Origin of the sequence: Desulfosporosinus sp., from assembly GCF_014237355.1 — a bacterium.
Taxonomy (GTDB): Bacteria; Bacillota; Desulfitobacteriia; order Desulfitobacteriales; family Desulfitobacteriaceae; genus Desulfosporosinus.
The window spans coordinates 1-57671 of record NZ_JABZFS010000019.1 but is presented as its reverse complement, the minus strand read 5'-3'; the positions used below and the strand labels follow the sequence as shown (position 1 = coordinate 57671).

Genomic DNA, 57671 nt, shown 5'->3' with positions numbered 1-57671 from the left:
GGAAATGGCTAATAGAGTTAATGATATAGTTAAGGGTGTTGGGGAGATAGCAGAGCAGACGAATCTACTTGCTCTAAATGCATCTATTGAGGCAGCGAGGGCAGGGGAGAATGGTCGCGGCTTTTCGGTAGTTGCCGAAGAGATCAGGAAATTAGCGGATGATACTAAGAGAAACCTCGAAAGTATGAAATCTTTTGTCGGTAATATTCAAACTGCCGCAAAAGAGGGAAAACAAAGTATGGATAATACTATGTCTCTAACCGAGAAGATGAGTTCCAAAATCGATACTATAACAAATACAATGGAACGAAATGTTGATATGCTGAAAACAACCATCAGTGATGTTCAACTCATTAATCACTCCATGGAAGGAATAAAAATTGCTACCAATGAGATTAATCAGGCAATGGAAGTATCAAGCCGTGATGCAGAAGAGCTGACTTTAATGACCCAAATAATTCATAGAGATGCTTTAGCCAGTGCTGAATCTGCCAAGGAAATTGCAAAAATTGATGATGAAATTTCAACCATTGTAAAAGAACAAATGAGTTCACTACAGGGCAGTGGCAATGCCTTGAATAATCAAGAATTCTTAGCAACCATTATAGACGCAAAAAAGGCTCATGCCAGTTGGTTAAATAATTTCAAACAAATGGTCGATGAAATGACTATATATCCGCTACAGACTGATTCCAGTAAATGTGCTTTCGGTCATTTTTATCATGCAGTCCATGTTTCTTATGGCTTAATCGCCGATGAATGGAGAAAGATATCGGCTATACATGATGAATTCCACAAAATTGGGCAAATCGGTATTGATGCAGTGAAAGCAGGTCAACAAGAAAAGGCTCAGGATTCCTATCGTAATGCGGAAGAACTTTCGAGAAGCATTTTTGGACAGTTAGATAAAGTGGCCTTAGCAGTTGAAGATATGTCAACTAAGGGGATTAAGCTATTTGGAAGCAACCGAAATGGTTCTTCCTGTGACGGCGAATGTGCAGAATGCTAGCACCGAAGTTTCGATGTTCAACTTTAAGTTGAATGAGCACAGTACTAACTAATTATTGTCATAAAATATAGAAGGAAGCCCGACTACTATATTGGCTTCCTTCTATATTAGGATAGCTTTTACTTTGTTTTCCTTAGAAAACAATTCAAATTCGAACCTCGAACTTCGAACCTCGAACATCGATTACGCTATTCCATTAAGCCGATCATAGATGAATTTACGTGCTCCAACTGTCAGGATAACAATGAGTTTTTCTGGTTCGAAAATCGTGTAAACAACCCGGCATTCCTTAGTTCCACACCGAAAAGAAGCACGATAAGTCTCATAATACGGCCCTCGTAGTTTCTTAAAAGCGCAGGGGTCTTGTTCTAAGCTTTCAAATACTGTTATAATTTCTTTAAGCTCTTCTTTACGAAGGACTACTAAATCATGAATGCCACTCGTAGTAATTCTTACATCATATATCCCTTTAGGGACGTTTTCAATGCCTAAAGAAGTTAATGCTTGCGCCTCCCAGCATTTGATGGCTTGACCGTTCTTATGTGCCCTATAAGCTTCTTCTGACATTCTGTCGAGTATGGTACTTAGTTTCAGTTTGCGTTCTAAAAGTTTATTTTTAAGACAATCCCCGCTACACCCTTTGGCAAGTAAATCACTTACAATTAAGTCCTCGAAAAAATCTGAAAGCGGTCGAACAGATCGCTCAGCGGTGCGTACAAAGACTTTACCTTCTGAGCCAACACATAGATCTAAAGTATCCTCTTCAACAAGTCCAAAGAGCTCTCGTAATTGTATAGGCAAGACGAGTTCTCCTTCGGTACCAACCTTTACCCGATAAGTTTCCATAGATACTCCTCCTTCAACATTCATTTTTACAACAGGGTTAAGGTCGGAATTATATTCTATAACTATATAGTTTCTACAATATTCCGAATATTCCTTCTATTCTGAGTATATGCACAGAATTTAATTTTGAGATATAGATTTAGTAAAATTACCTCGGGGATTTATCGATCATTCCATTTAACATTTTAATCGAAAAAGATTATAATTAGAGTTTAAACAATGGGGATTTAGATAAGATCCACAAATTGTTAGGGGGACAGACTTTGGGTAAGAAAAATTTCTACATAGTAAAGAAAGGGCATAAGACTGGGATTTTTACGAATTGGTTGGAATGTGAGGCGTCGGTTAAAGGATTTAAAGGAGCTCTCTATAAAGGGTTTGAAACCAAAGCGGAAGCACTTGAGTGGTTGAATGGAGCAGAGAAACCTAGTGAATATCAGGAGTGTGGAGATTCCCAAGCCAAAACACCCATGGATATTGATTATGAAGTTTATACTGATGGAAGTTATGTCAATGGGAAGTATTCTTATGGCTATGCCTTTGTTAAGGATGGCGAGGTCATTTATGAGAACAAAGGAGTTGGGGAAGACCTTGAAGCTGCAAGTATGAGAAATGTAGCAGGAGAAATCGCAGCTGTACGCCATGCGGTGGAAAAAGCTAAATCCCTGAATGTTCGTATACGTATCTATCACGATTATTCAGGTATTTCTTTATGGGTTACCGGAGATTGGCAAGCAAAGAATAAGTTTACACAAGCCTATGTTGCGTTCATGAGAGCTCATCATGGGCTGTACGAATTTAAAAAGGTAACCGGTCATAGCGGAGATCGGTTTAACGATTACGTAGACCGGCTGGCAAAAGAAGCCCTAGGGATAAGGACAAAAAACTAAATAAAGAGCTGCATGTCTGATTCAAGCGCATCTGCTAAGTACTCTTTAGCGGTGATGATTTGGACTTCCGGCAGCAGCTCGTCTTCTTTAAAACCCATAACATCAACGGATAGTTTACATCCGTAAAATTTAACCCCTTTTTTTCTGGCTCCGTTCAGAAAGTCTGTTAAAGAGGGAGCTTTGTCGTCTTCCATCATTTCTAGGAGCATTTGTTTTCCCAATCCAACCATGTTCATTCGAGAGAGGGGTAACTCTTCTGGTCCCTTAGGTGTAACCATTCCAAACATCTTTTCGTAAAGAGTTTTATCCTCTGAAGTCGCTTTTTCAGGATCACGAACGAGACAAAGTCCCCAAAATGCAAAGAACATAGTCACATCGACATCTAATTCTCGAGCAGAATTGGCAAGTATTAGCGCTGCTAAGGCTTTATCATAGTCGCCACTAAACATGAGCAAGTTCATTTTCTTGTTCAATTTTCGCACCCCTTTATGATCAGTATATAAACCCTATTATAAGTAGAAATAGGTGTTTATATAAGTTTCTTAAATGTAAGATGTTGGGTGCTTAGCGATCCTTTCTAAAAATCTAATTAAGACATCGATTTCGCTAAAGTCATTGTATAATCCAAAGCTAAGCCGAACCACTCCTGGCCGAGGTGCATCTCTGCGTTTTCTATAAAACTCCATTTGTTTTGGCGAAATTGATAGCAGCCTTTGAATATAGGGTTGGGTACAGAAACAACCCGTTCGTACGGCAATACCCGCTTGGTCTGATAAAATAGTAGCGACCTTTTCATGTTCAATCCCTTTGATATTAAAGGGAATAACCCCAATCCGAGGTTCACCTGGGGCTGTATGAGAATACAGAGTGATCCCTGGAATTAACTTCAGCTTTGAATTAGCATAGTTTGTAAGCTGATTTTCATAATGATCAATTGTCTTCATGCCTAATGAACTCAAGGTTCTAATCGCTGTTACCAGCGCGACGACTCCCATGACATTGGGAGAACCGGCTTCTTCATTATGAGGAGGCTTTTCCCAGACAATCCAATCATGAGTGACTGTTTCTGCAGTTCCACCTCCAACTAATTCAGAGACCCCTTTTTGAAACGTTTCTTGCGGGCCAATAAGAACCCCAATGCCAAAAGGGGCATACATTTTATGAGCAGAAAATGTGAGATAATCGATACGTTGAAGTGGATTGTTTGGGTTCATATTGACTGAGTTATGGGGAACCAATTGTGCACCATCTACCAAAATTTTTGCCTTGTAGCGGTGGGCCAGTTCAGCAATTTTATGTATTGGATTTACATATCCAGTGACATTAGAGGCCCCAGTAACAGTAACTAGCTTTACATTGCCCTTATGTTTGGCTAAGCGATTCTCTAGGTCTTCTAAACTTAATTTCCCCGAGGAATCTGTTTGAACATAATCGACTTGAAATTTACCTCTCCAGGGGAGATCATTCGAATGGTGTTCCATCCAAGTAGATAGGATAACACTCTTCTTATTACCATCCCATAAACGATAGGATAATTTGTTGATTGCTTCCGTAGTATTTTTTACGAATACGACAGTATCTCTAAAAGGGTCGGCATTAACGAATTTTAGAACCACTGACCTGGCGTCTTCAAAAAGTTTGGAAGAGACCTGAGACTTGTAACCTGTGCCACGATGGATGGAAGAATACATACTCGCAAACTGATTAATCTCTTCCATAACAGAAACAAACGGGGGAGTTGAAGCAGCGTTATCAAAATTAATGGCTGTGGTATATCGTCCGTTTGGGAGAGGAATTTTTGTATCAGCTCCAACAACTAAATGTCTGTAACTCGATTTGGCTAATTTAAAGCTTAAATTCATCTAATCACCTCAAGCTTGTCGATATTATACGGGTTATTACCTGATAGCATGATATTTATCTGCAGTGAAAAAGGTGACAGAAGTACTTAAGCTACATGATATTCCTGTTACTGAAACATAATAATCATGTTGATGAAATTAAGATGTTGGAGGGTAGATATGAAGAAGACAGGCGAAATACAAAAGCATACAAAGGGGTATACTAGTGCGAAGTATGATTCTAGAAGTGCTGAATTTAAACAGGAACAAAAAAAGGCTAAAGATGAATTAGTGAATGACAAATCTTAACTTCTTTGGCTCTGGCAGGTGAAATAGGGCAGTTAATAAACTACGGAGTTTGTTAACTGCCCTATAATGTCGTAATTTAGTTTCAGGTCTAGATTCTATCTTTGGGTTTATTGGTAGGATTTGTTGGGAACTTTTTCTTATCATCGTCTGAGTTTTGGCGTTGATCATCAAGATTGGCAGCATGAGTTCTAGATTTGTCAGTTTTCTTATTGCTCATTTAGTTTAATCTCCTTTCGTTAGGCTATGAGGAATAAGTGAGGGACTGAAACGAGTCTCTATAAAATAGTTCCCAGAATTGTTTAATCTGATGCTTGACCTATTATAGGAGGAAAGGATAACTTGACTAATTATTTCCTATATGATTACTTAATGATAAGGAATTAGACTATTAGAATAATGCCAGGGAAACAAGAAGAGCAAAGGAAGGAGATTATAAAAGTGCCGTACATAACTATCCAGGGAAAGAAAATGTATTATTATCAAAAATTCAAGTTTCAGGATGACCTGCCTACATTACTATTTGTACATGGAGCTGGCGGATCGGGGAAAAATTGGTCTTATCAGTTAGCTGGAATACCAGGATATAATTTGATTGCCCTTGATCTACCAGGGCATGGACATTCAGAGGGATCAGTCGCTGAAAACATTACAGAGTATTGTCAATTTGTTAGGAGCTTTGCTCAAGCGTTAGAGCTAAAGCAGTTTACTATTGCTGGTCATTCTATGGGCGGGGCAATAGCATTAGAGTTAGCTTTAGCCTATCCCGAGGTAATAAAGGGGATAATTATTGTCGATAGTGGAGCAAGGTTACGTGTAAACCCAATAGTCCTAGATAAGTTGTCTAGGGGGGAACATCCTTTAGAGAACATCAAATACAGTTACTCTCCAAATAGTTCCCCAGATATCATAGCAAAAGCAACTGAAGAAATGAAACGGGTTCCAACGGATATTTATCTAGCAGATTTTAAGGCTTGTAACGAATTTAATGTTATGGATCGCGTCCATACCATCATAAAACCAACTTTAATCATCTGTGGACAAAATGATCAAATGACTCCATTAAAATACTCGGAATACCTTCACAAGGAATTACCTCATTCAACTCTAGCACTGATAAGTGACGCAGGGCATATGGCAATGTTAGAACAGCCGGATCAAGTGAATAGTGCTATCAACAACTTCTTAACTCAAACCTTTTCACATTCCATAAAAACAATAAGTGCCTACGTGAATGTTGCCCTAGTTGATTATGATGATTCAGTTCGGAACCATGTGGTCGAATTAATGAAAGAATCCTTAAGGGAAAAAACAAATGAAACTATTCTTGAAACTACATGGAATGTGGAGGAAAGTAAGCGAACATTATTTAAGAATGAGGAAGGAGTATGGGAAACCCAGCCCTTTGATTCTACGCCTTCAGAGGAGATTCTGACAAGGGAGATGCTAGAAGTCATGACAGTGAGGCTATTTGTAGATATCGTAAGTATTAGCTGAGACTGGGAAATACTTGGTGGATAGAGACGAGAAGAGGTGTGAAATTGGGAGTAGAAGAGAAGGTCCTCCATAGGGTTCGAGCATTACTGAATCTGGCTAGAAATGGAGGAGACCCAGAGAGTAATGAAGCAAAATCGGCACTCCTTATGGCTCAACGTATCATGGCTGAAAATGGAATCAATGAAGTTGAATTTCAAGCCTCCTCTGAAGATACTCAACAAAAAGAGGTTCTTGATGAGTATGCCACTGAATTTGAGAAACTGTCTTGGTGGAAAAAGAGCCTGGGCAGAGTAATCGCCCAGAATTTTAGGTGTTACTCTTATCTCAATAAATGCAATGGATATACTAGATTAGCATTCATGGGACTGAAACAAGATACAGAAATTGCCATTGTTGTATTTTCATTTGCCACTGACTACATACGGTTTGGCGCAGACTTATTTATGAAGGCATATCGCAAGGAATACATATCAAAAAATGGGCATCGCCCAAGTATTTCTCAACAAAGAGGGGTTAGAAACAATTATGTAGAGGGGTGGATATCTGGGTTAGAGGCTCAATATGCTGAGCAAGTAAGCAAAGAGGGATGGGGACTTGTTCTCATTAAGGATGCTTTAGTTACTCAGTCTTATAAAGAGTTGAACTTGGGTCGTGGAAAGTCATCTCAGTATACTAGAAAAGAGAGTCTAGCGGGACAAGTAGCCTACACTAAAGGATATAGTGATGGCAAGGGCTTCAGTTCAGGGACTCATGGCAGGTTAAAGTAGTTTCCTAGTAAACTTGCCATTTTGATGAACACAACTTATGATAGTAAAAGAATTATAACTTGATGCAGGGTAAAGAAAAGTCTTCCCCGTTCGAATTAAGAAAGGTTGATCCAGAATGGCAAAAATAGAGCTGATCGCAACTGCCGCCTTTGGTTTAGAATCTATCGTTGCTCGCGAACTAAAACAACTTGGTTATGATCAATTAGTAGTTGAAAATGGGAAAGTTACGTTTACAACGGATGAATTGGGTATTTGTCGATCAAACCTCTGGTTACGAAGTTCTGATCGTGTCTTACTAAAAATGGGTTCATTTGAAGCTAGGACATTTGAAGAATTATTCCAGCAAACGAAATCCCTCCCTTGGGAAAATTGGTTACCAGAGGATGCAAACTTCCCGGTTCAAGGCAAATCAATAAAATCTCAGCTATTTAGTGTTTCAGATTGTCAAGCGATTGTAAAGAAGGCGATTGTGGAACGTCTCAAGGAAACCTACGGTCGAAGCTGGTTCGAAGAGACCGGACCCCGTTACCAGATCGAAGTAGCCCTTCTCAATGATAAGGTGACATTAACCATAGACACTTCTGGATTGGGTCTACATAAACGTGGATACAGACAACTGGCAGGTCAAGCACCACTAAAAGAAACCTTAGCCGCAGCCATGATTCAGCTAAGTTTTTGGAAGAAAGATCGAGCCCTAATCGATCCTTTTTGCGGCACAGGGACTATTCCCATTGAAGCAGCCTGGATAGCACAAAATCGGGCTCCAGGCCTTAAAAGAAGCTTCGCATCCGAGAAGTGGGTTAATATCCCTAAAGAACTTTGGCAAGAAGCTTATCAAGAGGGGTTAGATCTATGGCAGCCTAATACTCCTCTGCAGGTCTTCGGTTCTGATATTGACCCTAACGCTCTAGCCTTAGCACGTACCCATGCTATCGAGGCAGGCGTCGAAGGTGTCGTACACTTTCAGAAACTACCTGTTGCAGAAGTGAGGTCTCGGTTCAAATATGGACACATGATAGCTAATCCACCCTATGGTGAACGACTTGGAGATGTAAAAGCTGTGGAAGGACTCTATCTTGAACTTGGTAAAACCTTTAATCGTTTAGAAAACTGGTCACTTCATATGCTGACAACTCATCAGTCTCCCGAAAAGTTGATTGGACGACGCTGGGATAAGAGCCGTAAGCTGTATAATGGACGATTAGAATGTCACTATTATCAGTTTTTTGGTCAACGACCGCCTAGAGAACCAAAATCGCTCTAGGAACCGAAACGTGTGATATTGCATTAAAAGAGAATTAAACAAAGAGATAACAGGGTCTGTCGTATTAATCAAAATTAATTCGACAGACCCTGTCTAGCTTCTTAAGTCAATGAAGTTATAAATAGCCTTAGTGGACCATAACAGGTGGTTCACCTTTTAGTGACTTTATATCTTCCATTGCCCGCTGAACTTCTTCATCAAGCCCTTCGATAGCAATCGTAACTGAGCCTTCGGAACCGTCCACTCCGCCGGCAGCAATACAACGGGCTTCTACATCATAGAGAGTTTCAAGGGCGGTCAATTCGGTGACAACAGTTGCCCCTAACATGGGAATAAGGCCTACCTTATGTCCAATGGCTTCATCAACAGCTGATTTTGTCATAAATTCAATTGCAACTCGAACATCTGGAATCATTTTTTCCAGCCCAATAGGTACAATCAATTCTACCCCTCTGGCATAGAGGATGCCTTGAGCCGCCCCAATCGTCCCTCCCATGGAATTAGAAACCATGACAGCTGCTAAGCCAGTGTGGTCAACTGCGTTACCACCTTTGATAAAAATGTCTCCCCTTTGTAACTTAGGTAAGTATTCTTGCCAAGAAACATCTAAAGCTTGCCCTTTACAGATAACGTAGGGAGGCGTCTTTTTAGAGGATTTGCTGACTCCTAACTCGCCCTTAGTGACAATACCCATGGTATAGCCGGATTTATCCTCTATCTGAAGACTAAGTAACTCTTCCGCAACAAAGGCATTGGAGGTGCCCCCGGCTACAATAATAGTATGTTTTTTTTGGGCATTTTGTACACTGGGCATTGCCTTTACCCCTCTTGCTATAAGTCGCTTTGATTCACTAGAAGTTAACGTTATTAGCGCTTTCATTAAGCTCCTCCTTCATTAATTTTCAATGTTTCATTTTTCCATCTTGACATATTACCTCTAGGCTTGTTTATTGTCTAAAAAGTCAATACATATGTTATACCAAAAGTATAGAATAATAAAGCTTCCTGGAGGAACTTAAGAACTAAAGGGGCCTAACCACAGATCATTGGCAGAAAATAAAATAGGTTGTGAAATCACTTGAAATGTAACAAAATGGAAATAGTCTCATAGAATGAATTAGAAAACACCATATATTACTTGAAATGGAGGAAACTGACATGAAATTTGGTGGAGTTGTTGATGGAGCATGTGGACCTAACTGGTTGTCGGGTATTGCTGTTGTAGTTGTTATCATTCTTCTGCTCATTGCGATGGGTATTGTATTCTAGTAATATTATTAGCTTAAATTTTGTTGGTTATTTGAAAGGAGGAACTTTCATGTACGGATATGGAGCTTGTGGTACCGGAAATTATGTCGGTGCTGGAATTATTGCAATTGCAATTCTTATTCTTATCGCACTAGGAGTAATATTCTAATCCCAAAAGGTGATTAAAAATAAGGAGCATTTCTGTAAGGTAATCCTTCGGAGATGCTCTTTATACTTTCTTTATATTTACTAAACTTTCTTTATATATTTCTTTATATTTTCGATAAATTTCGAATAAATATACAATTATTCTTTGCTGTTTTGTAGAAAAATGCAAGATAGATAGTCATCAATTTCTGCGATAGTATAATGAGAAATGATAATTTTACAAGCTCTTCAAACTCCCTTAAACTAAAATGTGCATAGATAACAAGAAGAGGAGGTTAGGATTGTGATTCTTAGTATTATTGCTTATCTCTCTATAGTTCTTTTCGTAGGAATATCTGTTTACAAAGCGTATCAATTCGCAAACATGCCCTTTCATGGACGTATGGATCTTTATCCCGTCCCCAAAGAAAAAGGGTATGAACATGGAGGTTCATACTACGAAGAGATAGCTTGGTGGAGCAAACCCCATGAAGTCTCTCACGTGAGAGAGATTATTGAAATGCTCAAAGAAATTATCTTTATTAAAAAATTATTTGAAAACCAACGCCCTTTCTGGTGGATTTCTTACGCTTTACATTTGGGAATTTATTTACTAATGGCTTGGACAATCTTATTGGTCATTGGAGCGATGTTTGAACTTAATGGGATTATAGTTGCAGCGAACAGTTCGAGTATATGGGGGCTGTTGCTTTTTTACGTGTCCCTAGTAACGGGATATTTGGGACTAGCTCTTGGTGCTTTAGGTTCAGGATTATTATTCCTACGCCGACTGTTTGACAATACCCTAAAAAAATACACAACTCCTCAGGAGTACTTTAATCTTTTACTGATTTTTGCAGCACTTATGACTGGAATTTTAACATGGAGTAGGGATTTGTCCTTTGGGTTTGCAAGAGAAGTGACTGGGAATCTTGTTACTTTTACGCCTTTTGCGGCAGATGGTTTATTAACGTTACATGTTATCCTAGTGGGTATTATGTTAATTTATATCCCTATCAGCAAAATGAGTCACTATGTTGGAAAGTATTTTACCTTCCATAAGGTTTTGTGGGATAACAATCCTAATCTTAAGGGGAGCGATATCGAACAGCAAGTCATAAAGGCTTCATCGTTCCGTCCGACCACATCTTGGTCTGCCCCTCATATTAAACCACCCGCTGCACCAGAGAAGTAGTTTTTGATTCCTTGAATTGTAACTTTATGGAAAAAAGGAGACAAAACATGATAAATCAAAGAGATTTGCGTCCGAAGGATTTGGGCCGATCAGATGATCAACTCATTAAACTGGATAATCTTATACCTCTATTAGCACCATTCGATAAACCGGGAATGGAACCCCCTTTGACGGATCCAAAACCTGCATGGAAAGAGAAATACTGTACATCGTTAGATGGCTATGTGGGAATAGATACTTTGACTCGTCCGAAATCTAAAGAGGATGAAGACGAATTTGTTCGCAAGTTCCTCAGTGGCTTAGAAAAAATATTTTCTGATGCCAATAACGGAGTTCTGCAACCTCTTTTATTGTCCTTTGAATACTGTGCTAAATGTAATACCTGTTCTGATGCCTGTCATATCTACACTGCAACAGGAGACAATGAATTATATCGCCCAATATATCGATCAGAGGTTTTACGCAAAATTCTTAAGAAGTATTTTACGACGAGTGGGAAACTTCTTGGTGGTTTCGTCGGAGCAGATATCGATGTCAATTGGGAAACGATTGCTCGGTTGGGGGAATTAGCCTATCGCTGTAATCTCTGCCGACGCTGTGCCCAAACCTGTCCTTTAGGGTTAGATAATGCCATCCTCACAAAAGAAATTCGCAAGATCTTTAGTCAAGAAATGGGAATTGCACCGACTCCTCTTCATACGAAAGGGACAATGCTGCAAATAAAAACTGGCTCGTCAACTGGATTAAGCAAACCCGCTTTTTTAGACACCCTCGAGTTTTTAGAAGAAGATACCGAGGAAAAATTTGGCATTAAGCTGAAGTTTCCAGTAGATAAAAAAGGTGCCGATATCTTAGTGTTGCATAATGCGGGAGAGTTTATGGCTTGGCCGGAGAATCCTGTTGCTTTTGCCATTCTCTTTGATGCAGCCGGCTTGAACTGGACCCTGAGTAGTGAGATTATGGGATATGATAGTGTAAACTACGGTTTGTGGTATGATGATACACAAGCTAAAAAGATCGCTATGATGCAAATGAAAGTTGCTAAGGATTTTGGAGTAAATAGGGTAGTGGTAGCAGAGTGTGGACATGCTCATAAAGCTTCTATGATATCAAGTGATCGTATGGCTTCGGATAGAATTCCTGTAGAGAGTTGTTTCCCGCTGCTTTGGGATATGGTTAAGAGTAAACGTTTAATACTTGACCCTAGTAAGAACAATTTTCCAGTGACTCTTCATGATCCTTGTAATGTAGTACGACAAATGGGAATTGTTGAGCCTCAACGAAGTATTCTAAAAGCTATAGCTCCTCAGTTTAGAGAAATGACACCTCATGGTGTTGATAACTATTGTTGTGGCGGAGGAAGTGGCTTTGCCATCATGAATTCTGCCAACTTCCCTGAGTTTAGAACTCAAGTTGCCTCCCGAATGAAATTCAACCAAATTCTTGGAGCCTTTAAGGGGACTATGGAAGACACCTCTCTGCCTAAGTATATTTGCGCACCATGTTCTAACTGCAAAGGTGCTATGCGCGGTATATTAGAACATTATGATGCAACCGAGAAGTTCAATCTTCAGTATGGTGGTATAGTTGAACTTATGGTAAATGCTCTTGTAAGTATGAAGAAACCATTCCTGGAGTTTTTAGAATAGTATATGTTAGTGCTGAAAATTTTAAGTTTCGACTTTAATGGACCATTTCAGAACATCTGAAATGGTCCATTCTTCCAGGATTTATCTGTGTTCCAAGAACCTCGTTAAGGGGAGAGTAAAGCGGCTTAATGTTTTAGCGACTGCCCATAAATTTAGGTGCTAAAGCTATCACCTAATCGATCTGGATTAGCCTATGCACAGCCCCTTTGCCACCGCTATTACGTGCTTATTCATTGGGGCTACGACACTAGAAAACAAGGGCTTAGGGTTAGTCAAAGGGATCACATATGAAACCGTTCATAATGGCCTGCAAGCAGGAAAATAACGGTTTATTCTTGATTTCCGAGAATCTGACGAAAGTTGAAGCAAGTCAGTCACCCATAGAGAGGAATCTAGTCCATAATTAGTTTTCGATATAGTACAATCTGTATTATATATTGTACGAAAGGAACACAAAATGTTAAATTAAGTACATGGACTAGTGTTAATTTACACAAGTGAAAAGTTTCCCAGTGTCCAATGTTTGTTTGTTCTCTTTAATAGTTTAAGGAGGTGTAATTTGTGTTTATTGTATCAATCGACGAAGATCTGTGCTCAGGTTGTGACTCTTGTACAGAAGGATGCCCGGCTCACCTGCTTGGCTTTAGTGAGGACAAGGCTCATGTAACTGGTGATGAATCAGAATGCATGGGCTGTGAAAGTTGTACATCAGTTTGTCCAACTGGTGCTATCACTATTACTGAAATGTAATAAACCCCATAAACTAGAAGACGGAGGGTGTGCCATGACAGAAAAGAAAACGCCACTACTGGACGAACTGGAAACAGGTAAATGGCCCAGTTTTGTGACGGAAATTAAGCGCGCTGCAGTGAAGAGTGAAGCTGCAGGCGAATTGCTCCAAGTCTTGGAAAAGTCCTATGTTCAACGCAGAGGTCACTGGAAACACGGTGGAATTGTTGGAGTTAGAGGTTACGGCGGTGGAGTAATCGGCCGTTATGTGGATGAGCCTCAAAATTTCCCTAATATTGCAGAGTTCCATACAGTTCGCTTACTTCAACCTTCTGGCTGGTTCTACAATACTAAAGCATTACGTACTGTCTGTGATATTTGGGAAAAGTACGGTAGTGGTTTAACTAACATGCATGGTTCCACAGGAGATATTATTCTTCTCGGATGTAAAACTGAGCATATTCAACCAATTTTCGACGAGTTTAGTGAAGCTGGGTTTGACCTCGGTGGTTCAGGTTCTTGCTTAAGAACTCCTAACTGTTGCGTTGGACCAGGACGTTGCGAACATGCTTGCTATGATACTCTTGAAGCATGTTATAATGTTACGAACGAATTCATGGATGAGCTTCATCGTCCTATGTGGCCATATAAGAGCAAAATTAAGTTCTCCGGTTGTGCAAATGACTGTACTTCTTCTATTGCTCGTTCTGACTGCTCTGTAATTGGTACTTGGCGCGATACTTTAAGAATTGACCAAGATGCTGTAAAAGAGTATGTTGCAAATAAATTTGATGTTCAAGGAATTGTTTGTGACAAGTGCCCAACAAAATGCCTCACCTTCAATGCAGAGACTCAAGAACTCAGCGTAGTCGGAGAAGACTGCACACGTTGCATGCATTGTATTAACATGATGCCTAAAGCAATTGCACCTGGAAAAGAGAAGGGTGCTACCATATTGATCGGTGGGAAATCCACAATCGTTCAGTCCGCTTTCATGTCTTGGGTTATTGTGCCATTCATGAAAATGGAATCAGAAGACGATTTTGCAGAGTTTAAAGATCTTATGCGCCGTATTTGGGAGTGGTGGGATGAGTTCGGTAAATCCCGCGAGCGGATTGGTGAAACAATTTACCGCTTAGGAATGACAAAATTCCTCAAAGGAATTGAAGTTGAGCCTGTACCGCAAATGGTCTTCCGCCCACGTGCTAACCCATATGTGTTCTGGAATCAAGATGATCTTGACAGAAGCGGAACAGCACTCGACGGATCGAAGCTCTAATTTTAAAATAATAAGTAGCTAACGAGAGGTGGATAACGATGGCAATTTTAGATCAAGGACCTCCGCATTATAAAAAGATGCTTCCTCCGATTGTACAAGAAAACTATGGAAAATGGAAATATCACGAGATTCCTAGTCCCGGTGTACTCAAACACGTTGCTGAAAGCGGTGCAGCATTATATAGTGTCCGTGTAGGTTCCCCGCGTTTAGTCAGTGTTGATTTTGTTCGTGATTTATGTGTAATAGCTGACGATTACTGTGATGGATTCCTTCGCTTTACAACCCGCAACAATGTTGAATTCTTAGTTTCTGATGAGGCTAAACTCCAACCATTACTCGACCATTTAGATTCTAAAGGCTATTGTGTTGGTGGAACAGGGGCATCCGTTAGTAATATAGTTCATACCCAAGGATGGGTTCACTGCCATACACCGGCTACTGATGCTTCAGGTGTCGTTAAAGCCGTTATGGATGACTTATATGAGTATTTCAATACCATGAAGCTCCCAGCTAAACTAAAAATGGGCTTAGCTTGTTGCTTAAATATGTGTGGAGCCGCTCACTGCAGTGACATCGCTATTGTTGGTGTTCATAGAACTCCACCTCGTATTAACCACGATATAATTCGTAAAGGGACTGAGATTCCAAGTTTGGTAGCTAGCTGCCCAACTGGAGCTATTCGTCCAGACCCGAAAAACAAGAGCGTTATCGTTAATGAAGACAAATGTATGTATTGCGGTAACTGCTACACAATGTCTCCTGCTATGGAAATCTATGATCCTAAGAACGATGGTATTGCGATTCTTATTGGTGGTAAAACCTCCAATGCTCGTACAGCGCCTAGCTTCTCACGGATGGTAATTCCATTCCTTCCAAACACTGCACCTCGTTGGCCTGAGACAACAGAAGCAATACGTAAAATTGTTGAACTCTGGATTGCTAATGCACGTCAAGGAGAGCGCGTGGGTGAGTGGGTTGAGAGGATTGGCTGGGAGAAATTCTTCTCCATGGCTGAGCTTCCTTTCTCAGATATGTTGATTGACGATTATATCTTCTCCAGAGAAACTTTCCGTACTTCAGCACAATTCAAGTTCTAAACCTAAGGAATAATGTAGAAAGTTGGTATTTTAAAATGGCAAGAGGACCAGCGGATCCCGTAGTCAAAGCGAAAGTTCTAGAATATCTTGGCAAAGTTCAAAAAGCTAAGAGTAGAGACGTAGCAGTTGCTATTGGGGCTTCAAAAAGCGATGTTGATAACGCAGTAAAAGAACTTACTGCAGAAGACCTCGTTGAGTATCTCTACATTACGACCACATTTATCTGCTTAAAAGGTAAGGTTCAAACTCCAGATTAAAAATACCTGATCTTCTTAAGTAGAGATAAGTCAAAAATATTTATAACGAATATAGACCATCCTAAATGCCCGATGTCCCTGTTTCTGCTGATTCATATCCGCATTATAGGGACGGGTTTTAGGATGGTCAATTTTATCCGATGACTATCAGCCTTAAGACTCCCATCATCTATAAGTACGAAAGTATCCAGTGACGAAACCCGGGTGAGGGTTTCGCCCATGCCGCCTGCTCCAAAGAAAAGCATAACGGCGCAGGTTGCTTTCGCCGAACCGCAAACTACACAGAACAGCAAACTCCATCTGAAGCTAAGAATCACTTGAACGCTCCTGACCAAATTCTCCAAGAAAGGTGTGGGTATTATGCTAACACTACCTCAAAATGAACAAATTGCCAAAAATGTCCCTCGCTTAGTAATTGGAGCACCTCAGGGGCGAAGTGGAAAAACAACGTTTACCTTGGGACTACTTAGGGCTTTTGCACGGCATGGGATGTCAGTACAACCCTTTAAAAAGGGACCAGATTATATCGATGCCAGTTGGCATACTGCTGCCGCAGGGCATACTTGTCGCAATTTAGACTCCTTTTTCATGAAGAAAAGAGAAATATGTCGTTCGATATTCGATCAATCCATTGATAAAAACATGACTATTATAGAAGGCGCAATGGGACTTTACGATGGCTTAGACTTACAAGGAAGCAGCTCTACTGCTGAAATAGCCAAAGTAACTCAATCCCCAGTGCTATTAGTAATCGATGCAACCCGCATGACTCGTAGTATTGCTGCGATGGTTATGGGTTACCAACATTTTGACCCAGATGTTCAAATCGTTGGTGTCATTCTTAATAAGGTGGCACGGGCTCGTCATGAAAAGATGGCTCGTGAGGCTATAGAAGAGTTCTGCAAAATTCCTGTTGTTGGAGCAATTCCGAAAGATGTTAACTTATGCATCCCTGACCGTCACCTAGGACTTGTTACAAATGGTGAAATGCATGAAACGGACAAGTTACTAGATTATTTTGCGGATGTTATCAGTGAACATGTCGACTTAAACACAATTATCACCTTAGCTCAAAGTGCGCCTGAACTTCCAAGATATTCAGAATCTATGGTATCTAACCTAGGAGAATACTCCCTACGAAACAATGGGTTAAAGCCTAAAATTGGAATTATTCAGGATGCCTCATTTAGTTTTTATTATCCTGAAAATATCGAAGCACTAGAAGCTTTAGGAGCGGAATTAGTTCCCATTAGTGCTCTTTATGATATACAACTTCCCCATGATCTTGACGCTCTTTACATTGGTGGAGGTTTTCCTGAGGTCTTTGCTGCTCAGCTTGAAGAAAACCTATTGCTGCGCAGAGATATAAGATTAGCAGGTGAAAAAGGATTGCCGATTTATGCAGAGTGTGGTGGGCTTATGTATCTAGGTCGCAGCATAAGGACTTCTTCTCAAAACTATGAAATGGTTGGATTGCTTCCACTGGATACTCAGATGGAAAGCAAACCACAAGGTCATGGATATACGATTATGGAAGCGAATCCTGGTCAACTCTGGTTTGCAGAAAAGACTGAGATTAGGGGGCATGAATTTCATAATTCCCGAGTCGTTAACTTAGCACCTGATGTCAAGTTTGGCCTAAAGGTTAAACGAGGGCACGGGATGGACGGTCAACATGATGGAATCTGTTATAAGAATACCTTTGCTTCCTATAACCACATTCATGCTCTGGGCTGTCCTGAATGGGCTGAAAGCATGATAAAATTAGCGTTAGATTACAACCCTTCAAAGTGGGTACAAATCAAAAAAGTGTCAGGCTAATATGTATTGTATAACAGTCAACTAATGAGTGTTATGTATTAAAAATGATTATACTGAATGATAGTAAGAAACTTTTCGGAGGAGGAGCTTCTAACTATCATTCTTAATTTTTTGGTATACTTATACAACCTTTTTTGTAAAAAGATGAGTAACCATCTGGCTAATAAATCCTTTGGATGATATTATAGTAATAACATGTTCTAATCTTAAATATTTGCTTTTTAAATCAAACCATAGCAGAATAGTTATATCTGGTCATTGCATTATTTTATGATCAAAGTCTTATTATCCTTTGAAGCACTATGATTAGGAGAGCTATTATATATAGGATCTAGGAAGGGGATACATCATCATGGAACAACACCTTCTTGTCTTCAAAGAGGTGGCAGAAACTAGAAACATTACATTAGCAGCTAAAAAGCTTCACATGAGCCAACCCAGTATAAGTTTGCAGATTCAAAACTTAGAAAATCAGTATGGTGCACGTTTTTTTGACCGCACCAACAAAGGTGTCACTCTAACTAAAGAGGGTAAAATCTTCTACGCTCATGTGCGCAGTGTATTGGATATTCTGTCGAACGCCAAAGAGCAGATAAGTGCTTTAGCGAAGGATCAGAGAGGGCTTATTTATCTAGGTGCAACTCTTACAATTGGAGAATATATTCTTCCCAATATCCTAGCGTTCTTGTTTAAGACTCATCCGGACGTGGATTTTAAAGTGAAAATTGCTAACACAGAGTCAATTTCTCAAGATGTACTTGAGAAAAAGCTGCACATTGGATTGATTGAAGGACCAGTGCCTCAGCATAAAGACCTAAACGTCGAGAATTTCTGGGAAGATGAATTGGTCGTTGTCATTTCAAATTTCCATCCTTGGGCCTCAAGAAAAAGCATTACCCTTGCTGAACTTCCCAATGAGCGCCTTGTGACTCGAGAAGATGGTTCAGGAACTCGTAAGGTTATGGAGATGGCACTACAAGAGAGAGGTCTCGATCCAGATCAATTAAATGTTTCAATGGAATTAGGTAGTACTCAGGCCATTAAACAGCTGGTCTCGGCGGGGCTTGGGATTACCATCATATCTTCATTAACTGTCAGTCGAGAAGGGGATCAAAAACTATTTAAAACTCTAAAAATTCAAGATGCGCCTATTTATCGACCACTTAGTATCCTTACCAATGCCCGGACCACACAAACTAAGGATGAACGTATATTAATTAACCTACTCCATGATCATAGGTTACTTTCGGATGTTCTAAGCAGGGATTATAACGAAATTTTAGATCTCGAATAAGACGCACTCACAAGTTAGTGAAGTACTAGGAAGGACCAGGACAAGTTTATGGAAAAGGATTGCCGAATTGGACTCGTTCAGATGGAATCTAGGGTAGGGGACACTGAATATAATTTCAAGAACATTGCTAGTTTGGCTATGATAGCAAAGAAGCAGGATATCTCCATATTATGCTTTCCGGAATGTGTATTGGATGGTTATTCACCCCAGGATGCGGCAGAAATCGGGAATACCATCGATAGTCTCTGGATTAATCGCTTAAAAGAGTGCTCTGAAGACCTGGGAATGACTCTTTTGGTCGGTATGGTGGAAAAAAGACCAGATTCTAACAAGCCCTTTATATCACAAGTTATTTTATCTCCAAGTGAAGATCCTAAAGTTTATCGCAAAGTTCATTTGGGTCGAAGTGAATTGGATTATTTTACACCAGGAGATAGCTTTCCGGTTTTCTCTGCCCATGGTGCGACATTCGCCGTGGGAATCTGTTGGGACTGGCATTTTCCAGAAACGGCTGCTATCTATTCTCTCAAAGGTGCCGAGATTCTATTTGCTCCCCACGCTTCTCCTATGGTAGCTGGAGATCGAAAACAAATCTGGTTGCGTTATTTAGGCGCTCGTGCCTATGATAATTCTTTCTACCTAGGCGCTTGTAATTTAATAGGAAGTAATGGAAGATCTAAACAATTCAGCGGGGGAGCTTTAGTCATAGGCCCAAAGGGAGATCTGTTTGATCAGTCACAAATGAGTAAAGAAGGAATACTAGCAGCAACTCTTTCCGCAGATCGAATTAACCATATAAGACGCCCTGAACGCTCATCTATGCGAGATAGCTTCTTTTTAGCGGATCGACGCAAGGAACTTTATCATGAACTAATTGAACTGGATGTTATGACTAAATAAGAATATATAAAAACCCTTCCCATTATTAAGCTGGGAAGGGTTTTTGGCTTCTTTATACTAGTCAGAAAGTATAAACTTGCGTTATATACTTTACTAGTAAAGTGCACAACTAGGGAGTTCTCTTTATATTACCAGTTGTTGCGTGAACGAGGCTGGTAGCAGTCTCTGCAATAAACTGGACGTTCACCTGATGGTTGGAAAGGTACAGTGGTTTCTTTTCCACAGGTAGCACAAATAGCTGGGAACATTTCACGTGGCTGGCGAGAAAAACCGCCGCCATTATCTCTATTCTGCGCTTTTCGAGCAGCACGACATTCTGGGCAACGTCCAGGCTCATTCGTGAACCCTTTTTCCGCATAGAATTCTTGTTCTGAAGCTGTAAATTCGAAATCACGACCGCACTCTTTGCATACTAGAATTTTGTCACTAAACATTAAAAAACCTCCGCCTATTTATTACCCGCGACATGGGAAGTTCAGCATCTTCCCAGAGCCTTAGGCAATCGAGAAGCTTTATGGAAATCCTCAAGTACTTCGAGCATCTTCATTATAACGAAGTACAAAATATTAGTCAATGCTTCCCACCTTGATTTTGTCCTACATATTACCAAATTAGGATGATAGAAGGTGATAAATCTGGGGATTTGTGGGCATTATTAGGTTATAATTTGCACTATTTTGACATGCTAAAATTTTATAAATAATGCTCAGCGTCATAATGGGTGTCTTCTTGAATAACAATAAACCTATAGCCATCAAATTCAAAAGACAGGGGATGACCGCTTTGGAAAACGGTGTTGTTGAGATACTCCCGGAACGAATTCTTGGCATGCAGAGACTTGAGGCCTTATTCAAGGAAAAAGGCTATTTGATATGTCAGTCCAGTGGAGAAAAGATCTATGACTTTGAAGAGATAGTAGCGGTCTTTTTACCACTTAGTTCATCGACTGATCAGGTTATGGCTGTACGTGGTGATATGGCAACAGAATTCATGCATAAATGTCTTTTAAGTATTCCTTAAATACTAGTAATTGAAATTGGAATTAATTTGAATATGTTTGTCTCGGAAGTGTAGGTTTTAAGTAAGAAGGTTGGGCTATTTATTAGCTCAACCTTCAACACTTTTGAACAAACAGAAGAATCTTTAGATTAAATCAATGTTAAAATTTCTTCAAATTATTAAAGTTAGGACTAAAGACTAGGACTATATGGTCTTCAATCACGACTAATGCCTCATGGCTACATAAAGATTGTCAGCCTATAATCAAATTAATAAGTAACTCAGTAGATAATAAAGGAGGATAATGAGATGAAAGCAAAGATAATGGGGCTTCTTAAAGATGAAGAAGGCCAGGGAATGGTTGAGTATGGACTTATTATTGGACTTATATCAGTTATTGCAATATTAGCAGTTACTGGAGTTGGCACTAAGGTTTTGGCATATTTCACCAATGCAGAAGCAAGCATGCCCTAATAACATTTTCGCTTCATAAATAATTGCCTAATCTAGCGATATGGCATTTAACGCAGGCATTTATAATTAGTTGCCTTCATAACTAAAGAACCCTACTGCAACAGTAGGGTTCTTTATTCAAAGATGGGGGAGAGGATATGGGAGTGAATGAGCTTACTCTAGGATTAACTTTAGGAATAGCTGCTTTTACCGATTGGAGAGAGCACAAGATTTATAACAAGTTGTTACTTCCTGCCTTCACAATTGCACTTTTACTTAATACCTTACAAGATGGGGTATCAGGATTGACTAGTAGTCTATTAGGTGCAGCTATGGGTTTTGCCTTACTCCTTATCCCGTATCTTATGGGGGGGATGGGCGCAGGGGATGTAAAGTTGCTTGCAGTCATTGGAGCCTTTGGTGGAATAATGTTTGTTCTTACCAGTTTTCTTTACGGAGCTGTCATAGGCGGAGTCATTTCGCTCTATTTACTTGTTCGACGTCAAACTCTGGGAAATACACTTAAGTATTTCTTGCTCTTTTTTTTAATACTCAGAAAACCTCAACAGTTTTCTAATGCTATAAACAACACTAACAAAGAAAAATTTCCCTATGGTATAGCAATTGTTATAGGGACATTCATAGCTTTTTTCTTACCTTTAGGAGGATGGTCGCTATGATAAGGAAGCTGTATAAAGGAGAGAGAGGTCAAGCGATGGTGGAAATGGCCCTTGTCTTGCCCCTTTTATTTCTGTTACTTTTTGGAGTGATTGAGATGGGGCGCATCGGTTACTCCTATATCACTGTAAGTAATGCCGCAAGGGCGGGGGTTCGAGTCGCAACTGTCGGAGCAACTGACTCCGAGATTACTAGTTCTGTTATAGGTGCTGCACCCTCACTCAACTCAGCGAGTCTGTCGATTAGCATCACACCGATTGAATCTCTACGGTTATCTGGTCAAGGGGTAACTGTCCAAGTCAGTTATCCTGTACAACTTGTTATTCCGATCATCAGCAATGTATTACCTAATCCAGTTGTCGTAAGTGCCGCTACAGTTATGCGCATTGAATAGAAAGATACCATCCATTTCAAATAAGACGGAGGAGTGGTTATGGTTCAGATAAAATCTCCATTGGCTGAACGATGGAAACTACGGTTAAAAGAATGCAAACAACTATATTCCAAGAGCATGGCAGATCAATATGTACATTCTCACGACCGTGGGAGTGTCATCATATTAGTGGCCCTAGCTTTAACCGCCCTACTTGGCTTTTGCGCTATCGTAACAGATGTCAGTTTGATATACGCCCATAAAGCACATCTTCAAAACTCAGTAGATGCAGCAGCGCTTGCTGGTGCCCAGGAGCTTCCGAGCAATTCGAGCCTTGCGGAACAAACAGCCAGGTCTTATGCGACCCAAAACGGGACGCCAGATGTAAATGTTAGCTTTGATGCTGATAATGCAAAAATTGTAGTTCAAGCAACTAAACAAGTTCCTACTTACTTTGCCCGAATTTGGGGGATAACCGAAGAACAGATTTCAGTTTCGGCTGCGGCCATGATGGTTCCCCCTATAACACTATCAGGAGCAGTACCTCTTAGCATCCAAGAACAAGACCTGGTTTATGGACAAAAATATGTTCTTAAATCAGGAGGAGGGTCCGGAACTTCCGAGTGGTACCTTGACGATGACAAAAATAATAGTGTAATAAAATACGGAGAAGTTTCGGGAACCTCCGGGTGGTACGGTGCCTTGGAACTAACTGGTACTGGGGCCAGCTCCTATGAAACGGATTTAGCAAATGGGTATCAGGGAGAGCTACATGTAGGGCAGATTCTCGAGGTCAAACACGGAAATATGAGCGGGCCGACAGCAGAAGGGATCAACACTCGCTTAAATCGTGACACTCGCGTGCCTAAGAATACTATCGATGATTATGATAGGAGTGCTCCTCAAATCGTGTATATTCCTATTGTCAGAATTATTTCGGAAAGCGGCAATTCCATTCATGAAGTGCAAATCGTTGGATTTGCAGCTTTCTTTCTTGAAGGGGTTGCCGGAAACGGCAACAACTCCGTCGTAACTGGTTGGTTCATAGAGACCCTTGTCCCTAACGGACAGACATCGGGCAACCTAGCAGATCTATTAAGAACGGAACAGGATATGGAGAATGGGGTAGCAAGTAACAATTTCGGTTTATACACACCAAAACTCATCGCAAATTAAACCTTCTTTTAGTACATTTCAAGGTTTCTTTATCTTAATATTAAGCTTATTACATTTTTGAACAAGTTACTCATTTGAGGGGGGGATTACGTTGCAACGTAAAGGTTTTTTTCTTCTGGCGCTGATTTGTGGTCTTATCGCTTCTGGATCAATGTATATCTATCTGAACCAAGCGACACGAAAGCAACCCTCCGCACTTAAACCATTAGTTATTGTTAAAAAGGCTATTTCCGCTCGTACGATCATTGAGTCTAGTCAGCTGGAAGTTAAAGACGTTCCTATGGAAGCTTATCCCCAAGGAGGGTTTACCTCGATAAAAGATGTTCAGGGGTCTGTAGCTTTGCTGAATTTATCCGCAGGTGACTTAATCGTCGAGGCTATGCTTGAACGTAAAACGTTACAAAACCCTGGGGGTGAGATTTCTGCAGGAGGTACAACTGCCCTCACGGTTCCGAATGGGAAAAGGGCTGTAGCGATTCCGATAGGTCTGGTCAGTGGGGTGGGTTATGCAATAGAACCTGGAGATTATGTCGATGTTCTAGTTACATTAGACATTAAACATTCTGCAGATTCACAGGATGTAACCGTGACGACACTCGCTGCTCAGGATGTCTTAGTTTTAAGCGTGGGGAAAAGTCTCGTCGATGAGAAAGCTAAAGTTGAATCAAAATCCTACACATTAGCCCTCAGTGTCCCACAAGCAATGGCGGTTACCCTAGGCAGTGAAAAAGGAAGTCTTCGTTTATTATTGCGTAATCCGGCTAATAAGGAAATTCGTCAAGATCCCCCATTCACGGGCGATATATTTCTTGATGCAAACTATTTTAACAACTATAAGTAAGGAGGAGCGACTATGAAGCGCATTAATGTGTTAATTGTGGATGATATTAGTGACACTCGAGATAGTATCAGGCGGCTTCTCCAGTTCGAGGATGATATTGACGTTGTGGGTGAAGTTGGATCTGGTTCCGAAGCCATCTTATTTTCAGAACGAAATCGACCGGATATCATTTTAATGGATATTAATATGCCTGAAATGGATGGTATAAGGACCACCGAACTCATTGCCCAACGTGCTCCAGAATGTTCCGTGATTATCATGTCAGTTCAAGGAGAGCAAGCATATCTGCGTCGAGCCATGATGGCTGGAGCTCGAGAATACATTGTCAAACCCTTTACAGGGGATGAACTGGCAAGTGTTATCGCTAAAGTCTATGAAATGGATCAACGCAAAAGAGATGTCTTTGTAAATCTAACTAAGGTTGCTTGTGAAACAAATACCAGAAATGCAGAAATCATCACTTTCTTCAGTACCAAAGGTGGGGTCGGAAACACGACAATAGCAACAAATTTAGCGGTGCAATTAGCGAGTACAGGCAAATGGAGGGTTCTGTTAATTGATTTTAATCTTCAATTCGGTGATGTTGCAGTCTTTTTAAACCTTATTCCTAAACGATCCATTGCCGATCTAGCCCAATCCGGAACGATTAAGTACTCTGAGATTCAGCCCTACTTCCTGACCCATTCTTCTGGGCTTCAGGTTTTGGCTGCCCCTACCCGCCCGGAATATGCTGAACTGGTCACTGCAGAGCATGTCGAACAACTATTCAATGAGGTAAGAGATAAGTTTGATTATATAATCTGCGACAATGCCAGCCGATTCGATGACATTAGCCTGGTTAGCCTTGATGCTGCAACTCAGATTTGGTTAGTTTTAGCAATGGATGTGCCCACTCTTAAAAATGCCAAACTTAGTCTTGAGGTTTTAGAAGGGCTTCATTATACTTCAAAAGTTCAAGTTGTTCTTAATCGCTCAAGTAAAGAAATGGGGATGAACCCCCAAGATGTTGAGAAAAGCCTCAACGTCAAAATTAATTATGACATTCCAAGTGATGGGCGGGCTCTGGTTGCCGCCCTTAATCAGGGTGTGCCATTTGTAACCTCTCATCTACAGAGTAAAGCGTCTGAAGGAATTCGGAACATGGCAAGAAAACTTACATCTTCGCAAGAAGCTTCGACTAAGAACGAGGTTAAGAAGCAGGACCATAAAAATCGAGGTGCTTTAAAGGGACTTATTAGAGTGTTCGGATTTTAAAGGAGGGCTGCGAGCATGTCTTTGCTAAAACGCTTAGAAAAAGAGAAGGTTCATATACCTGAAGAGCCTAGGAACGAGCATAGGGCAGTTCGCCCTATTCCCCAAGCTGATCCATGGCGTGAGTTTAAAAGCAGCGTCCACCATGAAGTCATCAACGCCTTAGATAAAATTAACAATCAAGATCTTAATACCGAGACCTTGCAACCGATAGTTGAGCACACCCTTGATATTCGAGCTGATGCCTTAGGGCTAACTCCTCCTAGAACGGAACGTCAGCGCCTGACCCAAGAGGTTATGGATGAAATACTGGGCTTAGGTCCGATTGAACCTTTGCTTCAAGATCCTTCTATTAATGAAATTATGGTAAATGGTCCTCGACAAGTATACGTTGAAAGAAAAGGAAAGCTTGAACTGACTGGGGTGACGTTTTACGACGATGCTCACGTTTTGCATATAATGGAAAAAATTGTTGCGCCTTTAGGTCGGCGTATTGATGAAAGCCAACCTATGGTGGATGCTCGATTACCTGATGGTTCCAGGGTTAATGCGATAATACCCCCACTGGCTTTATATGGACCCGTATTGACCATTCGAAAGTTTTCTAAAATACCCTTTGGTATAGAAGATTTGGTAGGCTTCGGTACGTTGACTCAGGAAATGGCAGAATTCATCGATGCCTGTGTTAAAGCACGATTAAATATCATTGTCTCCGGAGGAACAGGGTCAGGGAAGACAACCACCCTGGGAGTGATCTCAGCGTTCATTCCGGAAGATGAACGTATTATTACTATTGAAGATGCCGCAGAACTTCAACTTCGACAAACCCATGTTGTCGCACTGGAAACTCGCCCGGCGAACATTGAAGGTAAAGGTGCAATCGTAATCAGAGATCTCGTACGTAACGCTTTACGGATGAGACCAGAACGAATTATCGTGGGAGAAGTTCGAAGCGGAGAAGCCTTAGATATGTTGCAGGCTATGAATACCGGTCATGATGGCTCACTTACTACCGGCCACGCCAATACTCCTCGGGATATGCTCTCTCGTCTAGAAACCATGGTCTTAATGGCAGGTATGGATCTACCTGTAAGAGCAATTCGTGAGCAAATTTCAAGTGCTATAGATGTTATTGTTCAACAGAGTCGCTTGCGGGACGGTAGCCGGAAAATTACTCATATTACTGAAGTCATGGGGATGGAGGGAGATGTTATTGTACTACAAGACATTTTCCGTTATGAGCAAATCGGTATCGAGAAGCAGGGGAAAGTTCAGGGGCATTTCCGGGCTACTGGGATTCGACCGCATTTTATAGATAAACTGATTACTGCTGGACAAATCCTTCCTGATAATATTTTTTCAAATTAGTCGTATCCTTTCACTTCCTTGAGAAAGGGGGACATCTATGCTAAAGGGGATGCCTCAAACTCTGTTACTGATTTCAGTAAGCGCAACGTTTCTAACGATTTACCTCGGAATTCTCGCCCTTGTTCATCGAGGCGAAACCCTCGAAGTAAAGCTTCAACGGTTTACTGCCTTGCGAGCACCTATAAACATTGAGACTGATAAACGAGATTTAAAATACTTACTCAAACGATTAGGGCGTTTCGCTCCACGTCGTTGGAGTGAAGGTTTAGACCTTGAATTGATACGTGGGAATATACCAATTAATGGTGGAGAGTTTTTGATTCTCCAAGGCTTTTTAACCATGTTATTCTTTCTGCTGGGATTTGCCTTGACACAAAAAATCTATGGTGGGATTCTGTTTTCCATCGTTGGCTGGTTGCTTCCCCGATTATGGCTAAAATCTGCCCAAAACAAGAAACGTCGTCAATTTAATAGTCAACTTGCAGATGCGTTGTTAGTTCTAGCCAACTCTCTAAGGGCCGGTTTTAGCCTCCTGCAAGCTATGGAAATGGTTAGCCAAGAAATGCCTAACCCTATATCAGGAGAGTTCCAGCTTGCCTTGCGAGAAATGACCTACGGTACTGCCACGGAAACTGCACTGGTACATCTATCTGAACGAGTGGGCAGTGATGTCTTAGACCTTCTCGTGACTGCCATGCTGATTCAGCGTCAGGCAGGAGGAAATTTAGCAGAGGTACTTCTAAATATCCATGCCACTATCCAGGATCGTTTACGTATCCAGCAAGAAATTAAGACCCTTACCGCCCAAGGACGAATGTCAGGATATATTATTGCCGCCCTGCCCTTTGCCATAGCAGCTGTTCTAAGTGTACTTAATCCCAACTATCTTTTCGTACTATTTAGTCATCCCATTGGCTGGGCCCTGCTTGCTGGAGGACTTATCTCACAATTGATTGGCTTTATACTAATTAAAAAGATAATTACCATCGAGGTTTAATAAGACAAACTAAGATGGAACGTTCTTTAAAAGGGGGTAGCTCCATGGAATTGCCCATTATAGTACTAAGCGTTTTTGGCACTGTTTGTTTTACGTTTCTTGCTGTCCTTTCTAATATCCAAGAAAAGAAGAAACAAGAGCGTATTTCAAGGGCATTAGGACAAAGAGAAATGATAATTGAAGTGGATGTACGTCCTTTAAGTGAACGTGTACTGCGTCCTCTGCTCCATAAATTTGCGCACCGTCTAACGAGTTTAACTCCCAAAGGAGACAAAGAGCGCACAACTACTAAGCTCAGTGCAGCTGGATTATCAGGTCAATGGGAAGAGGTGGAATGGAAAGGTTTACAATATGCCTTGAGTGTCCTACTTTGTCTTTTGCTTTTTGGGTTGTTTTCCTTAATGAAGGTTGGGTTGCTGATAAGAATAGGCATGGGGATAAACGGGCTATTGCTTGGCTATATTCTGCCAAATTATTGGTTGAAGGTTAAAGTCAGACAACGCCAAAGGGAAATCGAAAAGACGTTGCCTGATGTCCTAGATCTTTTAACAGTTAGCGTGGAGGCAGGCCTTGGATTTGATGCAGCGTTACTGAAAGTTGTAGAGAAACAAAAAGGGGTGCTTGCAGAGGAATTCCTAAGGGTTCTTCAAGAAATCAAAATGGGACGACCTCGGCGGGAGACGTTAAGGGCGCTGGCAAAACGTAACAAACCTGCTGAAGACCTTAGTAATGTGGTTGCATCCCTTGTTCAAGCAGATCAACTGGGGATATCAATTGGTGGTGTTTTGCGTAATCAAGCTAAACAAATCAGGCAGAAACAACGGCAGCGAGCAGAAGAAAAAGCTCAAAAAGCTCCGGTAAAAATGATGATTCCCTTAGTTTTTTTCGTCTTTCCCTGCATCTTTATCGTTGTGCTGGGACCTGCAGTGATTCAAATAATTGAGATACTGAAGTAGCTAGAGGGAGATGTCGCTGTGAACTATGGACAAATGCGTAATTTACGAACAGGCCAGGTTATTGCTGAGCAAGTATGGATAGCAGACTCGTATTGGACCCGATTACTTGGTCTTCTCGGTCGTTCCGAGCTAGCCCCTAGTAAAGGGCTTTGGATTAAGCCCTGCCGGCAAGTTCATATGATTGGTATGAGGTTCTCAATTTCAGTATGGTATTTAGATAAATCGGGGCAAGTATGTGGAATCATTGATGAGCTGCATCCATGGAAAGTATCTCCATACATGAGAAAGGCCTTAAGTATTCTTGAATTACCAGTGGGCTGGGGAGAAGCAACTAATACTGTACTTGGAGATAAGCTGGTTTGGGAAGAAAACCCTGTGGGTAACCCTTAGTTTTAATCTGTCTCAAAAAATGCCGATATAAGATTAGCCATTGCCAAGTGGTCTTTAACTCCTCCAAGTTCGCGCAAGGAGTGCATCCCTAGGATTGGGTTTCCAATATCCACTGAACGAATATCGAGGTGGGTGCTGGAGATTGGGCCAATGGTGGAGCCCCCTCGTTCATCAGAACGATTGACAAACGTTTGGACGGGAACGTTTGCTAATTGACAGAGCGCAGTAACGATTGCCGAAGATTCTGCATCTGTTGTGTAATTCTGATTGGCACTTAGTTTGATTACTGGACCGCCATTAAGGATGGGTCGGTTAGTGGGATCGTGTTTTTCACTTGAGTTAGGATGTAAAGCATGGGCCATATCAGCAGATATAAGAAAAGAATGCTCTAAGGCTTGGAAATAGTTTTCTCGGTCTTTTTTTTGTGCAAGCATAATTCGTTCTAGAACATGATAGAGAAGAGGAGAAGCCGCACCTTGTCTTGAAGTGCTGCCGCACTCTTCATGGTCAAAGCAAACTAGAACTTGGGTAGCTAAAGATGGTTTTGCCTGGGTAATTGCATACATACCTGCATGAATCATTGCTAGATCATCAAGACGAGAACTGGAGATAAATTCTTGTTGCAGCCCGACAAAACACCCTTTTTCAGATTCACAGAGGAACAAATCAAAATCTAGAATATCCTCAGGCAGACAATTTAGGGTTTCGGCGAGAAGATTAATTAGTACACCACCTTTTTCCAGACCCTCCGTGATTTGAGCCAATAAGGGGAGCATATCCTTTTGTTTGTTCAATTCTAAGCCTTCATTAACTTTTCGGTTCATATGAATCGCAAGATTGGGTATTACCAGTAAAGGACGATCACTATGGAATAACTTTATTTGAGGAGAAAAGGGAGATTCTCCGCGCAGGATAATTCGACCCGCCAACGAAAGCGGACGGTCTAGCCATGTATTTAGGATGGGACCTCCATAGGTTTCGACATTTAATTTAAGATAATGTCCTTCTACAGAAATCTCCGGTAAGGTTTTAACTCGAAAACTGGGGCTGTCTGTATGTGCGGCAAGGAGACGAAACCCATGTTGTTCTGGCTCGCCTTGGCCGACTATAAAAGCAATTAGAGCAGAATTATTTCGAGTCACAAAGAACTTTCCCCCAGACGTTAATGACCATTTCTCGTTCATGGATAACTCACGAAATCCTTGAGGAACGAGGAACTGCTTAATGCGTTCCACCGCATGAAAAGCAGAAGGGCTTTCCTCGATGAAATCTAGAAGTGCTTGAGCAAAGTTTCGTTCTGTAACGTTGATATAGTTTTTCATACATTCGACCACCTTTCATTGGGTTTCTTCGAATATTTTCTGTCAGCTATTGAAGGTGCAGGACATTAGACATATTATATAGAAAGATTTCGAAAGATCAACTTTAATGATGAAGAATTGTGGGATGAAAATGGAAATAGATATGAGGGATGTTCATTTCCAAACATTTGAACATATTAACTTAGAAAAGATCACAGAAGTGTGGAATAGATGCTGGCGCGGGTACTACTACGATATGTCCTATTCACATGAACTTATGAAAGTGTGGCTTGATTTAAGTCACGTCTCTTTATCACATTCGATTGCTGTACTAATCAATCATCAAGTTGTTGGCTTTGCTTTGTTATCAATAGATGGCAGTGATGGCTGGATTGCTGGAGCATGTATAGATCCTAATTACCGAAGAAACGGTCTTTTTAGCGTCCTAATGCGTTCTCAACTAAATTTGGCGGGTTCTATCCATCTAAAACGAGTTTATTTAGAGGTCCTTGAACAAAATCCTGCACGATTAGTATATCAAGCTGTTGGTTTTACGTGTGTACGACAGCTTAATGTCTATCGTAATCAACCCAAAATAGATCTAGAGAGGAGAGCAGGTAAGGTTCATTCCGTTGGAATTATACCCCTAGAGCAATACTTTAATTGCCGAAGCCTTGCTTGTTTTAATCCAGCCTGGCAACGCAGAGAAGGATATTTGAGACGTCATAATAACATTTTGGCGTTCATAAGCTCAACAGGAACAGCGGGTGCCTTATTCGCCAGAGACCTAAGGGGTCCGTTACTGGATATCTGGAGTGCTGATTCAGCGGGAGCAGAAGAGGTACTCCCCACGATACTTCAATGGTCAGGCGAATCATTGTCACTTATCAATCAACCGAATGATTTCATTTCTAACTATCTTAAAGACTATGGTATTAACCCCAGTTTAAAGCAAATCGAAATGTGTGCGGAACTGTCATAACTGCCATTCTATAAACATAAGTTAGTATAGTCCGGATGAATTGACGTGAAAAGAGGGTCGCTTTTTGGTAATTTCTATCGGGCAAGAATGTAGACAATTTATATTTTTTGAAAAAACTTGTATTTTTAGAAAGAAAGGTATATACTTAATAAGTTAACCGAGAAACTTTGAAAGGAGATTTTATGAAACAAAAAGAAAAAATTATGATTAATGCGATTTTAGAATCAATCGGTCTCGAATCCATTAAGTCAACTCAAACTGAAAAGGCAAGTTCATAATGTAAGGATAAGTAGTTACAGAAAGGGAGCGGTATTTTGACCCGGATTCTAATCCTAAAGTGTAACCTAAGCAACTTAAACCCATTCGGAAATAGCCAAGTATAAAAGCGAGATTCTTATTTTTAAGAACCTCGCTTTTATACTTGACAACAATAAAGGTATTTATGTTAAGACTAAAGAAATGTAGATGAAGAAAAAACAAGAATAGATGGGTAAACGTACGGATAATTTAATTTTATGGAGGGGTTTAAATGGCATTATCAGTACTGGGAATTGCATGCAGTCCGCGGCGCAATGGTAACACAACGAGATTACTATTAGAAGGAATGAAAATTGCTCAGACTGAAGGACACAGGACTGAATTGGTTTTTCTTTCAGACCTGAGAATGAATCCCTGCCTAGGATGTGGTGCTTGCTCAGCTGAAGGAGTTTGTGTCATTAAGGATGATATCCCAAAGCTTCAAGAAAAACTAACGAATGTTGACCGCTTAATTCTTGCTGCACCAATCTATTTTATGGGTGTAAATGCCCAAACGAAAATAATGATCGATCGTATGCAAACCTTCTGGGCGCGTAAATACCTTCTAAATCAAACACTTGTCAGGCCATCCGGGCCGGAACGAAGTGGTATTTTTATTTCAACAGCGGGCACACAACTACCGAATTTATTTGATTGCGCGGAACGTTCTGTCAAGACATTTTTTCATATGTTAGACATTAAGTATGCTCAATCCTGCCTTTATAGTAATGTAGATAAGGCAGGAGATATTGAAAAATCTCAGTCATCATTTATTGAAGTTCGTGAGGCTGCCCAAGCTCTCTTAATTCCCTAATTTCAAACTAGTTCAAAAAATCTTGCTAGTCGAATCCTTGCCTATTATGGTATACTAATTGACAGTATTATAGTAAATGATGGAAAGGAACCGTGTCTCATGCAACAAACCTCTAATCCTATGAACTTGCCTAAAATTGCGATTGTAACTGACAGTACAAGTGATCTTGATTCTAAGATGACTAAGGAGTTTGGAATTGAGATTCTGCCTTTGCATGTGGTGTACAAGGATCGAGAGTATCTTGATGGAGTTAATATCCAACCTAATGAAGTTTATGACAATATGGATATTGAAGTTCCTACGACATCATTACCTTCGCCTGCGGAAGTATCTAATTTATTAAATCGACTTAGAGACGACAACTATACACATGTTATCTCTATGCACATCTCAAGCGGCTTAAGCGGAACTTATGAAACAGTTTGTCAGGTAGCCAATGAATATAAAGACATGAAGATTGAAGTGTTGGATTCAAAAGCACTTTCCATGGGTCTCGGTTTTCCTGTTTTGGAGGCGGCTCGTGAACTTCGCAAATCGATGGATTTTCAAGCTGCGATCAAGGTGGCTAAGACCGTTTCTCAGCAAACTAAACTCTATTTTGTCTTATCAACCTTAGAATATCTTAAACGGGGTGGACGTATCGGATATGTTTCGGGTACTGTTGGTGAGCTGCTTAATATAAAACCCATCATTTCTATTAATTCCGAAGGAAAATACATAACTCATGCAAAAGTCCGGGGGAGAGATCAATCCCTAAAAAAATTGTTTGATATACTTACCGAAGGTACTGGGAATGGCCTGTTCAATGTAGCTATTGTTCATGGTGGAGCAGAACAGGAAGCTCGTAAACTCTGGCAAAAGGCCAAAGAACTTCCCAATATTAAGGAATTATTATTTAATCAGATTAGCCCAGTTATGGGGGTTCATACAGGTCCGGGACTTGTTGGTGTTATTATATCTCCAGTTATTACAGCTCAGTCTTAGACTGAGCTTATTTCTTTGGCATGATCAAAACAAGTAACCTGTCCCCTTGTTTCTCTCGAAACAAGGGGACAGATTACCTGTCTCTCTAATTAAGCCTTCTTGTTCAGCTATTACAGAACTAGTTCTCTTGTTTAATTTAAGCGGAATATGCTATACTCACTCTAAAAGGGAAGATTATCCAATAGTCTACTAAAACATTGACGATATTAAGGAGGTATGCTGGTTTGAGCATCATCGAAGATCGCTATCGCTTGTGGTCAGAAAACCCCTATTTTGAGGAAGAAATTCGGCAAGAACTAAGTCAAATCACCGATCCACAAGAAATTGAGGACCGTTTTTATACTGATTTGGAATTCGGCACGGGCGGATTAAGAGGAATTATTGCTGCTGGCACAAATCGCATAAATAAATATGTTATTCGAAAGGTAACCCAGGGGTTGGCAGAATGTGTTTGTGATCATGGGGAAGAAGGCAAGCAACGCGGGGTTGTAATTGCTTACGACTCACGCAGGTACTCACCGGAATTTGCCCTCGAAGCAGCCTTGGTTCTGGCAAAGAATAACATTAAAGTCTACCTCTTTGATGCCCTTCGACCGACGCCGGAACTTTCGTTTGCGGTTCGCCATTTGCATGCTTTAGCAGGGATTGTTGTGACGGCAAGTCATAATCCTAAAACCTATAACGGGTACAAGGTGTATTGGGATGACGGCGGACAAGTTCCTCCTGTAAAAGCCGATCAAATTCTGGCCCGCATTAATGCTAGGGAAAGCTGGTTAGGAATCGAACCTATGCCGTTAGAAGAAGCTAAGAGCTGCGGTCTTCTTCAAATCATTGGTGAAGAAATCGATCAACCATATCTTGCTCGTGTCCAGGAACTAGCCTTACACCCGGATCTCGATGCCGAAAAGGGGAAGGAACTTAAAATCGTCTATACTCCTCTGCATGGGGCAGGGAATGTACTGGTCCGAAGGGCGTTATCTGAACTCGGTTTTAGTTCTGTCAACGTCGTACTCGAACAAGAGCTTCCTGATCCAGACTTCACGACCGTTCCTTATCCTAATCCGGAAATCCCGGCAACCTTTGAACTGGCGAGAAAATACGGATACGAGATGAACGCCGATCTGCTCTTAGCAACAGATCCAGATGCTGATCGTTTAGGAGTAGCTTTACGTACGCCTCAAGGTGACTATATACAGCTTACAGGTAATCAGATTGGGGTATTATTAACCTACTATATCTTGTCTCAGAAAAAGGCCTTAGGAACACTTCCGGAAAATTCAACAATTATTAAGACGGTTGCCTCAACGGATTTGGCAGATGATGTTGCCCGATATTTCAATGTACACGTTGAGAACGTGCTGACAGGGTTTAAATTCATTGCTGAAAAAGAACGAGAAATGGAAGAGGCTGGTTGGGGGACGTTTCAATTTGGTTTCGAAGAAAGTTACGGATACCTAGCCGGGGATTTTGTGCGAGATAAAGATGCAGTGATTGCTTCAGTCTTGTTAGCTGAAGCTGCCCTTTATTACCAACAAGTTGAGGGTCGCAGTTTCTTTGATGTTCTTGAAAGTATCTATCAACAATTTGGTTATTTCCTTGAGGATCAGGAGTCTCTTGCTCTTGAAGGTAAACGTGGCAAAGAGGAAATGGCCTTAATTATGAATTCATTTCGTCAAGAGGAGATTCTCGAACTGTCTGGAATGCCTATTAAGAGATTTGATGACTATGAGCATCGACTTAGTAAAGATTTAAGCACAGGTCAGACCTATCCTCTTAAACTTCCTCGTTCGAATGTTTTAAGGTATTCTTTCACAGCGGGAGGATTTGTCATGGTACGACCTTCTGGGACGGAACCTAAAATTAAATTTTACTTTTCAGTTAAAGCGGATACTCTAGCAGATGCGACGGATCGTCTTCGTAAACTAAAGGAAGAGCTTATGCATCGTATCACCCAAATTAGGTCTGTCTAGTGAAGGATTTTTGTTCTATTCGTCGAATAATCCCGAGATAGGTAGATGTAAGTGTGCCTTAGCTCCTTGGCTTTTTCCAGTTGCTTGGTGCAGTGATTTCCTAAATGTGTCTGCCGAAAAGGGAGAGTTTCTCAAATGCAAATTAGGGACGATTGGTTCGCCGTTGTTAATCCGCACTCTGCTAATGGCAGCACCCGAAAACGATGGCCGCTGTATCTGAAACGACTTAGAGATGAAGGCTTTAATATTGACTTTGAATACACGTCCAGGCCTGGAGATGCAATTCTGATTACACAAAAAGCTCTATTGAACGGATGTACTCATATCATCTCTGCCGGTGGAGATGGGACAATGAACGAAGTGGTTAATGGCTTCTTCTTAGAGGGTCAACTTATTAATCCACAGGCTGAACTTGCCGTTTTTTCACATGGTACGGGATGCGACTTTATTCGCACATTACAAATCTCCAAAGGAATTGAGGGGTTTGTTAACGTCCTGAAACAAGGTCGCATACAGAAGGTTGACGTGGGAGAAGTCCAGTTCTATGATGATAATGGCCTGAAGCTTCATCGTTATTTTCTTAATGTCGCAGACGTTGGTTTAGGTGGGGAGACAGTCGCACGGGTTAATCGGCAAAGTAAGTTTCTAGGAGGTAAACTATCCTTTCTTATCGGATCAATCCTAAGTATTCTTCGCTATCGCAATAAAGTTATGAGTTGTGAAATTGACGGAAAACTTAGCTGCAATGGCAGGCTCAACAGCATTATGGTTGCCAACGGTCGGTATATTGGTGGAGGCATGATGATCGCTCCCCATGCCGAGATTAATGATGGATTCTTTGATGTGGTTGTCTTGGGCAACTTTTCAACTTGGACCATCTTACGGCATATTCCAAAGATCTATCGAGGCACTCATCTTAAAATTCCTGGGGTTAGTGTACAGCGTGGTCGTTCTGTTGTTATCACTTCAGCTGAAAAGATTCTACTTGATATTGATGGAGAACAACCGGGTCAAGGACCCATCCAATTTAAACTTAATCCTAGTATCTTGCGTTTGTGGGGATAGGGAAACCCAGGAATTTGCATTAAATCAGGGATAGATAGTCATAGGTGTTCTATGACTATCTATCCCTGATTTCAGTTATAAGCCTCAAGCGACCTTACATACTGGGAGAAACAGGATTTTCATAACAAAACAAAATTAATCAAAGGTCAATATTGGTCAAAATAATCCCTGACCAATATTGACCTTTGATTTAAAAAGGACTATAATTTTGATAACAAGGAAAAATACTCTAGTATAACTATAAAAATAATAGCAAGATAATAATCGATAAAGGTTATTAAACCAAAAAAAATAATGCTGATGGGGTGATAAGCATGGATTTTAAAGATTATTACGTCAGCCTAGGTGTTTCACCTGATGCCGACGAAAAAACCATAAAGAAAGCTTACCAGAAACTAGCCAAAAAATATCATCCGGATGTTAATCCCGGTGATAAAGCCGCTGAAGAAAAATTTAAAGAGGCAACTGAAGCATACCAAGCTATTAGTGATCCGGAAAAACGCCGTAAGTATGATGAATTACGACAAGATTATCAACAATGGAAAGCTCGTGGAGGGCGCGGAGATTATAATTGGGATCGATGGCAGTCTAATCCTGGTGGAGGCGGAGGGCATACTTATACCATGTCTCCTGAAGATTTTGCAGAAATGTTTGGCGGCGCTGGGAGGACAGGTGGGTTTAACTTTGGAGGGGAAGGATACTCAGACTTTTTCTCAACTCTTTTTGGAGGAATGGGAGGACAGAGCCGCGGGTTCGGTGGAGGTCCTAATGTAGCGCGCCCCCGTCAAGGTCAGAACGTTGAAGTTGAAGTTCAAGTGACTCTTGAAGAATCTTATACCGGAACGACCAGAGTAATTCGAACTGGGGAAAAACAAATCGAGGCCAAGATCCCGAAAGGGGTTAGGACAGGTTCCAAGGTACGACTTTCAGGGCAAGGGGGTCCTGGGATTAATGGTGGATTAGCGGGGAATCTCTATTTAATCATAACTGTTAGCCCTCATTCTTATTTTGTTCGTGAGGGAGATGATTTGAGAGCAGAGATTCCCATTGACTTCTACCGTGCCTTAATAGGTGGAGAGGTTAGTGTTCGGACTCTTAGCGGTGAGGTGCTGCTCAAAATACCACCACAAACCCAAAGTGGGAAAAAATTTCGCTTAAAAGGAAAAGGGATGCCAAGTTTAGAAAAGCCCTCGCAACACGGGGATCTCTTGGTCGTTGTTTCAATTGTTCTACCAGAAAACATGAGCGAGCAAGAGCTCACTGCCCTTCGTGATCTGGCGGATAAACGAGGAATTACAGTGTAATGTAGGTAAAAATGTAGCTAATTGATAACAAGCTTGAAAAGGAGTGAAAGATTATGTCTTTTGATACTAACCGTTTTACCCAGAAATCTCAGGAAGCGATTGCAAGTGCTCAAACAATGGCGGAACGCAACGGTAACAGTATGGTTGAACCCGAACATCTTTTGCTCTCCCTTTTAGAGCAAGGAGATGGCGTCGTTCCTCAAGTACTGACTAAAATAGGAATAGCAGTTGGAGCGCTCATTCAAACAATTCGTCAAGAAATAAACCGTTTCCCCCGCATTAGCGGAGGAAATGTGCAATTGAGTATCTCTCCCCGCTTAAGGACGGTCTTAGTAGCCGCTCATGATGAGATGGCGCCCTTTGGAGATGAGTACGTCAGTACTGAGCATTTACTGCTTGGGATTTTAAGTAAGGCTGGAGGGGCTGCTGAACAAACCCTAAAGCAAGTTGGGTTAACTCGGGAAAAATTGCTTCAAGCTTTACGTGAGGTGAGAGGCACCCAACGAGTCACTAGTCCTAATCCTGAAGGTACCTATGCTGCCCTTGAGCAGTATGGACTTAACTTAGTCCAACAGGCACGGCGCGGAAAGCTTGATCCAGTGATTGGTCGTGACGAGGAAATCCGCAGAGTGATTCAAACTCTATCCAGGAGAACTAAAAATAATCCCGTCCTGATTGGTGAACCAGGGGTTGGTAAAACAGCCATAGTTGAAGGATTAGCTCAGCGGATTGTCAGGGGAGACGTTCCGGAGGCAATTAAAGATAAACAAGTGATTGCTCTCGATTTAGGAACCTTAATTGCGGGAGCTAAGTACCGTGGAGAGTTTGAAGAACGCTTAAAAGCTGTTCTTAAAGAAATCCAAGACCGCGATGATGTAATTTTATTTATTGACGAGCTGCATACAGTTGTTGGGGCCGGAGCTGCAGAAGGGGCGATGGATGCCAGTAATATGCTTAAGCCGATGCTTGCTCGAGGAGAGCTTAGTATGCTTGGGGCGACAACTCTCGCAGAGTATCGCAAGCATATCGAGAAAGATGCTGCTCTCGAACGTCGTTTCCAACCTATTATGGTGGAAGCGCCTACGGTAGAAGATACAATTTCCATTTTGCGTGGTCTTAAAGAACGTTACGAAACTCACCATGGAGTCAGAATAACCGATGGGGCAATTATTGCTGCTGCTGTACTTTCAGATCGATATATTAGTGATCGTTTCCTTCCGGATAAGGCAATTGATTTAATCGATGAAGCTGGAGCGCGCATGCGAATGGAGATTACAAGTGATCCTTATGAGTTGGATCAAATTAAACGTCGAATACTGCAACTTGAGATTGAACGAGAAGCCTTGAAAAAGGAAAAGGATGATGCTAGTAAAGAACGCTTAGCAAAAATTGAGGAAGAGTTAGGAAATCTTAAGGAAGAACGGTCTGGAATGGAGGCACAGTTGCAAGGGGAACGCGAAATATTGGTTCGGATTCAACAACTTAAAGAAGAAGTTGATCGTTCCCGTACGTTGATGGAGCAAGCTCAACAGCAATTAGATTATAATAAGGCTGCAGAACTTCAATACGGCATTATCCCAGGTTTAGAAAAAGAACTAAAAGCGACGGAAGAAAAACTGCAAGTCAAGCAGAATAGCCTATTAAAGCAAGAAGTCTTAGAACAAGATATCGCTGAGATTGTAGCAACCTGGACTCATGTTCCAGTTTCCAAACTTATGGAAAGTGAAATGCAAAAGCTTGTTCACATGGAAGAGCGAATTCATCAAAGGGTCATCGGTCAAGAGGAAGCTGTTAAAGCTGTTGCTGATGCTGTACGAAGAGCACGAGCTGGGCTTCAAGACCCAAACCGCCCCTTGGGATCCTTCCTGTTCTTAGGTCCTACGGGTGTCGGGAAAACTGAGCTTACAAGGGCATTAGCAGAGTTTCTCTTTGATGACGAACAGGCTATGGTCAGGATTGATATGTCCGAATATATGGAAAAGCATACGGTGTCACGTTTGATTGGAGCCCCTCCCGGTTACGTAGGTTATGAAGAGGGAGGACAGCTCACTGAAGCTGTTCGGCGTAAACCCTATAGTGTCATTCTCTTTGACGAAGTAGAGAAGGCCCATAGTGATGTTTCTAATGTTTTGCTGCAATTGCTTGATGATGGAAGGTTAACGGATGGTCAGGGTCGCATAGTAAACTTTAAAAATACGGTAGTCATTCTAACCAGCAACATTGCGAGTCCGACGATTCAGGATCTGACTCAACGCAACGCCTCCAAGCAAGAAGTACGAGCCTCGATCAATGAGGAACTACGCCATTATTTTCGACCAGAATTTCTGAACCGTCTTGATGAAACGATTGTCTTCCATCCTCTAGGACGAGAGCATATCGGACGAATCGTTGAAATTCAGTTAGGACAGTTACGTAAACGTTTGAGTGAAAGTAAGCTGACGCTAGAATTGACAGAAAAGGCGAAAGAACAACTGACGAATGAAGGGTATGACCCCATCTACGGAGCCAGACCGCTCAAACGAGTCATTCAACAGCGACTGCAGAATCCTTTAGCCCTCAAACTATTGCAAGGAGATTTTAAAGCTGGACAGGAGATTCTTGTTGACGTTGATCAAACGGGTAATTATGGGTTTTCTACCAGGAAAGAGTCAGTGATTCTCTAAAAGGATTGGCCCTTTAACGTTTTATCCCAATTAGTTGACTTGAGAGATTAGAAAAACCTAAGAGAGTCGGGGAGCATAACAAACAGTTAAGCCCCGGCCCTTTTCTTTTTATTACGAAACACTAACAGAAATCGAAAGGCTCAAAGGATCTCCTCGAAAACTTGGCTTCTTTTGAAGACTAATTGTATAATGTAGTTAGCTAAGTTGAAAAGTAAAGTGAGGAGAATTATGTGCCCCATACAATACCGATTAACTTCCCCATTTGGCAAGGACAAGAAGGGGAAGGACGTTGTCAGATTTCATTAATCCTCCAAGATACTGGGGATGGTCTAAATGCACTTCTGATCGGTGGGGAAAAACCCCATGTCGGTGGAGTCGTCCTGGCTCTTCCGCGTCCGAGCCTACGAGGGGAAGGATGGAGTGCAGATGTATATATCACACCGGTGCCCGGCCACAAAGATGTGGAAGTTGCAAAGAGGGTTGCCGCATCCTTGGCGCGTGAACTCCAATACACTGTTGTGGTGACTGCCGGAATTCACTCGGACAACCTTTGTCCTGAGGAACTGAGCCAAATCATTGGACACTGTGAGAAACTAACTCAAGCTGCCTTAGCTGCCCTGAAGCAGGGGTAATATTTGTTATGAGGTGACACTGTGCACGCAAATTTACGAAATTTCATTGAAACTCTACAACGAGAAAAGCAGATTGTGGTTATAGAGGCCGAGGTTGACCCGAACCTTGAATTGGCAGAAATCCATCGTCGTGTCATCGAGGAAGAGGGGCCAGCTCTGCTCTTTAAACGTGTTAAAGGAAGCGCGTTTCCAGTGGTTACAAATCTATTTGGAACACGTGGACGTGTAGACCTTGCTGTTGGACCAAAGCCTGAGGTTACAGTACAACGAGCAGTAGCCGCATTGGATAGGCTGCTGCCACCAAAACCTTCGGTCCTTTGGCAGGAAAAGGATTGGATGCTTTCTCTAGCTAAGAGCGGGCTGCGAACTGTTAATCCTAAGCATGCTCCAGTCCTTGAGATACGAGAAAGCCAAGTGGATTTGACAAGACTTCCAGTGCTGACGAGTTGGCCTGAAGATGGAGGTCCATTTGTCACGTTACCCTTAGTCTATACAGAACATCCGGTGACGAGAGACCACAATTTAGGTATGTATCGTATTCAAATTTATGGAGCATCTCAAACGGGTATCCACTGGCAGATTCATAAAGGAGGAGGGTTCCACTATCATGAAGCTGAACGCTTAGGGCAGGATCTCCCCACAACTCTTTTTTTAGGAGGCCCACCGGCACTGATACTTTCGGCCATAGCTCCTCTTCCTGAAATGCTACCTGAGCTAATTTTCACCTCTTTTTTAATGGGGGAAAAGCTGAACCAAGTTAGGGTGCCTAACCATTCCCATGCTTTGATTGCCGAAGCTGAGTTTGCTATATGTGGAACTGTGCCGGCTCATGTCCGGAAGCCGGAAGGCCCTTTTGGTGATCACTATGGTTATTACTCTCTAACCCATGATTTCCCGATTTTCAATGTACATACTGTTTACCACCGAAGAGATGCTATATATCCGGCCACGGTGGTTGGAAAACCGCGCCAAGAAGACTACTATATAGGAGAATACTTGCAATCGTTGTTGTCCCCAATGTTCCCTGTGGTTATGCCGGGAGTTAAAGCGCTTTGGACGTATGCTGAAACTGGTTTTCATGCTTTAGCAGCTGCCATAGTACGGGAAAGCTATCACCGTGAAGCCTTGGCCCATGCTTTTCGAATCCTAGGAGAAGGGCAGCTTACCTTGACCAAGTTTTTGATCATTACGGACGTTCGGCTTGACTTACAAGATTTTAGAAACCTGCTCGAAACGGTATTGGCTCGCTTTGAACCAAAATCGGATCTTTTAATCTTAAACGAAACATCGATTGATACTCTAGATTATACAGGCAGACGTTTAAATCACGGAAGTAAAGCCATCATGCTTGGCTTGGGCTCTCCTATCAGGGACTTGCCTCGTGAGGCCCCTGTAGGAACTTTACCCGGAGTCTTTGAGATTAAACCCTTTTGTGCAGGTTGCCTACTGATTGAGGCTCCTTCATTTTCTAACTCTCCTGAACTTGCCAATGACCTGTTGCAGCATCTCCAAAAGGAACCGTTCCGGGATTGGCCTTTGGTGATTTTAGTGGATGATTTAAACCTTGCACTAGAACCCGCTGGTTTTCTCTGGCAAGTCTTTACTCGCTTTGATCCTGCCCATGATATCTATGCCTCCACAGAGCTGCTTAACCATCGTTTGGTATATCATGGTCCTATTTTAATTGATGCTCGGATGAAACCAGGATATCCAGGTGAAGTGATTCCTGATGAAGCGACGATAACCCTTGTCAATCGGCGCTGGAAAGAGTATGGACTAAATTAAACGTCACTAAGTATGGAGGACAAAATTTTTAAAAGGCAGGTGTTTTGACCATATAGATCAAGACACTTGCCTTTTAATGTTTTATAAACTATAGTCTCACTTTATTAAGTCCTTTATCATATCTAAATAATGCATTGCTTGCTCAACAAGAATCTGGAGTTCTGATTTTTGCTCTGCTAATGCTTGTATCTGCTCTTCAAGTTGAACAATTTCCATTCGTTTTTCAATAAGTAGGGAATCTGCTTCTTGTTCCTTTAACTCTGAGAGTCGTGCTGCTTCACTTAGGATTGTTTCACTTTCTATACGTGCAGATTGCATAAGTTCTTCGGCTTGTTTTGAGGCATCGTCTTTAACCTGGTTAGCGATCCTTTGGGCACTTACAAGGGCATCCCTGAGGTCTTTTTCGATTTGCTCATAATACTTGAGCCGATTTTCCCATTCCTGGTTTTGTTCCCTTAAGCTATTGATCTGTAAGCGGAGTTCTTTGTTGGCAGCATTTGCTTCGGATAATTGACGTTCATTTTCTGCCCAAGCTTGGTCAACTGCATCTGAATCATATCCACGAAAACCTCGCTTGAAGTCTGGTGTCTCCATTTTTTCTACCCCATTTCGCAACCTCTTATTATGCATTGTATATTACTATTTATCTTAGGCCATAGCTTACTTTCAAGTTTAACTCATAGAGATCCTACCTGTCTAGCTAAATAACTAATTGATATACTTTTATCGATTTCATAAAATCAAGAATAATTTATGGTTTTTTTACACATCCTGAGACTGTTATGTAAATTATTTTTTTAAAGGAGGGATCTAGATGCAACTGAATGATATGGAAACAAAAAAAGTCCTTGACCAAGGAATGTTAACCAGAAGTGTCATTGAAAATGAAACCGCTATGAAAAAGTGTCAGATGTATACTGAAATGGCGAAAGACCCCGCTGTTAAGGGATTTTTTAAAGAGCAAGCAAAAGGGTTAGAAGACGTCCTAGGATATTTTAAAAAGGGTATGGTAGAGCTTCAATAGAAAGGAGGTTTATAAAATGACTCAATTTACAGATTTAGATATGCTTTACGATTATGAAAAAGATGCAGCGGCGGCTGCAACAGGATACATGACTCTAGCCACTCGTGCTCATCACGCTAATTTAAGAGATATATACTTACGCTTAGCTAACGAAGCAACTAATGCGCATAGTAAAGTCAGTAAATTGATTAGTCAAAGCGGCGGCATTGCCTAATTAAAGCGTAAATAAAGAACCGGGAACAACCAAGTTCCCGGTTCTTTATTTTGATAGTGTAGGGGCAATTATGAATTTTGCCCCTACACTGCTGCTTGTTGAGACCGATAGAGTGACGTTTTATGACGAATCCGCTGAATAGCATTATCTAATGACTTGGGGTGAAGTCCTAAGTGCTCTGACACTTCGCGTTGTTTGAAACCTTGAATGAAATAGTGTTCGAACACCAAGCGTTCGAGATTTGACATCTGTTTACTCAAGTCTTGTATTATTGAATGGACTTCATCATTAGCCACCACCCGTGATGCTGGGTCTTCGGCATTAGGTATTAATTCTAAAAAACTGGTTTCCTCCGAATCAGAAATAACATTATTGAGAGAATAAGCCTCATTTAGATTCAGGTGCTTTTGGCGAGTATACTTGCGCAGACTATCAATGAGTTTGCGTTTAATCACCATTCTTAGAAAATGTAGGAACGGGATTCCTGAATGATCATCATAGGATATTATGGCCCGATAAATCGCAATTCGCCCTTCTTGCATCAGGTCATCATAGTCAGCCCTAGGTAGAAAATATTTAGACGCAATCATTCGGACTTCAGGCTCATAATATTGGATAATCTCATTTAAAGCATCATTATCACCTGAGCGCGCTGCTTCTAGCATGATAGTTTCCTTGTCTAGGTCTCTAATGTTCGAAGTCATAGCACTCAACTCCTTGTCAAATAATAGGCAAACCCTATTTGAGTTTAATAAAGATAATGCTCTTTGACAAGGAGTATTTAGTGGACAAACAACCTTAATTTTCCAATAAGCGTATTAATAAGGATTCAGGGGAAAATCGTAAATCCCTGCGGAGTAATAGCCCACGTTTAGAAGGATTTAAGCAAATTTGCGGTTTCAATGGCAGTCATAGCTGCGTCAAAGCCTTTGTTACCTGCCTTTGTACCTGCTCGTTCGATGGCTTGCTCAATACTATCAGTTGCTATAACACCAAAAATCACAGGCACTCCGGTTTGTAAGCCAACTTGAGCAATTCCCTTACTTACCTCATTACTTACTAAGTCAAAATGAGGCGTGGCACCACGTATAACAGCTCCGAGGCATATGACAGCATCATAGCGTTTAGAAAGGGCCATTTTTTGAGCTACTAAGGGGATTTCAAAGGCTCCTGGAACCCAGGCTAATTCAATATCATTTTCAAGAACCCCATGTCTGTGTAACGCATCAACAGCACCGCTCACTAGTTTGCTTGTAATGAACTCATTAAAACGAGCAGCTATAATTCCAACCTTTAGCCCTTGTGCAACTAAATTACCTTCATACGTCTTCATATTTTATCATCCTTTCTTTCTTTCGAATACCGAATAACATAAGCTTATTAAGATCACTGAATGCCTGTTAAATAGTGGCCCATCTTTTGTTTTTTAGTGCAAAGGTATTTGGTATTCTCAGGCTTGCATCCGATTTCTACGGGAACTCTTTCTACAACCTTTAAGCCGTAGCCTTCTAAACCTACGATTTTTCGAGGATTATTGGTCATTAAACGTACTTTAGAAATTCCGAGGTCCGCTAAGATCTGAGCACCAACACCATAGTCACGTAAGTCTTCCGGAAAACCTAACGCAAGATTAGCTTCAACGGTGTCTTTTCCTTCTTCTTGAAGTTTATAGGCTCTTAGTTTATTTAACAAACCAATTCCACGGCCTTCTTGACGCATATAAAGTAACACTCCGCGTCCTTCTCGTTCAATTTCTTCCATGGCGGCACTAAGTTGGTCACCGCAATCACACCGTCGTGAATGGAAAACATCTCCCGTCAGACACTCCGAGTGAACACGAACTAGCACAGGTTCCCCATCATCGACTGACCCTTTAACCAATGCTACATGTTCTTTTTGATCGAGAACGCTGAGATAACCAACAGCTCTAAAGTCTCCGAAACCAGTAGGGAGTTGGATACTTTCTACTCTTTCGATAAGTTTCTCAGATTGACGACGATAGCTAATCAGATCTTTAAGAGTGATTAGTTTTAGATTGTGTTTTTCCACAAAAATCTGTAAATCAGGAACTCTGGCCATGGTTCCATCTTCGTTCATGATCTCACAAATAAGGCCTGCGGGCTGCAAACCTGCAAGACGAGCCAAATCGACAGAACCTTCCGTGTGACCAGCACGAACCAGCACTCCACCGTCTCGAGCTTGAAGAGGGAAGATATGTCCTGGACGTTGTAAATCGGATGGTTTGCTTTGAGGATCCATCAAAACTTTAACCGTTTGTGCCCGTTCAAAAGCTGAAATTCCCGTAGTACTCGTAACCGCATCAACACTCACGGTGAAGGCTGTTCCATGAGGATCAGTATTGTTATTGACCATTTGTTGTAGTTCTAGGGCATGGATTCGCTCCCTAGTCATGGGAACGCAGATTAATCCTCGACCATAAGTAGCCATGAAATTAATGGCCTCTGGAGTTGCCATTTCGGCAGCCATCACCAGATCTCCTTCATTCTCACGGTCCTCATCATCTACCATGACGATCATTTTACCTTGTCGAATATCTTCCAAAGCTTCTTCTACAGTGTTAAATGGCATGTCTTTCACTCCTCGTATAAATTAATTGATTAGACTAATCGACTTAAACAAATCCATGTTCAGCTAAAAAGCCGAGAGAGAGATCTTGTTTACTTTTATCAGATGTCGTCTTTAGACCCATAAAGCGAGCAACGTATTTTCCAATAAGATCTGTTTCTAGGTTGACACTAGCCCCGATACCCTTTAAGCCAAGTGTCGTTTCCTTAAATGTATGGGGTATTAAAGAAACTGTAAAATAGTCAGTTTCAACATCAATGATGGTTAGGGATATTCCGTCGATAGCAATTGAACCCTTTGGCAACATATAGGAAAGAAGAGCCGCAGGCGCATTGATTTCATAGACTTGTGCAATACCCCAAGGGACAATTCGGCGGATACTGCCAACCCCATCGACATGACCGCTGACCAAGTGTCCGCCTAACCTAGTTTGAAGCTGTAACGCTCGCTCAAGGTTAACGCGGCTTCCAGCCTTAAGCTCAGCAAGGTTGGTTTTTGCTAATGTTTCAGCCATGACATCAACTGTGAATTCACGGTCACTTAGCCGAATTACAGTCAAGCAAACCCCGTTAACAGCAATGCTATCACCGATTTGGGTTCCATTAAGGACCTTTTTTCCCTCGAGTGTAAGGTGCCCTGATTCTGGCAAGATTCGAAGGGCACGAACCGTGCCTAATTCTTCTATAATTCCAGTAAACATAGATCTCCTCCCTAAGGCATCTTGGTACTAGCCTAAGATTGCATTCATCTATTTTGAAATATATCCTGTTAAATGAAGGTCGCCAGTATCCGTATCAAAGCTGAGATCATCCAGAGTTATAGCCTCAGACATGAGTTTGATATGCAAACCTGAAAGGGGAGAAGGGCCGTTTCCGCCAACAAGTTTAGGTGCAATAAAAAACTCTACTTTGTCTACATACTGTTCTTGAAGGAGTGTACCTGCCAGGCTGCCACCGCCTTCTAACAAAACACTATTCCAGCCACGGCCTACTAGATCACGCAACAGGTTTTCAAGGGGGACGTAACGGTCGGTATTGTATTGCCAGACTTCAACTTGTTTTAAACTCTGCAGTCGTTTAACCTTCTCGGGAGATGCAGCCAATGTGGTTGCTATAATGCAAGGACTGAGTTCAGAGGACGAAAGGATCTGAGCCTTCTCGTCTATGCGTAGTGTACCGTCTACAACCAGTCGAACAGGGTCTCTACCACCGGGATGACGGCAGGTAAGTGCGGGATTATCCTGAAGAACGGTTTCACTCCCTACGAGAATTACATCATAGGCATCTCGAAGTTGATGTACATAATAACGTGAGGCCTCATTGCTTACCCAACGCGAGTCACCTGTTTCAGTGGCAATTTTTCCGTCTAGGGTCATGGCAGTTTTATAAAGGATGAAAGGCAAGCCAGTGGTAATTGCTTTTATAAAGTTTTCATTAAGGCGTAAAGCTTCTTGTTCCAGCACGCCTAGGTCAACTTGAATTCCAGCATCTCGTAATCGATCTAAACCGCGACCTGCGACCAATGGATTAGGATCCTTCATAGCAACGACAACCCGTTTTATTTCGGCACGGATTAGAGCATCTGCACAGGGAGGAGTTCGGCCAAAATGCGAACATGGCTCTAAGGTTACATAAGCCGTAGCACCACGTGCTAGATCTCCTGCGTCAGCAAGGGCATGAACTTCTGCGTGAGGAGTTCCTGCTTTATGATGATACCCTTCTCCGACTACGGCGTTGTCTTTGACGATAACACACCCCACCAGAGGATTTGGACTAGTTCTGCCTAATGCCTTGGCCGCCAACTCAAGCGCACTTCTCATAAATTTCTCATCGATTTGATTTGAAGGACTTGATTTGTACATGAAGGTTTCCTTTCTATTCATTATTTAGTGTCTCCCAATAACCGAAAATAATAGAAATAAAAAAACACCCTATTTACTCTGGGTGTCGAGTTATAAAGACACAGCTTATAGAAAACTTAGCTATCGCCAAGCCTTCATGCGCGACCCAGCCATAGTTTCACTTTAACAAAGCGAAAATAAGCATGCGAACACAATAAATAGGCTGTTCCTCTTCTCATCCAGACTTTAACTGTCGGCCCTGGAATTTCACCAGATCTGCCAATAAAGGCTCGCGGGCTTTACCGCCGGTAGGGAATTACACCCAACCCCAGAGGAGTATTACGATTATTGAATTGTTTATAGTTTACTCCAGGCTACAGATTTTATCAACCATATTAACAATATTCCTGATTTAGATCAGGTTTTTTTGCTCCTGATCCTTCGCCGCTTGGAAGCAAATCCCATGTAGAGCCAAGAACTCATCACGCAATAAACCCATAAGAATGGCATCATGATAGTTCCCTAATACATAACGAGCTTCCCTTTGGCGGCCTTCAATCTTGAACCCGACTTTTTCATAGGCTTTAATCGCTCGAGTGTTTTCATCCCAAGTATCTAATGAAATGCGGTGCAGATTCCATTGTGTAAAAAGGAAGCGTGCAAATACTATTATAGCATCAGTTCCATAACCTTTTCCCCAATAAGATTTTTTCCCAATAATCACATAAATAGTCGCTGATCGAGCAGGTATATTGACTTCTTTAAAACCGATAGTGCCTATAAGCTGATTGTTTTCATCTAGAATAGAATAACGGTAAATATCCGGCGATCCATCAAGAAATTTAACAGCAATCTGATCTTTGCTGAGTAAACTATTTAACGGCCAAGCCCCGCTGGACCAAAGATTAACATCGGGGTCATTGTACCATTCATATAATTCGTCAATATCATCCTCTTCAACAGGACGAATCGCTGTTTTTTGACCTTTTAGCATTAGGAAGAACTCCTTATGAAATTATTATTCTTATATTGCCTTGATTTTATCACTATTTGTTGTTTAAGACCACTTTTATAGTATGAAAAAAGAATTAGAAATGATAACTTGTTTTACAGAATGAAAAAAGCACAAGAAAAGGTGCCTATCTAAGCCACTATAAAAAACAAGCGGTATTAGATAGACACATATTAGAGACTTACATAACCTCGAAGTGGTCGGGGCGACGGGATTCGAACCCACGGCCTCTTGGTCCCGAACCAAGCACGCTACCAAACTGCGCCACGCCCCGTATATTTAAGAACGACTATCATATTAACAAATCGCTGTTAACCTGTCAACATCTTCTTATAATCTCAGATTATTCGGGGACTAAGTACAAAGTTTGATAAAAGATCAAAAAATGAATGGTTATTCATTGTAAATTTCTAGATGTTATTATAGAATAAACTTAGATGTTGTAAATCTAGATAAACAATCCCGAAATTTAGCAGTTGGAATAATGAGATATGTAGGTTGTTAATTACCCTTTAGATTGCTAGAGATTTTATTTTGAGATATACTTTATACAAGAAATATACATATGTTTCCAATGCGTCAGAATATGAGGGAGAGAAGAGAATTGAGAAAAATAGGGATTGTTATGGACTCTACAGGATATTTACCGAAGGATATCCTAGAACAATTTCAAATTCGTGTTATACCCCTTAACGTTAATATCGGGAACGAGACCTTTGCTGAGACGGAATTAACTAATCAGATCTATTTTGAGAAATTAAGTCACATTTCTGGCCTTTCGACAACCTCTCAACCTTCTGTGGGCAGCTTTCTAGAAATTTATGAATCTCTTTTTTCAGAAGGTGTTGAGGATATTGTAAGTATCCATTTATCAGCAGCAATCAGTGGAACATTACATTCAGCTCAAATGGCTAGAGACCTAGCCTCTCGTCCCAATATCCATATCTTTGATTCGAGATCATCTGCTCTAGGGCTTGGTGTTTTGGCCTGGGCTGCAGCCGAATGGGCACATCAAGGTCATAATGCATTAGAAATTATGAGGGATTTACAAATTCTTGTTCAACAGACTGAACTCTATTTTATAGTGGACACCCTAGATAACCTTAGAAAAGGTGGACGAATAGGTGGTGCGTCTGCTTTAGTAGGAACCTTACTACAAATCAAACCGATCCTTTATTTTAATAAAGAGGGTCAAATTGACGTGTTTGACAAAGTGCGTTCACGATCAAGGGCTTGGCAACGTGTACTTGACGAGTTGCTTAGAGCTTTATCAACGGGAAAGCATTATAGAATTTGTATTATGCACGTCAATATACCTCAAGAGGGTTTAGTATTACTAAATGAACTTCAGGTTCGTTTTCCGGAGCATGAAATTCGTCTATTTGAAGCGGGGCCAGTGATTGCAACTCATGTTGGAGCAGGGGCTTTTGGTCTCACATTTCATCCGTGGCCTATACCCTAAATTTCGGTGATAATACGTTAATGTCTGATTAGAATAGTTAATATTGTCATTAGAAAAACTAAACATGTTTAAGCAGGAATTGAAAGCTATATTTAATAATAAAAGATTTAGGTTATAAACCCAAATCTAAGAATAGTGTTAATTGTCTTTAATAGCGAATAGGAATAATAATATAGCACGACTTTACAACAATTGTGAAAGGAGTGTAAATTCAAAATATACTGAAAATTAAATATCTTTATTATTTTGGTTATAAGTATCTTTAATCTTATAATTTCAAAATAATAGAATAAAAATAAAAAATATATTCAGAAAGTTTGAAGGATTTAGCGAAGAAAAAAAGAATATATAATTAATAAATTCGCAAGATTATGATATAAGTCAATATTTAAACCGGGAGAAGGGGTGGAGGTTCGTTGAAAATAGCAATTTCTGGCAAAGGTGGTGTCGGTAAAACTACGTTTGCCGCAAATTTTGCCCAGTGGCTCTCAAAGAGAGATATAACGGTTTTGGCAGTGGATGCTGACCCGGATGCTAGTTTAGGGACAGTCCTGGGAATTTCTGAGGATGTTCTCGCGAATCTTAAGCCAATTGTTGACATGAAGCAATTAATTGAAGAGCGTATGGGAGGGAGTGGAACCTACTATCCCCTTAATCCTAATGTTGACGATATATTGGATGACTACAGTATCCCACTGGGAGCTCTCAGGTTTTTTCGTATGGGTAACATAAAAGGAGGAGGGACCTCTTGCTATTGTAAGGAAAACAGCTTTCTCCAAGCCTTAGTTAATTCACTCATCCTCGGAGAAACCGATACGGTTATTTTAGATATGGGTGCGGGAATTGAACAACTTACTAGGGGAACAGCATTAGGTGTTGATGTTCTGGTCATTGTCACTGAACCGTCAAAAGTAAGCGTACAAACTGTAAATGTTATTCAAAAGCTAGCTGCAGAATTAGGAATTCCTCGTATTGTTGTCGTTGGTAATAAAGTTCGTAATTCTAAAGATGAAAAATTTCTTAGAGACCACTTTCCTACAGAACAGCTTATTGGCATAATCCCTTACAGTGATGAGCTGTTGGAAATGTCCTTAAATACAGGTAGTGTTCAATTACCTGGTGGGTCTCTGGGAGTTGAGCTCAATACAATTTATCAAAGAATTGTTGATGAAGGGAGATGACAGAGGTTTTCGTAGTAGAGATGTGAGTATTTGTATGAGACAAGATCTTAATAAAGAGGAGGGTGTAATATGCCTAGATATCGGGATTTAACCCATACCGCCCGACCATCCGACGCACCACGAGTCGTTGATCCTAAGAATCCCATTCGCACAACTGACCCCGGTGCCCTGCAAATGTTGGAAATGATTAAGGATAAACAAATTGAAACGGTCTACGATAGGGTAGTTGCTCAACAACCTCAGTGTGCCTTTGGATATAAAGGGATATGCTGCCGTATTTGTCTCGCTGGGCCTTGTCGGGTAAAAAAAGAAGATGGTCCTGGCAGTAGAGGTATCTGCGGAGCAACGGCCTATACCATTGTTTCTCGAAATGTTGTTCGAATGATTGCTGGAGGAGCTGCTTCTCACTCTGAGCATGCACGCCATATTTTGCACACTGCTCATGCCTTGGTCGAAGGACATGCCTCGGATTATGATATTAAGTCACCAGCAAAACTTCATGAAATTGCTGGAAAATTAGGGGTAGAAACACTAAATCGAGAAGACAAGGAAATTCTTAAAGATGTAGTGGAAATTGGATATGCGGATTTTGGTCGCTATCAAGATCGTCCACTTGCTTTCTTAGACTCTTTAATCACAGCAGGTCGACGTAATAAATTCAAGCATACAAATATTATGCCAAGAGCCATTGATGGCACTGTCACTGAACTTATTGCTCAAACCGCCATGGGAGTTGACGCTGATCCTGTTAATATTATCTTTGGAGGACTTAAAGCCTCGCTAAGCGACTTAGGCGGATCATATATGGGCTCCACTATGAGTGATGTATTGTTCGGAATTCCTGAGCCCATCGTTTCAGAGGCTAATTTAGGAGTCATTAACCCCAAAATGGTCAATATTGCGGTTCACGGACACAACCCGGTTTTAAGTGAAATGGTTGTTGCTGCAGCCCGTGCTATGAAAGAGGATGCCAAGAAAGCTGGAGCTGAAGGTGTTAACATTGTTGGTATTTGTTGTACCGGTAATGAGTTGCTCATGCGCGAAGGGGTTTACCTGGCAACATCTTCTGCTTCTCAGGAAATGGCCATCTTAACAGGAGCCTTAGATGCAATGGTCGTTGATATCCAATGTATCTATCCTGCTGTACAAACCCTTGCGGAGTGTTTTCATACCAAGGTTATAACCACAGAGTTTATTATGAAGGTACCTGGTGCTCAACACATTGCGTTTGATACGGCTACTGCTATGGACGATGCTAAGAAGCTAATTCGAATAGCTATTGAAGCTTATGGTAAACGAGATCCTAAAAAAATTGCCATTCCTTCTGAAAAACACCAGCTTGTCGCTGGCTTCAGTCGTGAAGTGTTGACAGATATATTTGCGAAAATCAACCCAGAGCGTCCAATATCTGTACTAACTGATGCTATCCAGAGCGGACAACTCAAAGGAGTTGCTTTCATCATTGGATGTAACAACCTCAAACGTTTTCAAGATGAGTCCCATATTACAATTTTAAAAGAGCTCGTTAAAAATGATGTCCTTGTTATCACCGGGGGCTGTTCCGCGGGTGCGTATGCTAAATTTGGTTTTATGTCGCCCTTAGCGGTTGATGCTTATGCTGGTGAAGGACTTAAATCATTCTTTAAAACCCTGGAAGAGGCTAATCCGCAATTGTCAACACGCCTACCTTTAGTCTTCCATGTTGGATCTTGTGTAGATTACACCCGTGGTATCGAAATACTAGTAGCTATGGCTAATGAGCTTGGAGTAGATACACCTAAAGTTCCGTTCGTAGTTTCTGCCCCAGAAGCTATGCATGAAAAAGCTGTTGCGATCGGTTCTTACTGCGTCACTATGGGAGTACCTGTTCATGTAGGTTCGATGCCTCCTGTTGAAGGAAGCGACCTTGTCTATGGTATTACGACTCAAATTGCCCATGACGTATTCGGTGGTAATTTTATTTTAGAAGTAGATCCTGTCATTGGTGCAACAAAACTCTTAAATGCCTTAGAGTATAGATCTTGGAAATTGGGTATTCACAAGCAAACAGCGGAGAAAAATGATACAGCATTAGCCCAAGGTTGGTAAGAAAGGAGGAATGTTTATGTCTATGGAGGAAATTTACGCAGACGCCATTAAGGATCCTAGCAATCAACCAAAAGCACTTTTACGTAGAGCGTACGATGGTACTACTATTGCAATGACATATGCAGAAATCTTGTTGAATCGTGCAGTCAAAGATTTTGGTACGGAACAAGAGATCGGTTATCCCGATACTGCTTATCACCTTCCTGTCATCACCTGTCTATCCGGTGAAAAAGTAACAAAACTTGGGGAATTAGTTCCTATTTTGAATCGCATGCGTAGTCAAATTCGCACTGAACTCACCTTTGAAAACGCACGGCTTTGGGGTGAATCTGTCTTATACGCTGCAGAGATCATTGAGACACTTAATTATCTCCGTGGAGAGGAACCTAAAACTAAACCATGGACTGGATTCTTAGGTGACCCGATTGTTCGGAAACATGGAATTAAGATGGTAGACTGGACCATTCCCGGGGTTGCTGTTATTCTTGGACGGGCCAAAGATTCTCAAGCTGCCAAAAAAATCGTTGATAATCTCATGGGTAAGGGCTTCATGATCTTCCTATGTGATGAGGTCATTGAACAACTGCTAGAATTGAACGTAAAAATTGGTGAGGACTACATTGCATTCCCTCTAGGTAACTTTACTCAAATTATCCATGCTGTAAACTACGCTTTCCGCGCTGGTCTTGCTTTCGGAGGAATTCCAGCTGGAGAACGTGAAAACCATCGAGATTATCAGCGCCGTCGGATTCGGGCTTTCGTCCTTAATCTAGGCGAACTGGATGATGTCAAAATAGCTGCTTCTATGGGTGCAATCTTCATGGGCTTCCCTGTCTTGACAGATCAAACTCTAAGTGAAGATATGCAAATTCCTGATTGGTATATTTCTGAACCGGATTATGAGAAAATAGTTCCATTGGCCTTAGAAGTTCGTGGAATTAAATTGACCAACGTCGAGTTGCCGATCCCAGTTAACTTCGGACCAGCCTTTGAGGGCGAGACGATTCGTAAAGGGGATACCTACGTCGAATTTGGCGGCGGTCGTACAACTGCCTTCGAACTTGTGCAAATGGTTGGACCTGATAATATCGTTGACGGTCAGGTCACGGTTATAGGTCCTGACATTGATACTGTTCCTGAGGGTACAAAACTTCCTTTGGGACTCAAAATCGATATATACGGACGAAAAATGCAGGCCGATTTTGAAGGGGTTTTTGAACGTCGAATCCATTATTTTGCTAACTACGGCGAAGGCGTTTGGCACGTGGCCCAACGTGATCTAATGTGGGTACGGATTTCTAAGGATGCTAGAGCAAAAGGTTTCTTAATGAAACACTTTGGAGAGCTGTTGATAGCTAAGTTAAAAGAGGAATTCCCAGCTATTATCGACCGTGTCGAAGTAACAATTATGCTTGACCAGGCTGCTGTGGAGGAAGGCCTTGTTCTTGCACGCGAACGTTATAGAGCTCGCGATGATCGCATGAGGAGCTTAACAGACGAATCTGTTGAAGACTTCTACTCCTGCTTACTTTGTCAGTCCTTTGCTCCAAACCACGTTTGTATTGTTACTCCAGAACGGGTTGGCTTATGCGGCGCGGTGAGCTGGTTAGATGCTAAAGCATCTTATGAGATTGCACCAAATGGTCCAAACCAGCCAATTCCTAAAGGTCCAGCAATCGATGAGTATAAAGGTATGTGGCATAGTACGAACGAGTATTTGTACAAAGCTTCGAACAACACCTTGGAAGAGGTAAATCTCTATACCCTTATGGATAAACCCATGACCTCTTGCGGTTGCTTTGAGGCAATCATGGCCATCGTTCCTGAAGCTAACGGTCTCATGCTGACGACTCGTGAACACTCAGGGATGACCCCTTGCGGAATGACATTCTCCTCACTGGCAGGTACCTGCGGCGGTGGAATGCAAACCCCTGGCTTTATGGGAATTGGACGAACCTATCTTCTCAGTAAGAAATTCATCCCTGCTGATGGCGGGATTGCTCGTATTGTTTGGATGCCTAAAGAACTCAAAGAATTCATACGTGAGGACTTTGTTCAACGCTCCATTGACGAAGGCTTAGGCGCAGACTTTATTGATAAAATTGCTGATGAGTCAGTCGGAGCCACTGTAGAAGAAATCCTACCTTTCCTTGAGGAAAACGGACATCCATGCTTTAATCTTGACCCTCTAATGTAAACTATTACTGCAGACGCCAGGGCCCACTCCAGGGCCTTGACAGTCTGCTCTTATTCTAGATCGATTAGAAAGGGGATTTAAAATGGCTCTTACAGGTTTAGAAATCTATAAACAAATGCCCAAGAAAAACTGCGGAGAGTGTGGAGTTCCAACTTGCCTGGCCTTTGCAATGGCATTGGCTTCGGGAAAAGCATCTTTAGACTCCTGTCCACATGTAACTGAAGCAGCGCGAGAGAACTTGGATTCTGCTGCAGCCCCCCCGATCAAGGCCATTAAATTTGGTAAAGAATCTGTACTCGGCGATGAAACAGTTCTTTTCCGTCATGACAAAACATTCTACCACCCCACAACATTGCTTATCTATGTCTCTGATAGCCTAAGTGATGATGAATTAAATGCTAAAGTTCAGGAGATCAAGGGGTTAGAATTTGAACGTGTCGGTCTTCAATATTCTATTGATGGTGTAGCTATCGTTCAAGAATCAGGAGACGCTGGACGTTTTGCAAAAGTTGCCGCTACTGTGGCAGAGGCTACGGATAAATCGCTAGTTCTTCTAAGTAATGATCCTGAGGCTATAAAAGGGGCTCTTGCACCATTAGCATCCCGTAAACCTCTAATTGGATCTGCAACAGCCGATAACTACGAAGCTATGGTTAACCTAGCTAAGGAAAATTCTGTTCCTGTTATCATTAAAGCAGAGGGATTAGATGCTCTGGAAGAACTCGTAGTTAAGTCTCAAGCTTTAGGCTATA

58 protein-coding genes, 1 tRNA gene and 1 riboswitch (1 of these 60 running past the window's edge) are annotated in these 57671 nt (G+C 41.4%); of the genes, 43 read left to right on the top strand and 16 right to left on the bottom strand.

The window, feature by feature from the left end; translation table 11 throughout:
- Positions 1-1009: the 3' portion of a methyl-accepting chemotaxis protein gene (locus HGJ98_RS04790; RefSeq protein ID WP_291349918.1), read on the top strand. The gene continues 527 nt to the left of window position 1, outside the view; only the last 1009 of its 1536 coding nucleotides appear in the window; the start codon falls outside the window, past its left edge; the stop codon is at positions 1007-1009.
- 183 nt (positions 1010-1192) lie between these two features.
- Here HGJ98_RS04790 and HGJ98_RS04785 read toward each other — a convergent pair whose 3' ends face one another.
- On the bottom strand, positions 1193-1855 hold the full coding sequence (locus HGJ98_RS04785) for a type II toxin-antitoxin system RelE/ParE family toxin (protein WP_291349917.1): 663 nt from the start codon (positions 1853-1855) through the stop codon (positions 1193-1195).
- Between the two features lie 263 nt (positions 1856-2118).
- Between HGJ98_RS04785 and HGJ98_RS04780 the strand changes: the two genes are divergently transcribed.
- The gene (locus tag HGJ98_RS04780; RefSeq protein WP_291349916.1) at positions 2119-2745 is read left to right on the top strand and encodes a ribonuclease H family protein; all 627 of its coding nucleotides are present in this window, start codon (positions 2119-2121) and stop codon (positions 2743-2745) included.
- On the opposite strand, the gene HGJ98_RS04775 is transcribed toward HGJ98_RS04780, so the two are convergent.
- The gene (locus HGJ98_RS04775) at positions 2742-3218 is read right to left on the bottom strand and encodes a DsrE/DsrF/DrsH-like family protein (RefSeq protein WP_291349915.1); all 477 of its coding nucleotides are present in this window, start codon (positions 3216-3218) and stop codon (positions 2742-2744) included. The two genes, HGJ98_RS04780 and HGJ98_RS04775, sit on opposite strands and share 4 nt — an antisense overlap.
- Positions 3219-3287: 69 nt before the next feature.
- On the bottom strand, positions 3288-4607 hold the full coding sequence (locus HGJ98_RS04770) for an aminotransferase class V-fold PLP-dependent enzyme (RefSeq protein WP_291349914.1): 1320 nt from the start codon (positions 4605-4607) through the stop codon (positions 3288-3290).
- A 159-nt stretch (positions 4608-4766) separates the two neighbouring features.
- Here HGJ98_RS04770 and HGJ98_RS04765 point away from each other — a divergent pair, with 159 nt between their 5' ends.
- On the top strand, positions 4767-4895 hold the full coding sequence (locus HGJ98_RS04765) for a hypothetical protein (protein ID WP_291349913.1): 129 nt from the start codon (positions 4767-4769) through the stop codon (positions 4893-4895).
- Between the two features lie 88 nt (positions 4896-4983).
- Here the strand turns inward: HGJ98_RS04765 and HGJ98_RS04760 are convergent, their stop codons facing one another.
- Complete coding sequence (locus tag HGJ98_RS04760) at positions 4984-5112, bottom strand: hypothetical protein (protein WP_291349912.1); 129 nt, start codon at positions 5110-5112, stop codon at positions 4984-4986.
- A gap of 221 nt (positions 5113-5333) precedes the next feature.
- Here HGJ98_RS04760 and HGJ98_RS04755 point away from each other — a divergent pair, with 221 nt between their 5' ends.
- From HGJ98_RS04755 to HGJ98_RS04745, 3 genes are all read left to right on the top strand, one after another.
- A complete protein-coding gene (locus HGJ98_RS04755) occupies positions 5334-6389 on the top strand; it encodes an alpha/beta hydrolase (RefSeq protein ID WP_291349911.1) in 1056 nt (351 codons plus the stop codon).
- A 38-nt stretch (positions 6390-6427) separates the two neighbouring features.
- A complete protein-coding gene (locus HGJ98_RS04750) occupies positions 6428-7156 on the top strand; it encodes a DUF2786 domain-containing protein (protein WP_291349910.1) in 729 nt (242 codons plus the stop codon).
- 115 nt (positions 7157-7271) lie between these two features.
- Positions 7272-8420, top strand: a complete 1149-nt coding sequence (locus HGJ98_RS04745; protein WP_291349909.1) for a class I SAM-dependent RNA methyltransferase — start codon at positions 7272-7274, stop codon at positions 8418-8420.
- Positions 8421-8547: 127 nt separating this feature from the next.
- On the opposite strand, the gene HGJ98_RS04740 is transcribed toward HGJ98_RS04745, so the two are convergent.
- On the bottom strand, positions 8548-9300 hold the full coding sequence (locus tag HGJ98_RS04740; protein WP_291349908.1) for a hypothetical protein: 753 nt from the start codon (positions 9298-9300) through the stop codon (positions 8548-8550).
- A gap of 263 nt (positions 9301-9563) precedes the next feature.
- On the opposite strand from HGJ98_RS04740, the gene HGJ98_RS04735 reads away from it, so the two are divergent.
- From HGJ98_RS04735 to HGJ98_RS04705, 7 genes are all read left to right on the top strand, one after another.
- Complete coding sequence (locus tag HGJ98_RS04735; RefSeq protein ID WP_291349928.1) at positions 9564-9689, top strand: hypothetical protein; 126 nt, start codon at positions 9564-9566, stop codon at positions 9687-9689.
- A 430-nt stretch (positions 9690-10119) separates the two neighbouring features.
- A complete protein-coding gene (locus HGJ98_RS04730) occupies positions 10120-11010 on the top strand; it encodes a nitrate reductase gamma subunit (RefSeq protein ID WP_291349907.1) in 891 nt (296 codons plus the stop codon).
- Between the two features lie 47 nt (positions 11011-11057).
- Positions 11058-12659 (top strand): (Fe-S)-binding protein, encoded by a 1602-nt coding sequence (locus HGJ98_RS04725; RefSeq protein ID WP_291349906.1) that lies wholly within the window; start codon positions 11058-11060, stop codon positions 12657-12659.
- Positions 12660-13220: 561 nt separating this feature from the next.
- Positions 13221-13409 carry an ATP-binding protein gene (locus tag HGJ98_RS04720; RefSeq protein WP_014903397.1) on the top strand — a complete coding sequence of 63 codons (189 nt, stop codon included), beginning with the start codon at positions 13221-13223 and terminating at the stop codon, positions 13407-13409.
- Between the two features lie 34 nt (positions 13410-13443).
- The gene (gene dsrA / locus HGJ98_RS04715) at positions 13444-14667 is read left to right on the top strand and encodes a dissimilatory-type sulfite reductase subunit alpha (RefSeq protein WP_291349905.1); all 1224 of its coding nucleotides are present in this window, start codon (positions 13444-13446) and stop codon (positions 14665-14667) included.
- Positions 14668-14705: 38 nt separating this feature from the next.
- Positions 14706-15764 carry a dissimilatory-type sulfite reductase subunit beta gene (gene dsrB / locus HGJ98_RS04710; RefSeq protein ID WP_291349904.1) on the top strand — a complete coding sequence of 353 codons (1059 nt, stop codon included), beginning with the start codon at positions 14706-14708 and terminating at the stop codon, positions 15762-15764.
- 35 nt (positions 15765-15799) lie between these two features.
- Positions 15800-16021: a hypothetical protein gene (locus HGJ98_RS04705; protein ID WP_291349902.1), complete on the top strand. Its 222-nt coding sequence runs from the start codon at positions 15800-15802 to the stop codon at positions 16019-16021.
- Positions 16022-16113: 92 nt separating this feature from the next.
- Here HGJ98_RS04705 and HGJ98_RS04700 read toward each other — a convergent pair whose 3' ends face one another.
- Complete coding sequence (locus tag HGJ98_RS04700) at positions 16114-16338, bottom strand: hypothetical protein (RefSeq protein ID WP_291349901.1); 225 nt, start codon at positions 16336-16338, stop codon at positions 16114-16116.
- A 43-nt stretch (positions 16339-16381) separates the two neighbouring features.
- Here HGJ98_RS04700 and HGJ98_RS04695 point away from each other — a divergent pair, with 43 nt between their 5' ends.
- The 3 genes from HGJ98_RS04695 to HGJ98_RS04685 all read left to right on the top strand — a co-directional run bounded on the left by HGJ98_RS04695 (position 16382) and on the right by HGJ98_RS04685 (position 20036).
- Positions 16382-17842 (top strand): cobyrinate a,c-diamide synthase, encoded by a 1461-nt coding sequence (locus tag HGJ98_RS04695; protein WP_291349900.1) that lies wholly within the window; start codon positions 16382-16384, stop codon positions 17840-17842.
- 352 nt (positions 17843-18194) lie between these two features.
- On the top strand, positions 18195-19136 hold the full coding sequence (locus HGJ98_RS04690; RefSeq protein WP_291349899.1) for a LysR family transcriptional regulator: 942 nt from the start codon (positions 18195-18197) through the stop codon (positions 19134-19136).
- A 48-nt stretch (positions 19137-19184) separates the two neighbouring features.
- On the top strand, positions 19185-20036 hold the full coding sequence (locus HGJ98_RS04685) for a nitrilase-related carbon-nitrogen hydrolase (RefSeq protein WP_291349898.1): 852 nt from the start codon (positions 19185-19187) through the stop codon (positions 20034-20036).
- A 128-nt stretch (positions 20037-20164) separates the two neighbouring features.
- Here HGJ98_RS04685 and HGJ98_RS04680 read toward each other — a convergent pair whose 3' ends face one another.
- Complete coding sequence (locus HGJ98_RS04680) at positions 20165-20470, bottom strand: zinc-ribbon domain containing protein (protein ID WP_291349897.1); 306 nt, start codon at positions 20468-20470, stop codon at positions 20165-20167.
- Positions 20471-20738: 268 nt separating this feature from the next.
- Here HGJ98_RS04680 and HGJ98_RS04675 point away from each other — a divergent pair, with 268 nt between their 5' ends.
- The 11 genes from HGJ98_RS04675 (at position 20739) to HGJ98_RS04625 (ending at position 29518) form a co-directional block, all read left to right on the top strand.
- Entirely contained in the window at positions 20739-21056 is a 318-nt protein-coding gene (locus tag HGJ98_RS04675) for a hypothetical protein (protein ID WP_291349896.1), read from the top strand.
- 288 nt (positions 21057-21344) lie between these two features.
- Entirely contained in the window at positions 21345-21509 is a 165-nt protein-coding gene (locus HGJ98_RS04670) for a Flp family type IVb pilin (protein ID WP_291349895.1), read from the top strand.
- A gap of 137 nt (positions 21510-21646) precedes the next feature.
- Entirely contained in the window at positions 21647-22168 is a 522-nt protein-coding gene (locus HGJ98_RS04665; RefSeq protein ID WP_291349894.1) for a prepilin peptidase, read from the top strand.
- Positions 22165-22560 (top strand): TadE/TadG family type IV pilus assembly protein, encoded by a 396-nt coding sequence (locus HGJ98_RS04660; RefSeq protein ID WP_291349893.1) that lies wholly within the window; start codon positions 22165-22167, stop codon positions 22558-22560. The genes HGJ98_RS04665 and HGJ98_RS04660 overlap by 4 nt, the downstream gene beginning before the upstream one ends.
- Before the next feature lie 39 nt (positions 22561-22599).
- Positions 22600-23715, top strand: a complete 1116-nt coding sequence (locus tag HGJ98_RS04655; protein WP_291349892.1) for a pilus assembly protein TadG-related protein — start codon at positions 22600-22602, stop codon at positions 23713-23715.
- A gap of 91 nt (positions 23716-23806) precedes the next feature.
- Complete coding sequence (gene cpaB / locus HGJ98_RS04650; RefSeq protein ID WP_291349891.1) at positions 23807-24556, top strand: Flp pilus assembly protein CpaB; 750 nt, start codon at positions 23807-23809, stop codon at positions 24554-24556.
- Positions 24557-24568: 12 nt separating this feature from the next.
- A complete protein-coding gene (locus HGJ98_RS04645; RefSeq protein WP_291349890.1) occupies positions 24569-25810 on the top strand; it encodes a response regulator in 1242 nt (413 codons plus the stop codon).
- A 15-nt stretch (positions 25811-25825) separates the two neighbouring features.
- Positions 25826-27175 (top strand): CpaF family protein, encoded by a 1350-nt coding sequence (locus tag HGJ98_RS04640; RefSeq protein WP_291349889.1) that lies wholly within the window; start codon positions 25826-25828, stop codon positions 27173-27175.
- Positions 27176-27212: 37 nt separating this feature from the next.
- Complete coding sequence (locus HGJ98_RS04635; RefSeq protein ID WP_291349888.1) at positions 27213-28172, top strand: type II secretion system F family protein; 960 nt, start codon at positions 27213-27215, stop codon at positions 28170-28172.
- Between the two features lie 44 nt (positions 28173-28216).
- Positions 28217-29128: a type II secretion system F family protein gene (locus HGJ98_RS04630; RefSeq protein ID WP_291349887.1), complete on the top strand. Its 912-nt coding sequence runs from the start codon at positions 28217-28219 to the stop codon at positions 29126-29128.
- A gap of 18 nt (positions 29129-29146) precedes the next feature.
- A complete protein-coding gene (locus HGJ98_RS04625; protein ID WP_291349886.1) occupies positions 29147-29518 on the top strand; it encodes a DUF192 domain-containing protein in 372 nt (123 codons plus the stop codon).
- Between the two features lie 2 nt (positions 29519-29520).
- Here the strand turns inward: HGJ98_RS04625 and HGJ98_RS04620 are convergent, their stop codons facing one another.
- Positions 29521-30840, bottom strand: a complete 1320-nt coding sequence (locus HGJ98_RS04620; RefSeq protein WP_291349885.1) for a M18 family aminopeptidase — start codon at positions 30838-30840, stop codon at positions 29521-29523.
- Positions 30841-30964: 124 nt separating this feature from the next.
- Between HGJ98_RS04620 and HGJ98_RS04615 the strand changes: the two genes are divergently transcribed.
- From HGJ98_RS04615 to HGJ98_RS04575, 9 genes are all read left to right on the top strand, one after another.
- Positions 30965-31801: an N-acetyltransferase gene (locus tag HGJ98_RS04615; protein ID WP_291349884.1), complete on the top strand. Its 837-nt coding sequence runs from the start codon at positions 30965-30967 to the stop codon at positions 31799-31801.
- A 529-nt stretch (positions 31802-32330) separates the two neighbouring features.
- The gene (locus HGJ98_RS04610) at positions 32331-32912 is read left to right on the top strand and encodes a flavodoxin family protein (RefSeq protein WP_291349883.1); all 582 of its coding nucleotides are present in this window, start codon (positions 32331-32333) and stop codon (positions 32910-32912) included.
- A gap of 99 nt (positions 32913-33011) precedes the next feature.
- Complete coding sequence (locus HGJ98_RS04605) at positions 33012-33896, top strand: DegV family protein (RefSeq protein ID WP_291349882.1); 885 nt, start codon at positions 33012-33014, stop codon at positions 33894-33896.
- A 230-nt stretch (positions 33897-34126) separates the two neighbouring features.
- On the top strand, positions 34127-35866 hold the full coding sequence (locus HGJ98_RS04600) for a phospho-sugar mutase (RefSeq protein WP_291349926.1): 1740 nt from the start codon (positions 34127-34129) through the stop codon (positions 35864-35866).
- Positions 35867-36001: 135 nt separating this feature from the next.
- Positions 36002-36931: a diacylglycerol kinase family protein gene (locus tag HGJ98_RS04595; protein WP_291349881.1), complete on the top strand. Its 930-nt coding sequence runs from the start codon at positions 36002-36004 to the stop codon at positions 36929-36931.
- Positions 36932-37245: 314 nt separating this feature from the next.
- A complete protein-coding gene (locus HGJ98_RS04590; protein WP_291349880.1) occupies positions 37246-38235 on the top strand; it encodes a J domain-containing protein in 990 nt (329 codons plus the stop codon).
- A gap of 53 nt (positions 38236-38288) precedes the next feature.
- Positions 38289-40898, top strand: a complete 2610-nt coding sequence (clpB, locus tag HGJ98_RS04585) for an ATP-dependent chaperone ClpB (protein ID WP_291349879.1) — start codon at positions 38289-38291, stop codon at positions 40896-40898.
- 230 nt (positions 40899-41128) lie between these two features.
- A complete protein-coding gene (locus HGJ98_RS04580) occupies positions 41129-41530 on the top strand; it encodes a hypothetical protein (RefSeq protein WP_291349878.1) in 402 nt (133 codons plus the stop codon).
- 21 nt (positions 41531-41551) lie between these two features.
- Positions 41552-43315, top strand: coding sequence for a UbiD family decarboxylase (locus tag HGJ98_RS04575; RefSeq protein WP_291349877.1), 1764 nt, complete (start codon positions 41552-41554; stop codon positions 43313-43315).
- Positions 43316-43411: 96 nt separating this feature from the next.
- Here HGJ98_RS04575 and HGJ98_RS04570 read toward each other — a convergent pair whose 3' ends face one another.
- Complete coding sequence (locus HGJ98_RS04570; protein WP_291349876.1) at positions 43412-43909, bottom strand: DivIVA domain-containing protein; 498 nt, start codon at positions 43907-43909, stop codon at positions 43412-43414.
- A gap of 220 nt (positions 43910-44129) precedes the next feature.
- Here HGJ98_RS04570 and HGJ98_RS04565 point away from each other — a divergent pair, with 220 nt between their 5' ends.
- Positions 44130-44339, top strand: coding sequence for a hypothetical protein (locus HGJ98_RS04565; protein ID WP_291349875.1), 210 nt, complete (start codon positions 44130-44132; stop codon positions 44337-44339).
- Positions 44340-44355: 16 nt separating this feature from the next.
- Positions 44356-44553, top strand: coding sequence for a spore coat protein (locus tag HGJ98_RS04560; protein ID WP_291349874.1), 198 nt, complete (start codon positions 44356-44358; stop codon positions 44551-44553).
- 83 nt (positions 44554-44636) lie between these two features.
- Here the strand turns inward: HGJ98_RS04560 and HGJ98_RS04555 are convergent, their stop codons facing one another.
- The 7 genes from HGJ98_RS04555 to HGJ98_RS04525 all read right to left on the bottom strand — a co-directional run bounded on the left by HGJ98_RS04555 (position 44637) and on the right by HGJ98_RS04525 (position 50265).
- A complete protein-coding gene (locus HGJ98_RS04555) occupies positions 44637-45257 on the bottom strand; it encodes a sigma-70 family RNA polymerase sigma factor (RefSeq protein ID WP_291349873.1) in 621 nt (206 codons plus the stop codon).
- A 167-nt stretch (positions 45258-45424) separates the two neighbouring features.
- The gene (ribE, locus tag HGJ98_RS04550; protein ID WP_291349872.1) at positions 45425-45886 is read right to left on the bottom strand and encodes a 6,7-dimethyl-8-ribityllumazine synthase; all 462 of its coding nucleotides are present in this window, start codon (positions 45884-45886) and stop codon (positions 45425-45427) included.
- A 53-nt stretch (positions 45887-45939) separates the two neighbouring features.
- On the bottom strand, positions 45940-47142 hold the full coding sequence (locus HGJ98_RS04545; protein ID WP_291349871.1) for a bifunctional 3,4-dihydroxy-2-butanone-4-phosphate synthase/GTP cyclohydrolase II: 1203 nt from the start codon (positions 47140-47142) through the stop codon (positions 45940-45942).
- A 43-nt stretch (positions 47143-47185) separates the two neighbouring features.
- Complete coding sequence (locus HGJ98_RS04540) at positions 47186-47839, bottom strand: riboflavin synthase (protein ID WP_291349870.1); 654 nt, start codon at positions 47837-47839, stop codon at positions 47186-47188.
- Positions 47840-47887: 48 nt separating this feature from the next.
- On the bottom strand, positions 47888-49000 hold the full coding sequence (gene ribD / locus HGJ98_RS04535) for a bifunctional diaminohydroxyphosphoribosylaminopyrimidine deaminase/5-amino-6-(5-phosphoribosylamino)uracil reductase RibD (RefSeq protein WP_291349925.1): 1113 nt from the start codon (positions 48998-49000) through the stop codon (positions 47888-47890).
- Positions 49001-49202: 202 nt separating this feature from the next.
- Positions 49203-49319: riboswitch (FMN riboswitch) on the bottom strand.
- 72 nt (positions 49320-49391) lie between these two features.
- A complete protein-coding gene (locus tag HGJ98_RS04530; RefSeq protein ID WP_291349869.1) occupies positions 49392-49973 on the bottom strand; it encodes a GNAT family protein in 582 nt (193 codons plus the stop codon).
- Positions 49974-50188: 215 nt separating this feature from the next.
- Positions 50189-50265, bottom strand: a tRNA-Pro gene (locus HGJ98_RS04525).
- A 330-nt stretch (positions 50266-50595) separates the two neighbouring features.
- Here HGJ98_RS04525 and HGJ98_RS04520 point away from each other — a divergent pair.
- From HGJ98_RS04520 to HGJ98_RS04500, 5 genes are all read left to right on the top strand, one after another.
- Entirely contained in the window at positions 50596-51453 is an 858-nt protein-coding gene (locus HGJ98_RS04520) for a DegV family protein (protein WP_291349868.1), read from the top strand.
- Between the two features lie 416 nt (positions 51454-51869).
- Positions 51870-52634: a P-loop NTPase gene (locus tag HGJ98_RS04515; RefSeq protein WP_291349867.1), complete on the top strand. Its 765-nt coding sequence runs from the start codon at positions 51870-51872 to the stop codon at positions 52632-52634.
- Between the two features lie 69 nt (positions 52635-52703).
- Positions 52704-54722: an anaerobic carbon-monoxide dehydrogenase catalytic subunit gene (gene cooS, locus HGJ98_RS04510; protein WP_291349866.1), complete on the top strand. Its 2019-nt coding sequence runs from the start codon at positions 52704-52706 to the stop codon at positions 54720-54722.
- Between the two features lie 16 nt (positions 54723-54738).
- Positions 54739-56919 (top strand): acetyl-CoA decarbonylase/synthase complex subunit alpha/beta, encoded by a 2181-nt coding sequence (gene acsB / locus HGJ98_RS04505; RefSeq protein WP_291349865.1) that lies wholly within the window; start codon positions 54739-54741, stop codon positions 56917-56919.
- A gap of 82 nt (positions 56920-57001) precedes the next feature.
- A partial coding sequence (locus HGJ98_RS04500; protein WP_291349864.1) for a (Fe-S)-binding protein occupies positions 57002-57671 on the top strand: 670 nt, incomplete at its 3' end.

What these genes read in the sequence shown, in the direction of transcription:
- HGJ98_RS04785 (WP_291349917.1), bottom strand. Translation starts at nt 1,855, where the DNA reads ATGGAAACTTATCGGGTAAAGGTTGGTACCGAAGGAGAACTCGTCTTG.
- HGJ98_RS04770 (WP_291349914.1), bottom strand. Translation starts at nt 4,607, where the DNA reads ATGAATTTAAGCTTTAAATTAGCCAAATCGAGTTACAGACATTTAGTT.
- HGJ98_RS04765 (WP_291349913.1), top strand. Translation starts at nt 4,767, where the DNA reads ATGAAGAAGACAGGCGAAATACAAAAGCATACAAAGGGGTATACTAGT.
- HGJ98_RS04760 (WP_291349912.1), bottom strand. Translation starts at nt 5,112, where the DNA reads ATGAGCAATAAGAAAACTGACAAATCTAGAACTCATGCTGCCAATCTT.
- HGJ98_RS04745 (WP_291349909.1), top strand. Translation starts at nt 7,272, where the DNA reads ATGGCAAAAATAGAGCTGATCGCAACTGCCGCCTTTGGTTTAGAATCT.
- HGJ98_RS04740 (WP_291349908.1), bottom strand. Translation starts at nt 9,300, where the DNA reads ATGAAAGCGCTAATAACGTTAACTTCTAGTGAATCAAAGCGACTTATA.
- HGJ98_RS04735 (WP_291349928.1), top strand. Translation starts at nt 9,564, where the DNA reads ATGGAGGAAACTGACATGAAATTTGGTGGAGTTGTTGATGGAGCATGT.
- HGJ98_RS04725 (WP_291349906.1), top strand. Translation starts at nt 11,058, where the DNA reads ATGATAAATCAAAGAGATTTGCGTCCGAAGGATTTGGGCCGATCAGAT.
- dsrA (WP_291349905.1), top strand. Translation starts at nt 13,444, where the DNA reads ATGACAGAAAAGAAAACGCCACTACTGGACGAACTGGAAACAGGTAAA.
- dsrB (WP_291349904.1), top strand. Translation starts at nt 14,706, where the DNA reads ATGGCAATTTTAGATCAAGGACCTCCGCATTATAAAAAGATGCTTCCT.
- HGJ98_RS04705 (WP_291349902.1), top strand. Translation starts at nt 15,800, where the DNA reads ATGGCAAGAGGACCAGCGGATCCCGTAGTCAAAGCGAAAGTTCTAGAA.
- HGJ98_RS04695 (WP_291349900.1), top strand. Translation starts at nt 16,382, where the DNA reads ATGCTAACACTACCTCAAAATGAACAAATTGCCAAAAATGTCCCTCGC.
- HGJ98_RS04690 (WP_291349899.1), top strand. Translation starts at nt 18,195, where the DNA reads ATGGAACAACACCTTCTTGTCTTCAAAGAGGTGGCAGAAACTAGAAAC.
- HGJ98_RS04685 (WP_291349898.1), top strand. Translation starts at nt 19,185, where the DNA reads ATGGAAAAGGATTGCCGAATTGGACTCGTTCAGATGGAATCTAGGGTA.
- HGJ98_RS04680 (WP_291349897.1), bottom strand. Translation starts at nt 20,470, where the DNA reads ATGTTTAGTGACAAAATTCTAGTATGCAAAGAGTGCGGTCGTGATTTC.
- HGJ98_RS04675 (WP_291349896.1), top strand. Translation starts at nt 20,739, where the DNA reads ATGCTCAGCGTCATAATGGGTGTCTTCTTGAATAACAATAAACCTATA.
- HGJ98_RS04670 (WP_291349895.1), top strand. Translation starts at nt 21,345, where the DNA reads ATGAAAGCAAAGATAATGGGGCTTCTTAAAGATGAAGAAGGCCAGGGA.
- HGJ98_RS04665 (WP_291349894.1), top strand. Translation starts at nt 21,647, where the DNA reads ATGGGAGTGAATGAGCTTACTCTAGGATTAACTTTAGGAATAGCTGCT.
- HGJ98_RS04660 (WP_291349893.1), top strand. Translation starts at nt 22,165, where the DNA reads ATGATAAGGAAGCTGTATAAAGGAGAGAGAGGTCAAGCGATGGTGGAA.
- HGJ98_RS04655 (WP_291349892.1), top strand. Translation starts at nt 22,600, where the DNA reads ATGGTTCAGATAAAATCTCCATTGGCTGAACGATGGAAACTACGGTTA.
- HGJ98_RS04645 (WP_291349890.1), top strand. Translation starts at nt 24,569, where the DNA reads ATGAAGCGCATTAATGTGTTAATTGTGGATGATATTAGTGACACTCGA.
- HGJ98_RS04640 (WP_291349889.1), top strand. Translation starts at nt 25,826, where the DNA reads ATGTCTTTGCTAAAACGCTTAGAAAAAGAGAAGGTTCATATACCTGAA.
- HGJ98_RS04635 (WP_291349888.1), top strand. Translation starts at nt 27,213, where the DNA reads ATGCTAAAGGGGATGCCTCAAACTCTGTTACTGATTTCAGTAAGCGCA.
- HGJ98_RS04630 (WP_291349887.1), top strand. Translation starts at nt 28,217, where the DNA reads ATGGAATTGCCCATTATAGTACTAAGCGTTTTTGGCACTGTTTGTTTT.
- HGJ98_RS04620 (WP_291349885.1), bottom strand. Translation starts at nt 30,840, where the DNA reads ATGAAAAACTATATCAACGTTACAGAACGAAACTTTGCTCAAGCACTT.
- HGJ98_RS04615 (WP_291349884.1), top strand. Translation starts at nt 30,965, where the DNA reads ATGAAAATGGAAATAGATATGAGGGATGTTCATTTCCAAACATTTGAA.
- HGJ98_RS04610 (WP_291349883.1), top strand. Translation starts at nt 32,331, where the DNA reads ATGGCATTATCAGTACTGGGAATTGCATGCAGTCCGCGGCGCAATGGT.
- HGJ98_RS04605 (WP_291349882.1), top strand. Translation starts at nt 33,012, where the DNA reads ATGCAACAAACCTCTAATCCTATGAACTTGCCTAAAATTGCGATTGTA.
- HGJ98_RS04595 (WP_291349881.1), top strand. Translation starts at nt 36,002, where the DNA reads ATGCAAATTAGGGACGATTGGTTCGCCGTTGTTAATCCGCACTCTGCT.
- HGJ98_RS04590 (WP_291349880.1), top strand. Translation starts at nt 37,246, where the DNA reads ATGGATTTTAAAGATTATTACGTCAGCCTAGGTGTTTCACCTGATGCC.
- clpB (WP_291349879.1), top strand. Translation starts at nt 38,289, where the DNA reads ATGTCTTTTGATACTAACCGTTTTACCCAGAAATCTCAGGAAGCGATT.
- HGJ98_RS04570 (WP_291349876.1), bottom strand. Translation starts at nt 43,909, where the DNA reads ATGGAGACACCAGACTTCAAGCGAGGTTTTCGTGGATATGATTCAGAT.
- HGJ98_RS04565 (WP_291349875.1), top strand. Translation starts at nt 44,130, where the DNA reads ATGCAACTGAATGATATGGAAACAAAAAAAGTCCTTGACCAAGGAATG.
- HGJ98_RS04560 (WP_291349874.1), top strand. Translation starts at nt 44,356, where the DNA reads ATGACTCAATTTACAGATTTAGATATGCTTTACGATTATGAAAAAGAT.
- HGJ98_RS04555 (WP_291349873.1), bottom strand. Translation starts at nt 45,257, where the DNA reads ATGACTTCGAACATTAGAGACCTAGACAAGGAAACTATCATGCTAGAA.
- ribE (WP_291349872.1), bottom strand. Translation starts at nt 45,886, where the DNA reads ATGAAGACGTATGAAGGTAATTTAGTTGCACAAGGGCTAAAGGTTGGA.
- HGJ98_RS04545 (WP_291349871.1), bottom strand. Translation starts at nt 47,142, where the DNA reads ATGCCATTTAACACTGTAGAAGAAGCTTTGGAAGATATTCGACAAGGT.
- HGJ98_RS04540 (WP_291349870.1), bottom strand. Translation starts at nt 47,839, where the DNA reads ATGTTTACTGGAATTATAGAAGAATTAGGCACGGTTCGTGCCCTTCGA.
- ribD (WP_291349925.1), bottom strand. Translation starts at nt 49,000, where the DNA reads ATGTACAAATCAAGTCCTTCAAATCAAATCGATGAGAAATTTATGAGA.
- HGJ98_RS04530 (WP_291349869.1), bottom strand. Translation starts at nt 49,973, where the DNA reads ATGCTAAAAGGTCAAAAAACAGCGATTCGTCCTGTTGAAGAGGATGAT.
- cooS (WP_291349866.1), top strand. Translation starts at nt 52,704, where the DNA reads ATGCCTAGATATCGGGATTTAACCCATACCGCCCGACCATCCGACGCA.
- acsB (WP_291349865.1), top strand. Translation starts at nt 54,739, where the DNA reads ATGTCTATGGAGGAAATTTACGCAGACGCCATTAAGGATCCTAGCAAT.